A 57,007-nucleotide genomic window follows, 5' to 3' on the forward strand; every position below is an offset into this window, starting at 1 on the left:
CAGACATCACTTCACGCAATGTCGTGGCCCGTTCCACCTCTGGCTTCGGGGCCGTCCGAGTGTCGCTTACGCGGCTCTCTTGAATTCTCACAAGGGCTTCTCAGAAGCAAACTGCTTCGCCGCCAGCGGCGCACCGCCCTCGTTCGTGAGGCGTATATAGTCGCCACCAACCAGAACTGTCAACAGTCATCGACGATGTTTTTGAACTTTTTGCGACAGAAGTTTTGGCGCCGGCGGGCTGCCCCAAGGGAACATTGGCGTTGCCAAAAAGGAGCCCTATTGCCGCCGCATTGCCGTTCGACACCAAGGCCAACAAAGAAGGGCTCGGCGCGGCCCGCAAGGTGCCTTCCTATAAGAGCCAAAGCGGGGTCTGCGCATCACCGGTTCGGACCCTCCTACAAGAGGATTTAGGAGGCTCCTATAAGAGGATAAAGTCGCCTCTCTGTAAGGGGCTGTAAAACAGAGCGTGTGCGTGGGGATTTCGCCGCTTCGTTGACTTCACTCGCCGTGACAGGCAAATGTCATGGCCCAACAGAAGCGAAAAGCCGTTCCGCCTGGGGAAGAAGCAGCCTTTCTGGATGCCAGACACGGAAGATGTCATAGCCGAACTCGGCAATGAGCCGCCGCTGATCGCGGATGGCCGCAGCGGCCCGCCCGACCGGCGCGAGGTTTCAGCGCGCTGGCTGTCGGGCACCTTTCTTACCGGCGTGACCTCGAGTGTGCTGATGGGCGTGGCGTTGTTTGCCGCCCTTGACGGCCGCCAGCAGCTGGCAACCCCGCCCGAAATCGCCGAACTGGCCCAGCTCGAAAGCGGCGGCGATTCCGGCGAGGTCGCCAAGACCACCAGGCTGGTGGCGCCGCGCCAGATCGCCAAGGCCAAGGACCGCAGGCGCATGGAAGTGTCGATGGTGACCAAGGTCGGTGACCGCGACGTTATCCACACCATGCCGTTCGTGCAGATCAAGATGGCGCTGGCCGCCGGCCACACCACCAACCGCGCCTATCCGCCTTTCGACCCGATGCAGGTGTTCGGCGACGATGGCGACTCGACCCCGGCGCAGCCGGCGACGGCCTCCGCGGTTGGCGGCCAGATCTACGGCGCCAAGGTCGAAAGCGAGATGAGCCTCAAGACGGTCGATTTCCCGGTCGAGACGGCCTCCTTCGACGAAAAAAGCGACCTGTCCGCCGACGAGGTGGAAAAAGTGGTGCGCGAGGCCGGCACCGACCTCAGCGACGGCGCCGTGCAGGTCGCCTCCCTGCATTATGTCGACCCGCAGCGATTCGGCGATGCCTTCGCCGAATCGATGGCCGGCTCCTACGACGTCAAGATCGTGCCGGAAAACGTCTCGGTGGCGCCGCGCGTCGCGCTCGACGACCAGACCCCGGCTTTCGCCGAGGAAATCATTCCCTTCACCAGGGACCGCGACATTGCCGAGGCCTTCGCCGATTCGGGCTATACGGGCGATGACGCCACCGGCATGGCGGAGGCGATCGGTAAGCTGCTCAACGCACCGGCGCTGAAGGCCGGAACCGTGCTGCGGGTCGGGCTCGAGGTACATGGCGACGCCGCCAAGGTCGTTCGCACCAGCGTCTATGACAAGACAACGCACATCGTCACCATCGCGCTCGACGACCGCGGCCAGTATGTGCCGGCGCAGGAACCTGAGCCGAACCCCGAATTGCTGACCGCGTTCGACGATTCGTCGGCACCGGTGGTGGTGCGCGGCAATCTGCCGAACGTTTATGACGGCATCTACCGCGCCGCCTATTCCTACGGCATGTCGAAGAAGCTGACCCAGCAATTGGTCAAGCTCCTGGCCTCCGGCGTCGACTTCCAGTCCAGGCTCAATCCATCGGACCGCATCGACGTGCTGTTCTCGCAGCCGGACGGCGACGACCAGGCCTCCGACGAATCGGAACTGCTCTATGTCTCGTCGACCTTCGGCGGCCAGACACGCAATTTCTACCGCTTCCAGATGCAGGACGGCTCGACCGACTATTTCGACGAGGACGGATCGAGCGCCGAGCAGTTCCTGCTGCGCAATCCCCTGCCGGCCGGGAAATTCCGCTCCGGCTTCGGCGCCCGCCGGCATCCGATCCTCGGTTATGTCCGCATGCATACCGGCGTCGACTGGGCGGCGCCGATCGGAACGCCGATCATCGCCGCCGGCAACGGCACCATCGAAAAGGCCGGTTGGGCCGGCGGCTACGGCAAGCAGATCATCATCCGCCATGCCAATGGCTACGAGACCTCCTATAATCACCAGAGCGCCTTTGCCAAAGGCATCGAACCGGGCGTTCATGTCCGCCAGGGCCAGACCATCGGCTTCCTCGGTCAGACCGGCCTCTCCACCGGTCCGCATCTTCACTACGAGCTGATCGTCAACGGCACCAAGGTCGACCCGATGCGCGTGCGCCTGCCGGTCGGCAAGGTGCTGAAGGGCGACGACCTGGTCGCTTTCAAGCGCGAGCGCGAGCGCATCGATGAACTGCTCAAGCAGGAAGACAGCAATCCGCTGAAGGTCGCGAGCGCCAAGATCGAAGGCTAATGCATGTCGCCCAGAAGTGTGCCGCGGCTCTGGACAAGGACATGCCTCAAAACAAACACTTAAAGCGCGTCGTATGAATCCGTTTCAGCGCGACGCGCTTTAAGCCGTCACACTCGACGCTGGCGAATCATAATCGCCCCATCAGAGCATTCCGAATCGGGTCGGCTCCGAATCAAGTCGACTGCTCCTCTTCGGCTCGTGACCAAGGCAGCTTTTGCCCCGAAACGGTGGCCCAGGCGATAATAGCGGCAAGCAGGCAAAGCACGGCCGTCACTGTCGACACGGCCGCGAACGCCGCATCGCTGGCGGCGAGCCGTGTTGCATCAAGGTCTGGCGCCAGGCCGGCCAATGCCGGTTCGCCGAATCCCGGAATGCCCGGCCTGACGCTGGTATCGAGCATCGTCGAATAGACCCAGGCCGCGAGCGAGCCCATCGCCGCCACAGCAATCAGCCCGCCAATGCGCGAAACCGCATTGTTGATGCCGGAAGCGGCGCCGGTATCCTTGTCCTCGACCGCGGTCATGACCGCCGTCGACAGCGGCGACACCACCAGCGCCATGCCGAGCCCCATCACGGCCATCAGCGGAAAGATACCGGTCCAGAAATTGTGCATGCCGGCATGAGTGAGCAAAGCCAGCCCGGCAAAGGCGATGGCAACTACCAGGCAGCCGCTGGCGATCGGAAAACGCGGACCGATGCGATCCGACCACTGGCCGACGAGACCCGACAGCAGCGCGATCGACGCCGACAGCGGCAGGAAGATGAAACCGACCTCTTTGGTGCTCAGCCCCCATCCGGCGATCAACAGCATCGGCAGGTAGAACAGATTGGCCGACAGGGCGAAATACAGGAAGAAGGTGGCGAGGTTGGCGCCGGCAAAGGCGCCGATCCGAAACAGCTTGAGATCGATCATCGGCTCGCGCTGCCGAAGCTCGAAGACGATGAAGATGATAAGCAGCACGGCGCCTGCGGCGATGCTCGGCCCCGACATCAGCCCGCTGCCTTCGGCGCTCATCGAGGTCAGTCCGTAGGCAAGCGCCCCGAAGGCAAGCGTGGCGAGAGCGGCGCCGCCGAGATCGAGGCTTCGCTTCTCCGTCGGCGCGTCGGCGGGAATCTTGGCCAGCAGGAGATAGATCGAGATCAGCCCGAGCGGCAGGTTGACGGCGAAGATCGCCCGCCAGATACCGCCGCCAAAGGCCGACAGAACGAAGCCGCCGAGCACCGGACCGAGCGCAGTCGTCAGCGCCGAGGCGGCGGCCCAGATGCCGATCGCCCGGCCGCGCTCCTTCTTCGGATAGGCCTTGGCGATGATGGCGAGGCTGCCCGGCACCATGATCGCCGCACCAATGCCCTGAATGGCGCGAAAGGCGATGAGCACCAGCGCATTCGGCGCCACCGCGCAGGCCAGCGAAGCGACGATGAACAGCCCAATGCCGGCAACGAAGGCGCGCCTGAGGCCAAACCGGTCGCCGGCGGCGCCGCCGGCCAGAATCAGCGCCGACAGCGTCAGCGCATAGGCGTTGGAAATCCACTGGACCTCGGCCAGGCTGGCGCCGAGGTCGACGCGCATTGCCGGCATGGCAATGGCCAGGATCGACCCGTCGATGAAGCCGAGCGCTGACGCCAGGATCGCCGCTACCAGCACGAACTTGCGCTGCGACTGCGGGCAAAATGTACCGTTGGAAAGCGACCTGGTCAGGGGAACGGCTGCGGCTTCGCTCGGAGACTTCATGAGCGTCTGCTTAGACTTGTTGCGGGCCGGCAACAACCAGCCAGCACCCTGCGCTCATGAATCCAGCTTTGGATATCGGCCTGCCTTATGGGCAGGCCGATATCACTGCGCTGGAGCGCTCACTTGCTCCGCAACATCATCGGCCGAGGGACCGCCGACGAACTCGACGGTGACGCCCGGCGACACCAGCTTGGCCAGTTCACGCGCATCCCAATTTGTCAGGCGCACGCAGCCATGGCTTTCGGTCTTGCCGATCTTGGAGGGATCGGGCGTGCCGTGAATGCCATAGGTCGGCTTGTCCAGCGCGATCCACACCGAGCCGACCGGGCCGTTCGGACCCGGCGGGATGGTCAGGATCTTGTCGTTCTGGCCCTGCTTGAAATTGATGCTGGGGTTGTAGGTGTAGTTCGGATCGAGCGCGACGCGCGACACCGTATGGGTGCCGGTCGGCGAGGGCGTGTCGGCTGAACCGATGGTGGCCGGATAGGCCGCGACCAGCTTGCCACCGGCGTCATAGGCGAACACCTGCTTCTTGTCCTTGTCGGCGACGATGCGGGCAACCGGCGTCGCCACCAACCTGCCGAAATTGGCGACCTTGATGATGGTGCCGGGACGGCTGAAGTCGGCCTCGGGATTGAGCCCCTTCAGGTAGTTCTCGTCCATGTGGAACCGTTCGGCCAAGGCTTCGGTGACGGAGGTGTAAGCCATGCGGTCGAGCTGCGCCTTCTGGCTGTAATCCTCCGGTATCGAGGCGACATAAGGCCCGGCCGCGTCCTCGGGCGTGATCGTATAATTGGCGAAAGCATCGCCACCGGTTTGCGCCAGCGCAGCCTGGATGCCGACCGCGTCGGTCGAGCGCAGATTGCTGCCGGTGATCTGGTTATAGGCGGCAAGCGCCTTGTCGACATTGGAGCCGAAGCGCCCGTCGACGACGCCGGGTGAAGCGCCGGCGCGGTCGAGCAGCACCTGCAAGGCGGCTACATCCTGGCGTGCGCCGAGTGAAAGCGAGGGATCGACCACGGTCTTGCCACCGGCTTTCGGCGGCAGCGCGGCCTGGTCGGCGGGCGCCGCCGGTTCGGCGGGATCGATAGAGGCTTCGTTCAGCGGCTGCCGCTTGACGGGCCGCGGTTCAGCGGATTTCGGCGCTTCCGGATAGGTGTCGCTGTCATTGGCATCATCCTGCGGAGCGGCCCCCAGGAATCTGTCGCTTTCAGGATCGTATTCATCAACCGGCGGGCCGGGGATTCGTCCCTGATCGTCCAGTTGCCTGCGGCGGAAACGCGCCATGTCTTCGGGATCGTCGAGATAGTAGCGGTCGTCGTCTTCGACCGGTGCGCGTCCAAGCTCACGTGCCCGCATTTCCCGGCGCAGCGCGCGGCGGTCGAGCCTGGTCTGCGGCGGCTGGATGGCGATGACCTTGCCGGTCTCGGCATCGACGATGACGCGGTTGCCCCTGGCGTCGTAATAGATGTCGAGATTGCCGTCCTGGGCAAGCACAATGCCGCCGCTATCGGCGGCGCGGACGGCCGGCAGTGCGTTGTCCACAGTCGGCGATGCCATGGCGCTGGACGTGAGCAGCCCGGCGGCGAGCACCGAAAAGGCAAGGATCGTGCGGAACATGGTGGTCAAACTCTCCGGTACTTACAGCGCCGCGCGTCCGTTTGGACGCGCAAAGGACGCTGTAACACTTCATGTCTGCGCATGATCCTTTCCGAAAATCGAATTTCGATTTTCGGGGTCATGCGTAATTGCCGCCGCCCGGCAGTGTTCCCACCAGAACGTTCTCGCCACCGTTTGGATGCGCAAGGAACGCCCTGATCGTCAAAAGCCTGCAGGCAAACCCCTTCGCCAGCAAACCACAACATAAGCTTTCCAACATGAACCGGGCATGAAGATGGCGGATTACTGGTTGCTACAGGCCCAATTCCTTGCGCGTCTGCTTCGTCAGCTTGAGGACGACGAGGCGGTGGCTTTCGCCGAGATAGTCCTTCAGCGCATCATCATCCATGCTCTGGCTTGTCTGACGCTGGATCCATTTCATGCCGCGCGAGGCGAGATAGGGCGCCGGCCGGCAGCCGGGCTGATCCTTCAGCACGTCATAAGCCATTTCAGAGCATTTGAAGGTGACGAAGACGCCACCCTCCCGGTCATGGCCGGCGATGGTGAAGACCTTGCCACCGACTTTCCAGACATCGGCCCCGCCCCACTGCACGACGTGCGTCGTCTGCGGCAGCGAGGCGCAGAAGCTGTTGTAGTCGTCCAGCGTCACCTGCACCCCCGTCAAAGGATTGTTGTTTCATAACAAAACGCCGCGCGTCCGGTCGGACGCGCGGCGTTGGATCAGGCTGCCGCGTCGGTCGGCACCACAGTGGGCCTGGACCGGAAATTCAACCGGTCGGAGCCGGCGGTGACCTTGACGGTCGAGCCGTCGAGTATCTCGCCAAGCAGGATTTTTTCCGCCAGCGGATCTTGCAGGTCCTTCTGCATCACCCGCTTCAGCGGCCGCGCACCATAGGCCGGGTCGTAGCCCTTCGCCGCCAGCCAGTCGATCGAATCCTGGTCGAGCGACAGTGTGATCTTGCGGTCGGCGAGCAGGCTTTCCAGCCGCTTGAGCTGGATCTCGACGATGCGGCCCATATCCTGCCGGCGCAGCCGGTGGAACAGGATCACCTCGTCGACGCGGTTGAGGAACTCCGGCCTGAACGAGGCTCTCACCACGCTCATAACCTCGTCGCGCACGGCATCGACGTCCTGCTCTTCGCCGAGATTGACCAGATATTCGGCGCCGAGGTTCGACGTCATGACGATCAGCGTGTTGCGGAAGTCGACCGTGCGGCCCTGCCCGTCGGTCAGCCGCCCGTCGTCGAGCACCTGCAACAGCACGTTGAAGACATCCGGATGCGCCTTCTCGATTTCGTCGAACAGCACGACCTGATAGGGCCGGCGCCGCACCGCTTCGGTCAGCGCACCGCCTTCCTCATAGCCGACATAGCCGGGAGGCGCGCCAATCAGCCGGGCGACCGAGTGCTTCTCCATGTATTCCGACATGTCGATTCGCACCATGGCGCTCTCGTCGTCGAACAGGAAATTGGCCAGCGCCTTGGTCAGTTCGGTCTTGCCGACGCCGGTCGGTCCGAGGAACATGAACGAGCCGATCGGCCGGTTCGGATCCTGCAGCCCGGCCCGGGCACGACGCACGGCCTTGGACACCGCCTGTACCGCTTCGCCCTGGCCGACGACTCGCTTGCCGATCTCGTCTTCCATGCGCAGCAGCTTGTCGCGCTCGCCCTGCAGCATCTTGTCGACCGGAATGCCGGTCCAACGCGACACGATATGGGCGACGTGGTCGGGCGTGACCACCTCTTCGACCATGCCGGCCTTGCCGTCCTGGGCTTCGGCTTCCTTCAGCTTCTTTTCCAGTTCCGGGATCTTGCCATAGGCAAGCTCGCCGGCGCGCTGGAATTCACCCTTGCGCTGGGCAATGGCGAGGTCGTTGCGGGCCGCGTCGAGCTGCTTCTTGAGGTCAGCGGCGAGGCCAAGCTTCTGCTTCTCCGACTGCCATTTGGCGGTGATCTCGGTCGATTCCTCCTCGAGGCCGACGAGTTCCTTTTCGAGACGCGCGAGCCGGTCCTTTGACGCCTCGTCCTTCTCGACCTTCAGTGCCTCGCGCTCGATCTTGAGCTGCATGATGCGGCGATCGATTTCGTCCAGCGCCTCGGGCTTGGAATCGACCTGCATCCTCAGCCGCGACGCGGCTTCGTCGACAAGGTCGATCGCCTTGTCCGGCAGGAAACGGTCGGCGATGTAGCGGTTCGACAAAGTCGCCGCCGCGACCAGCGCCGAATCCGAGATGCGCACCTTGTGGTGCTGCTCGTACTTCTCCTTCAGGCCACGCAGGATCGACACGGTATCTTCCACCGACGGCTCGTTGACGAAGACCGGCTGGAACCGGCGGGCAAGGGCCGCGTCCTTCTCGACATGCTTCCTGTATTCATCGAGCGTGGTCGCGCCGACGCAGTGCAGTTCGCCGCGCGCCAGCGCCGGCTTCAACAGGTTCGAAGCGTCCATGGCGCCATCGGCCTTGCCGGCGCCGACCAGCGTGTGCATCTCGTCGATGAACAGGATGATGCCGCCGGCCGCCGAGGTGACTTCGTTGAGCACGGCCTTCAGCCGCTCCTCGAACTCGCCGCGATATTTGGCGCCGGCAATCAGCGCGCCCATGTCGAGCGCCATCAACTGCTTGTCCTTCAGCGATTCGGGCACGTCGCCATTGACGATGCGCAGCGCCAGACCTTCGGCGATCGCCGTTTTGCCGACGCCCGGCTCGCCGATCAGCACCGGGTTGTTCTTGGTACGGCGCGACAGCACCTGGATGGTGCGGCGGATCTCGTCGTCACGGCCAATCACAGGGTCGAGCTTGCCGGCGCGGGCATCGGCGGTGAGGTCGCGCGCGTATTTCTTCAGCGCGTCATAGCCCTGCTCGGCGCTCGCCGAATCGGCGGTACGGCCCTTGCGGACGTCGTTGATCACCTGGTTCAGCGCCTGCGCTGTGACGCCGGCCTTGGACAGGATATCGGCCGTCTTGGCCGACTTCTCCATCGCCAGCGCCTGCAGCAGCCGCTCGACCGCGACAAAACTGTCGCCGGCTTTCTTGGCCAATTCCTCGGCGGTCGAAAACACCTTGGCCAGCGGCTGCGCCAGATAAAGCTGGCCGTTGCCGCCTTCCACCTTGGGCATGGCCTCAAGGGCGGTCTCGACGCCAAGCTTGACGTCGCGCACGTTGCCGCCGGCGCGCTCGATCAGCGAGGCGGCCAGCCCCTCGTCGTCATCGACGAGGACCTTCAGCATATGTTCGGGAGTGAATTGCTGGTGATTGCGCGAGAGCGCCATGGTCTGGGCGGACTGAATGAATCCGCGGACGCGCTCGGAGTATTTCTCGAGGTTCATATCTGTCTCCTTCCATCACCGGCCCGCTTTGCGGCACCGGATCAGATTGCGGTGACGGACCCGCTCATCCGAGCCGGGTCCAGTTCACGCCAGATATGGGGCGCAAGCCATTGCCGCTCAAGACGTCCGGCTGATGATATTGCATGGCCGAGCAAACGAAAACGGCGGAGATTTCTCTCCGCCGTTTCATCGACTTATGTCTTGTGGGTCAGTTGTTGGCGTCGACGGCGAACGGGTCGCCGGCAGGGCTTTCGGCCGGCGCCGCATCCACCACGTCAACAGCGGCAGCGGTCTCGCCGGCGCCATCCACCACCTGGCCACCACCAGACTGTTCGTCACCGACCTGATCGGCATTGTTGCGCGGGCGGCGCGGACGCCGCGGGCGACGGGCAGCGCCGCTCTCGGCGGCTGCCTCATTGAGTTCGGCCCGGGCGGCAAGAGCCGCCGGCGACAGGTTTTCGTACAGCGGCGCCGGCTCGGAGAAACCGCTCTCGGCTTCGGGCTCAACGGCGGAAACGGTTTCCGCCTGTGCCGGGGTTTCGGTGAAGCGCTGCTGGTCGCCGCGCTGGCCGTTCTGCTCGCCACGCTGGGCAAAGTCGCCACGCTGGTCGTTCTGGCCATAGCCGCCATTGGGGCGGCGGTCACGGTTGCGGCCATTGTTGTCGCGGCCGTTGTTGTTGCGGCCATTATTGTCACGGCCATTATTATCACGGCCACTGTTGTTCTCGCGGCCGTTTTCCTGGCCGTATGCGAGTTCGGCCGGCGTGCCCTCAATCGTCGGCTGCGGACCGTTGCCGTGGTTTGCCATCGGCGCTTGAGTCTCGCCGCCATTGCCGCTGCCGGCATTGTCAAAATCGTCGCGATCTTCATCGTCGTCGAATTCGTCGCGGTTCTGCGGCGCATTCTGGATCGGCATCTGCGCCTGTGCGGCGGCAATGATGCGGTTGTAGTGCTCGGCGTGCTGGAGGTAATTTTCCGCCATAACCCGGTCGCCGGAGCTTTGCGCATCACGGGCCAGAGTGGCGTATTTTTCGGCGATCTGCTGAGCCGATCCACGGATTTTCACGTCCGGGCCGTTGCTCTCGTAGTTGCGCGTCAGGGGATTTGGGCCCTTGCGGTTGTTGTTGTTGTTATTGTTGTTGCCACCGCCGCCGCCATTGTTGTTGCGACCGCGCATGCGCCTGTTCTGCTGTTGTGGCCTCATAAGACTCTCTTCATTTTGAAATTTTCGAAAAACGTTTCGCGAACGGAGGCGCTCATGCAGCCAGCCGTTTCGTTTCTTCACCGGCGTTCGCCCGCATCAATTGCGTTGGCGCCACGTGTCATCCTGTTCCGGTTACATCACTTGCCGGACGATTCCCGCACGAAGCTTGGGCGTCGTTTGCGCAAGAAGGCAGCTATTTCCAAGGAAAACCGAATCGCTAAGAGCACTGCCTGCTTCGTCTCATCCGGTTAGGGCGGACCCTAGCCGCATTCCCCGGCATTGCCAAGCGCTTTTTTGCACTGCGTCAAGGCTTTCCCTGTTCAAACATAAGAACCCTGTCGTTTCCGCCAAGATCGACAAATGCCCCGGCCAGCCTGTAGCCGGCTGCCGCGAATATGTCTTTGACCTCATTGCGCTGCGTGTGGCCGATCTCGACCGCTATCTTGCCTTCTGCTTCCAGAAACTTTGCCGCCTCGGCGGCGATGATCCTGTAGGGGCCAAGACCGTCCACACCGCCATCAAGGGCTCTGTGCGGATCGAAATCGCGGACCTCGTCCTGCAGATTTCCAACGTCTTTAGACGATATATAGGGAGGGTTTGCGGCAATTACATGGTATCGGCCCGAAACTTTTTCGAACCAGTCAGACTGCAGCCCCACGAACCGGCCGGCGAGTCCGAGTTGCTCGGCATTGCGTATCGCGGTTGCCAGCGCGTCTTGTGAAATATCGACCCCGGTGGCGGTCGCGGCCGGAACCGCGCTGAGCAGCGCCAGCGCAATCGCGCCGGTACCGGTGCCGAGATCGAGGATACGGCATTCCCCCAGCCTTTCGGCCGTCGCGCCGGCAAAAGGCAGGATCGCCTCGACCAGCGTTTCGGTGTCCGGCCGCGGCTCCAGCGTTTCCGGCGACAGCGACAGCCGCAGGCCGTAAAACTCGCGAAACCCGAGGATGCGGTGAACCGGTTCGCCGGTCATGCGGCGCTGCAGAGCAGCGCCGATTGCGGCAACCGCACCCGCATCGACCGTCCGTTGCGGGTCGGCGATCGCCTGCGTACGGTCCGTGCGGGAAAAATGCTCGACGATAAGCCTGGCATCCAGCGCCGGGTCGGAAAGGCCGGCCGCGGCAAGCCGCTCCCGCGCCACCCGCAACAACGGCCCGAGCGCGCCGGGCAACATGTCAGCCATCGAGGCCAATATCGGCGAGCAGCTTCGACTGATGGTCGGCGATCAGCGCATTGATGACCTCATCGAGCTCGCCCATCATCACCCGGTCGAGCTTGTAGAGCGTCAGGTTGATACGATGGTCGGTAAGGCGGCCCTGCGGGAAGTTGTAGGTGCGGATGCGCTCCGAACGGTCGCCCGAACCAACCTGCGATTTGCGTGACTCCGAGCGCTCCTCGTCCGCCTTGCTGCGCTCGAGGTCGTAAAGCCGCGCACGCAGAATCTGCATGGCTTTCGCCCGGTTCTGATGCTGCGACTTCTCCGCCTGCACCACCATGATGCCGGTCGGCAAATGGGTGATGCGCACCGCAGAATCGGTGGTGTTGACGTGCTGGCCGCCCGAACCCGAGGCGCGCATCGTGTCGATACGGATGTCTTCGGCGCGAATGTCGATGTCGACCTCTTCGGCCTCCGGCAGTACGGCAACCGTCGCCGCCGAAGTGTGGATGCGCCCGCTGGCCTCGGTCGCCGGCACGCGCTGCACGCGGTGCACGCCGGATTCAAATTTCAGATGGGCAAAGACTCCCCTACCGGAAATGGTGGCGATGATTTCCTTGAAGCCGCCGGCATCGCCGTCGCTGGCCGACACCGTCTCGAAGCGCCAGCCGCGTTCGGCGGCATAGCGCTCATACATGCGAAAAAGGTCGCCGGCAAACAATGCCGCCTCGTCGCCGCCGGTGCCGGCGCGGATTTCAAGGATGGCGTTCTTGTCGTCGGCCGCATCCTTGGGCAACAGCAGGATCTGGATGTCCTTCTGCAGCTCTTCGATACGCGCTTCGACGCCGGGCAGATCTGCCTCCGCCAGGGCCCGCATCTCGGCATCGGTGCCCTTGTCGGCAAGCATCGCCTCGAGGTCGGCTTGCTCGCGCTCGACTGAGCGCAGTTCCCTGACCTTGGCCACCATGTCCTGCAGCTCGGCATATTCCGAGGCCATCTTCACATAGGCGTCGGCCGCCGGGCCGGCCGACATCTGCGCTTCGAGCATCTCGAAACGCTTGACGACCTGATCCATACGCTCGCGGGGAAGATTGACCATGGCTAATGCTATAGCGGGATGGAGCGGTCGTCGGCGAAGGCCTGCAGCAGCGCCCGCATCGGCAGCCCTTGAGCTGGCGCCATCAGATTGTCGGCAAAGAAAGCCTCCAATTCCTCCAGTGGCAGTTCGGTCAACATCGCCTTGACCGGGCCGATCGAGGCTGGAGACATCGAGATCGAGCGGTAGCCAAGGCCGATCAGCGCCATGGCGGAAATGGGTTTTCCGGCAAGCTCGCCGCACAGCGTCACCGGCGTGTGGTTGCGAACCCCGGCGTCGGCGATCTGCTTCAGAACCCGCAGGAACGGCGTCGACAGCGTGTCGAAGCGGTCGGAGAGCTGCGTGTTCCCCCGATCGACCGCCATGACGAACTGGAACAGGTCGTTGGAGCCGACCGAGACGAAATCGACCGCCTTCATCAACTCGTCGAGCTGGAACAGCAGCGACGGCACTTCCAGCATGGCGCCCACCTTGAGGCTGGTCGGCAGATGGTGGGCAAAGCGGGAGAGATGCCGCACTTCGCGGTCGATGATCTCGCGCGCCTGGGCGATTTCGCCGAGCTCGGTCACCATCGGCAGCATCAGCTTCAGTTCGCGCCCGCCGCAGGCCTTCAGCAGAGCGCGGATCTGGGTCCTGAGCAGACCCGGCCGGTCGAGCGTCAGCCGGATCGCGCGCCAGCCGAGCGCAGGGTTTTCTTCCTGGATAGCGCCCTTGAAGTAGGGCAGCACCTTGTCGCCGCCGATGTCGATGGTGCGGAAGGTGACCGGCTTGCCGCGCGCCGCGTCCAGCACGTCGCGGTAGAGCCGCTCCTGCGCCTCGGCGCGCGGGAAGGTCGAGGCCACCATGAACTGCAATTCGGTGCGGAACAGGCCGATGCCGGCCGCACCCGCCTCGGCCAGCTGCGGCAGGTCGACGGCCAGGCCCGCATTCATCAGCAGGTCGACCTGGACGCCGTCCTTGGTCACCGACGGCTTCTTGCGCAGTTCCCGGTAGACTTCCTGCCGGCGCGCCCGGAAACGCACTTTTTCGGCATAGGCGGCTTCGAGGTCCGGCTGCGGCCGCAGATGGATGGTGCCTTCCTCGCCGTCGACGATGATGGCATCGCCGTTTTCCGCCATGGAAACGGCGCCCTTCATCTGGCCGGCGACCGGAATGCCCATGGCGCGCGCTACGATGACGACATGGCTGGTGGCAGCGCCGTCTTCCAGCACCACGCCGCGCAGCTTGTCCCTCGGATAATCAAGCAGTTCGGCCGCGCCCATCGAGCGCGCGACCAGGATGGCATCCTTCGGCAGTGACGCCGCGACGTCGTCAGGCCCGCGCCCCATCAGCTGGCGCAGCAGCCGGTTGGCGAGATCGTCGAAGTCGCTCATCCTCTCGCGCAAATAAGGATCGGTCATGTGCAGCATGCGGGCGCGCATGTCGCTCTGCACCTTTTCCACCGCCGCTTCCGCCGTCAGGCCGTTGCGGATCGCCTCTTCCAGCCGGCGCACCCAGCCGCGGTCGTTGGCAAACATGCGATACGCCTCGAGCACCTCGCGATGTTCTCCCTCGAAGGCGACATCGCGCCGCTCCAGCATGTCGTCGATGGAAAGCCTGAGCGAACCGAGCGACGTCTCCAGCCGGCGCACCTCTTCCTCACTGTCCTCGTTGAACAGATTGGTGACGACGATGCGTGGCTCATGCAGCACGACATGGCCGAGGCCGACACCCTCGTTGAAGGACAGGCCGGTAAAGCTGACGGGACGGCGCAGGTCGAGTTCGAGGCCGGGCCGGGTCAGGCGCGCGAGATCGCCGGTGGCGATCATCTCGGCGATCACCATGGCGGTCGTTTCCAGCGCCTCGACCTCGTCGTCGCGGTAGTGGCGCATGGTCTTGTTCTGCACCACCAGCACGCCCAGCGTGCGCCCTGCCCTGAGTACGGGCACGCCGAGGAAGGAATTGTAGATCTCTTCGCCCGTCTCCGGCAGGTAGGCGAAGGCCGGATGTTCCTGCGCATTTGAGAGGTTGAGCGGCCGCGCGCTCGCGGCAATGGTGCCGACGAGCCCCTGCCCCAGCCGCAGCTGCGCCAGATGGACGGCGTTCGGGTTCAGACCTTCGGTGGCATAGAGTTCGAGCACCGAATCGGCGCGCAGCACATAGAGCGAGCAGACCTCGGCGACCATGTTGGAGGCGATGTCGCGCACGATCCGGTCGAGCCGCTCCTGCGGCTCCAGCGGCTCCTGCATGAGCTCGCGGAGCCGTTTCAGCAGAACGCGCGGGCCGCTGGCCGTATCACGCATCGCGGCTTCTTCTCCAATGGGCATTTTGCCCGCCGCAGTTTCCACTGCGACCGGCGCACACGCAACAACTCAAATCGCTCTCGCTACTGCTTATCCAGACCGTACACGGAATGCAAAGTACGAACCGCGAGTTCCGTGTAGGGACCGTCAATCAGTATCGAAATCTTGATCTCGGAGGTAGTGATGGCGCGGATGTTGATCGCCTTGTCGGCCAGCGCCTTGAAAGCGGTGGCGGCCACACCGGCATGGCTGCGCATGCCGATGCCGATGACCGAAACCTTCGACATGCCGGCTTCCGACTGCACCACGTCATAGCCGATCGAAGCCTTCAGACGCTCCAGCACGGCCAACGCCTTGTCCACGTCGCCGGACGGCACGGTGAAGGTCATGTCGGTGAACTTGCCGTCCTCGGAGATGTTCTGGACGATCATGTCGACATTGATGTTGGCCTCGGCCAGCGGGCCGAAAATGCCGGCGGCAACGCCCGGGCGGTCGCCGACGCGGCGCAGAGAAATCTGCGCTTCGTCCTTGGCGTAGGCAATTCCGGTGACGACCTGCTGTTCCACGATCTCTTCCTCGTCGCAAATGAGCGTTCCCGGAGGATTGAGCAAATCCCCCATTCCGGGCGCATCGGGATCGTCGAAGGACGACCGCACGAACGTACGCACCCTGTGCACCATGGCAAGCTCGACCGAGCGCACCTGCAAGACCTTGGCGCCGAGCGAGGCCATTTCGAGCATTTCCTCGAACGAAATCTTGTTGAGCCGCCGCGCCTTCGGCTCGATGCGCGGATCGGTGGTGTAGACGCCGTCGACATCGGTGTAGATGTCGCAGCGGTCGGCCTTGACCGCCGCGGCAATGGCCACCGCGCTTGTGTCGGAGCCGCCGCGGCCGAGCGTGGCGATGCGGTTGTCCGGGCCGATGCCCTGGAAGCCGGCGACGACAGCCACCTGGCCCTCGCCGAAGCGCTTGATCAGGAACGCGCCGTCAATTTCGAGGATGCGCGCCGCGCCATGCGCGTTGTCGGTCTTGATCGGGATCTGCCAGCCCTGCCAGGAGCGGGCATGGACGCCCATATTCTGCAGTGTGATCGCCAGCAGGCCGGCAGTCACCTGCTCGCCCGAGGCGACCACGGCGTCATACTCGCGCGCGTCGTGCATGGGCGAGGCTTCGCGCGTCCAGCCAACCAGTTCATTGGTCTTGCCCGCCATCGCCGAAACCACGACAGCGACCTCATGGCCGGCATCGACCTCGCGTTTGACGTGACGCGCCACATTGCGGATGCGGGCGATGTCGGCGACGGAGGTTCCGCCGAATTTCATCACGATGCGCGCCATGGAAGCGAAATGCCTTTGACTGAAGCCGGCCCAGGACCGAAAGGGGAAGTAAGCGCTCGACAGAAGCCGGCCGCTGAATGCGCGCCTCCTTAGCCAAATGATCACGGTTTCGCAAGGCTGGCGGCGGATGCCGGCTTCAGGATCGCGGCATATTGCGTTCGGCCCCGCCGCCGCTTACCAAATGCTGCCCGCGGGAAACTCCTTTTGGTCCGGCATATCGAATGATTGTTCGCCTTCGACGCGCCATGCGGTGGCAATCGCTGCCGCTGTTCATCGGCTTCGCCGTGCTGGCGTTGATCGTCGGCACACGCGCCGTGCTGGTCGAGACCCAGAGAGCCAATCGTGAGGCCGCGCGCCAGGCGGTCGAGTATCAGGAATTGCTTTCCGGTTTGCTTACGATGGCTCAGGAGGCCGAGACCAGCCAGCGCGGCTATCTCCTGACCGGCGAGAAATCCTACCTCCAGCCTTATCGGCAGGCGGTCGACGCCATTCCGGGCCAGCTTGCCCGCATCGACGGCATGACCGCGCCCGACGACGAACTCGTGCAGCAGATCAACCACGTCAAGGACGCGCTTTCACAAAACCAGGCCGAATTGGCTGAGACGATTGCACTCTACGATCGCGGCGATGCGGCAAAAGCTCTGGAACTGGTCCGCAGCGGCCAGGGCAAGGCCGCCATGGACCAGATCCGGGCCAGCATGGACACGATCCGGCGCATTGGCGGCGCAGCCATCGCCGCGCGCGACGCTCATACCGACCTGGTCGAAAACTGGCTGCGAATCGGCTCGATAGCGGCGCTGCTGGCGATCTTCCTGCTTGGCGCCTACACGGTTCGCCTTTCGCGCCGCCGGTTCCGCGCAGTGGCGATCGCCCAGGAAGAGCTGATGCGCAAGAACATCGAGCTCGGCAACGAAATCCAGACGCGTGAAAAGGCCGAATCGCAGATCCGCCAGATGCAGAAGATGGAGGCTGTGGGCCAGCTGACCGGCGGTATCGCCCACGATTTCAACAACATGCTGGCGGTGATCATCAGCGCCATGAACCTTGCCCAGCGCAAGCTGGCGCGGGGCGAGCACGACATCATGAAATTCATCGAAGCGGCGACCGATGCGGCGACCCGGGCCGCAAACTTGACGTCACGGCTGCTTGCCTTCTCGCGCCAGCAGCCGCTCGCGCCTCAGGTTGTAGACGCCAATCGTCTGGTCACCGGCATGTCGGACCTGCTTCGGCGGGCGCTCGGCGAAACCATCCGCATAGAAACCGTGCTGGCTGGCGGCCTGTGGAAGACCCATGCCGATCCGAGCCAGCTCGAAAATGCCATTCTCAACCTGGCGGTCAATGCGCGCGACGCCATGGGCGAGGACGGCAAGATGACCATCGAGACCGCCAACAGCCACCTCGACGAGGGCTACGCCGCCACCCATGCCGAGGTCAAAGCCGGCCAGTATGTGATGATCGCGGTCAGCGACACCGGCCCCGGCATGCCGGCGGACGTCATGGAGCGGGCTTTCGAGCCATTTTTCACCACCAAGCCGGTCGACAAGGGCACCGGCCTCGGGCTGAGCCAAGTGTTCGGCTTCGTCAAACAGTCCGGCGGACACGTCAAGATCTACTCGGAACCCGGCCAAGGCACCACGATCAGGATCTACCTGCCGCGCTTCTTCGGCCCGGAAGAGGCCGCCATATCTTCGGAACGAGCCGGAAATCCTGCCGTGCCGGTCACCGAAACCATCCTTGTCGTGGAGGACGATCCACGCGTGCGGGCTTCCACCACGGATGCCATGCGCGAACTCGGCTACACCGTCATTCATGCCGCAAGCGGCCAGGAAGCGCTGGAAAAGCTGGGCGACAACCCTGGTGTGGCGCTCATGTTCACCGATATCGTCATGCCGGTGATGAATGGGCGCAAGCTCGCCGAGGAGGCGCTGGCGCGCATGCCGAAGCTGAAGGTGATCTTCACCACCGGCTTCACCAGGAACGCCGTCGTCCACAATGGCGTGCTCGACCATGACGTGCATTTCCTGGCCAAGCCCTTCACCATCGAGCAGCTGGCGGCGAAATTGCGCGACGTGCTGGACGCAAGATGACCGAGACCCTGGAAATCGTCACCTTTCGCCTCAAGCCTGGAGCGGAAGCGGCCTTTGCCGCCGCCAACAACCTGGTCGCCGACTGGCTGGCGCGGCAACCTGGTTTCGTAAACCGCTGCCTGGCGCGGCGGGACGATGGCGGATGGGTCGATGTGGTGCGCTGGCGAAGTCGCGAGCAGGCTCTCGCCGCCGCGGGCCGCATCATGGCCGAGATCGGCGATTGCGAAGCGATGCGGGCCATCGATCCCGCAAGTGTTGCGATGGAACATTCGGCAATTGTGATCTCGAGGCCATAGGTCGACTAGCCAGCAGTCGCAAAAACCGTCCTTGACTTTCTTGCCCCGGCACCCGACTTCCTAGCGTCCGAGGAGACCCGCCCCATGCCAGAGGCCCGACGATCGACAATCGATGCCGGAGAAGTGGAACGCTTTTCCGCGCTTGCCGCCGAATGGTGGAACCCGAACGGCAAATTCCGTCCGCTGCACAAATTCAACCCGGTCCGGCTTGCCTATATCCGGGACCAGGTGGCGGCGCGCTTTGGCCGCGATCCGCGGGCGGCGCGGCCGTTCGAAGGCCTGCGTTTCCTCGATATCGGCTGCGGCGGTGGGTTATTGTGCGAGCCGATGGCAAGGCTTGGCGCCGAAGTGGTCGGCGCCGACGCCTCGGCAACCAACATCGAGGTGGCGAAGCTGCACGCGGCCGAAGGCGGCGTGACGGTGGATTATCGCGCTACGACCGCTGAGGATTTGGCCGATTCCGGCGAGAAATTCGACGTCGTCCTCAACATGGAAGTTGTCGAGCATGTTGCCGATGTCGACCTGTTCATCGGCAAGTGCGGCGAGATGGTCAAGCCCGGCGGCATCATGTTCGTGGCTACCATCAACCGCACGCTGAAGGCACTGGGCCTGGCCATCATCGGCGCCGAATATGTGCTGCGGTGGCTGCCGCGCGGCACCCACCAGTTCGGCAAGCTGGTGCGGCCCGAAGAGCTTGAAAAGGCGCTCGGCAGCGCCGCCATGACCATCATCGACCGTACCGGCGTGACCTACAATCCTCTCGCCGACCGCTGGGCACGCTCCAAGGACATGGACGTCAACTATATGGTGCTGGCGGAAAAACGATCGGTCTGAACGAAGGGGCGGCCGTGGACACTATGAGGGCCCGAGAGCTGGCGCTCGATCTGCCCGAAACGGTCGAGCAATCGCATTTCGGCAAGGCTGACTTCCGCGTCCGCAACCGTATCTTCGTCTCGCTGCCCGAAGCCGACCGTGCTGTCGTCAAGCTCGACCGCGACCAGCAAGAGATGATGGCCGCGGCTGAGCCATCGGTTTTCAGGCCCGTGACAGGCGGCTGGGGCCAAAAGGGATGGACGTCGATCATGCTCGAAGCCTGCGACGAACAGACATTCCGCAGCGCAGTTCGGACGGCCTGGCGAAACGTCGCCCCGCCGGCGCTACGGAAGCGCCTCGACGCGAGCCAAATTTGAGCTTGAGCAGTTCGAGCAAAGTGTGAAGCGGTTTTCCCGGGAAAAGCGCATAGCGCTTTGCCTAGGGAATTGCGTAAACCAAAGACCCTATGCCTTCTGGCTCTGCGCCTTGGTGGTGATGATCACGCCGATGGTGATGATCACCGCGCCGGCCCAAGTCAGCAACTGGTAGTGCTCGCCGAGGAAGATGGTTCCGGCAAACAGGCCGACGGCCGCCGCCACATAGCCGATCTGGCTGAGATAGACCGGACCGCCCACGGCCTGCAGCCGGAAGAAGAAGGCAAACATCGCCGAGGCCGAAGCGACTTGCGCCACGACAACCAGCGGCACGGCCCTGAGCGGGGCGAAAGCGCCGACGCCGAACAGCGCGAGAATGCCGATCAGCAGCAGCGTCGCCGAGGCCAGGTGGCTGCCGACGGCCAGTTCGATCGGACCGGTGCCTTCGGGCCAGTCGACGGTGCGATAGATATTGCCGGCGGCAAGGCTGACCGGGATCAAAAGTCCGACCAGCACCCAGTAGACATCGGCCGGCTGGCCGGCCTCGCCGCGCGTCACCGCCACCATGACGGCGCCGATGAAGCCGACGGCGATACCAATACTGCCGAGCGTATTTGGCCGTCGAACGCCGAGCAGGATCGAAAACACCAGTGTGATGACCGGCGACAGCGTGAACATGATGCCGGTATAGCCGGCGCCGAGATGCGGGATAGCCGAAAACATCAGCAGATTGGGCACGGCGTAGGACACGGCGGCGGTGATGAAGAAATAGCGCAGTCTGTGCGAGGTGAGCCGCATGCGCTCGCCGTTCGCGAGCAACGCGCACAGCAGCACGCCCCCGGCGCCGAACGAGATGACGAAGGCCCAGACCATGGCCGGAACGCCGGCAGCCGTCGCCAGCTTGCCGAACGGCAGGGTCAGGCCGAGCAGGCCGCCGGTGACGACCAGCAGGCCAAGCGCCGATTCCCAGAGAAATTTCATCGGATGGTCCCGTCACTCACTTGCGGCACTGGGTCGAAACTGTATCTTGAGGTAGCATACCACAAAGATTCTTAACGTCAAGATACTTAGCGGTGAGACAAATGGATCGCGCGGCAAAGGCGGTGGAGCAATGGAAGCGGGAACGGCCGGACCTGGAGGTGTCGCCAATGCTGGTGCTTGGGCGGCTGAACGAAGCCTCGTCGCTAATCGCCCGCGAGCGCCTCGCCCCGCTGTTTGCCCGTTTCGGACTGCAGGCCGGCGAATTCGATGTGCTGGCGACGCTGCGCCGCTCCGGCCAGCCCTACGCGCTGACACCGACCGCTCTATACGAGGCGACGATGGTGACCTCTGGGGCCATGACCAACCGGCTCGACCGGCTTGAGAAGGCCGGACTGATCCTGCGCGGCCCGCACCCCAACGACCGGCGTGGCATTGTCGTGCAACTGACCGAAAAAGGTCTGGCCTTGATCGATGAGGCCGTGACCGCCCACGTCGCCAACGAGCATGAAATCCTTGCCGGGCTCACCGGCACGGAGCGGGGAGCACTGGCTCAGTTGCTTGGCAAATTGATCGATAGCGCCAGCTGATCGCTCAGTTGCGCTCCTCTGGAAAACTCGGGATCGGCATGAAATCGATGCCATCCTCGGCCAAGCTCTTGGCTTCGTCCAACGTCGCCTCGCCATAGATGCCGCGCGCATCGCTCTCGCCGAAATGGATCTTGCGCGCTTCTTCGGCAAACTTGTCGCCGACATAGTCGGCATTCTCGCGCACCTTCTCGGCCATCGCCTTCAGCTGCGCCAGCGCCTGCTTCTGGGTTTCGCCCATGGCCAGCGCAATTGTTTCCTGCTTCCGCGCTGTGGAGACGGCTGGCGCCATCAGCGCCTTTTGCACCTTGTGCGAGCCGCAGCTCGGGCAATCGACGAAGCCGCGCTTCTTCTGCGTGTCGAAATCGTCATTGCTGCGAAACCAGCCCTCGAATTCGTGCTCGTGCTCGCAGATCAGGGCAAAGCGGATCACGAAGCCGCGCCCCTGAGCCGCGGCGCTTCCACTGCGCCGGCATTGACGGCAAAATCACGCGCGTTCTTGAGATTGGGGATTTTCTTACGCGCGGCCGACGACTGCGCCGTGTCGATCTCGGCGATGATCACCTCCGGATCGTCATGGTCGGCCTCGGCGAGAATTCGACCCCATGGGTCGACGATCAGCGAATGGCCATAGGTTTCGCGGCCATCCTCATGCAGGCCACCTTGTGCTGCAGCAACCACATAGGCGCCGTTCTCGATGGCACGGGCTCGCAGCAGCACATGCCAGTGCGCCTCGCCGGTCTGGCGGGTGAAGGCGGCAGGCACCGACAAGAGGTCGGCGCCGGCCATCGCCTCGGCGCGGAACAGCTGTGGAAAGCGTAGATCGTAGCAGACGGCAAAGCCGAGACTAGCGCCGTCGATCTCGGTGACGACGGCCTCGGTGCCCGGCTCATAGGCGGCGGATTCGCGCCAGCTCTCGCCATTGTCGAGGTCGACATCGAACATGTGGATCTTGTCGTAGGTGGCAAGGGTGGCGCCGTCCGGCCCAAACAGCAGCGCCCGGTTGGCGAGCTTGCCGTCGGTGCGCAGGATGGCGGTCGAGCCGATGTGCAGGAAGACGCCGAGTTCGCTGGCGAGCTTGCGCGCGGCCGCCACGACGATGTCCTTGTCTTCCAAGGTGAAGGAAGCAGCCCTGGCTTCCTTGTCGCGGATCAGCGCACCGGTCATTTCCGGGGTCTGGATGTAGGTTGCACCGAGGCCTGCCGCTTCGCGCACCAGCCGTTCGAGATCGACCGCGTTGCGCTCGGGGCTCTCGCCCGAACGCATCTGGATCGCCGCCGCCTTGAAAATACCCATCGTCACGTCCTCTTTGAGCAATTCCAGGAAAAGTATGTAACGGTTTTCCGTCCGGAATTGCGTAAAAACAAAGACATAGAGCGGCGCTACGAACCGCTCTTTGTCGTCGAGCCGTTGGCAAGCAGCCTATCCAGCTGCCCCCGTGCCTCCAACTCGTGGAGGTCGTCGGAGCCGCCGACATGCGTGTCGCCGATGAAAATCTGCGGAAAGGTCGAGCGGCCATGCGCCCGCGAAATCATTTCCTGGCGCAATTCCGGCGAAAACGAAGCGTCATGCTCGGTGTAGGCGACGCCCTTGCGGTCGAGCAGCCGCTTGGCCGCCGCGCAATAGCCGCACATCATACGGGTGTAAATCGTCACATCGAGCATCGGTCCGTGCCTTTCCTCGACCTTATATAGTCGCGGACTCGTCGGCCCGAAAGTCCCCCGGCAGGACACGCGCGAAGGTCAGCACATCGACCGCTCCGGCGCCGCCCTTCTTCAGCGCCCTGGCGACCGAGCGCACGGTGGCGCCGGTGGTGTAGACATCGTCGACCAGAAGCACGCGGCGCCCAGTGATCTCGATTTCGGCTTCCGCAGGCACACGGAAGGCGGCGCGGACATTGGCCTCGCGCTCCTGCCGCTCCAGCCCGACCTGCTGGCGCGTGAGCTTGACGCGCCGGACCGCCGAGGGCGAGAAAGGCAGCCCGCTAAGCTGCGCAACCGCCCTTGCCAACTCCGCCGACTGGTTGAACTGCCGGCGAAAGAAGCGCCGCCAGTGCAGCGGCACCGGTACGACGACATCGGCGTCTGCAATTAGCTCAGCGCCGGCGCGCAGCATCCAGCGCGCCATCCACGGCGCCAGATCGGTGCGATCCTGGTATTTCAGACCTTGCACCATCTGGCGGGCGACACCTGAATAGGCCACGGCCGCCCGCGCCCGCTCGAACGGCGGCGGATCGGCGATCGCCTCGGCCGACAGGAATCCCTCGCCCATATCGTGCGTGAATGGCGTGCCCATCACCGCGCACCATGGCCGCTCCAGCAGCCTGAGTTTCGGCCAGCAGGCACCGCACAAAACGCCGGGTTGCGAGACGTGCCTGCGACAGCCGGCACAGACCGGCGGGAACAGCATCCGCGCCGGCCAGTCCAACATGGCCAGTTTCAACATGGTTTGAGCGAGGCTCTTGATCTCCATCACCGGATCGGCCACGTGGTTTTGTCGTCCGCGCCAGGATATCACTAGACGGACAAACAGGGATGTCTACCGTTGCAGCCGATCATCGATACTGAACTTTGGCTGGTGCGCAAGCGCAGGGCGCTGGCCCACCCCGTAGCCGGCGCGGATTTTCTGATGCGGCGGGCGGCGGAAGACCTTGCCGACCGGCTCGGCGCGGTCGAGCGGAAATTCGGCAAGGCCGCGGTGCTGTTTTGCCAGACGCCGGACGCAACGGACGTGGTCGCTGCAAGCGGCAAGGCAGCGGAGATCGTGCGCGTCGAGGCAGATCCAGCGTTTCTGGACGGCCGGCCAGGGCTGATAGCACCGCTGGAAACAGTGCCGTTCCAGCCGGAAAGCCTCGACCTCGTCGTTTCACTTCTGTCGTTGCAGGCGATGAACGACATTCCCGGCATGCTGGTGCAGATCCGCCGCGCTCTGCGGCCCGACGGGCTTTTCCTCGGCGCCTTTGCCGGCGCCGGCACTCTTTCCGAATTGCGCGAAAGCCTGCTCGCCGCCGAGACCGAACTCTATGGCGGCGCCAGCCCGCGTGTCATCCCCTTCACCGATGTTCGCGACGCCGGCGCACTGCTGCAGCGCGCCGGACTGGCGCTGCCGGTGGCCGACGTCGAAACGGTGACCGTCCGCTACGATACCCTCTTCGACCTCATTGCCGATCTCAGGGCGATGGGCGAAACCAGCGCGCTGACTGATCGCAGCCGGCGACCGGGAGCGCGAAAGCTTTTTACCCGTGCCGCCGAAATCTATGCCGAACGCTTTTCGGACGCTGATGGCCGCATCAGGGCAAGCTTTTCCATCGTCTGGATGTCGGGCTGGGCGCCCGATGCCTCGCAGCAAAAGCCCTTGAAACCGGGTTCGGCGAAGGTCTCGCTGAAGACGATACTGGAAAACCCCGGCGGGCGGTGACGGCGCTCCGGATCAGTGCTCGGCGAAGGCGTTTGCGAGCCTGCTGTTGTTGTCGCTGAACAGAAACTGGATCGCATTGCTGGCCTTGCCGACACCCCCGACGATGGCAAGCGACAGCACCGCAACGATCAGGCCATATTCAATGGCCGTGGCGCCTGTTTCGTCCTGCAAAAATCGGCGCAGCAATGGCTTCATGATCGTCGATCCCTCTCATCCCCGACCATATCGCCCACCTGTTAAGAAAGGTTAACGGCACAAGCTTAACAGGCTGTGAAATGGGCCTGCGTTGAGGAAGTTCTCAAGCTGGTGTCGACCTTGTTGGTCAGCAGTCGCCGCTCCGTTGGCCGTCGGCGCGGATGATGCAGACTGAGCTCGGTGAGGGCTGCAGCACGCTTCTGCGCAGCGTATAGGTGGCCCGCGAGCCGATCGAACCCGTGCTCATCGGGTCGAGACCGCCTGCAAGAGCATCGCGGCTGGATGATCGCGTCTGGTTGTCCAGCACGGGGACCGCGATCAGCGCCAGCGCCACTGCGGCCGAGCCGAACAACAGCGTGACGCGCAATAAGCCGACGCCGGCGGCGCGAAAGCTGCGATCTGGCCGGATCGAGTCCCATTCCCTGTCGAGGCTCATGCAATCGCTCCCCGCGAACCCGCTTTGCCGCAATTTTTCACGACGAGATAAATCTTCCATTAACGCTGGCTAGATCAGACCGCGAAATGGCTTTGTATCACAACAGGTCGATGAGGAACTGGATCAGCGGCGCGTCGGCCGGCGGCATGGGATAGTCGCGCATCTGCTTTGGCCGCACCCATTTCAACGCCTGCCCTTCCCTGGGCTGCGCGATGCCGCGGAAGCGGCGGCAGACGAACAGGGGCATCAGGAGATGGAAATCATCATAGGAATGGCTGGCGAAGGTGAGCGGCGCCAGGCAAGGAATGTCAGTCTCGATGCCGATTTCTTCCTGCAGTTCGCGGATCAGGCATTGTTCCGGCGTCTCGCCTGGCTCTACCTTGCCGCCGGGAAATTCCCACAGGCCGGCAAGCTGTTTGCCCTCGGGCCGCTGCGCCAGAAGCACCCGCCCATCGGTATCGACCAGCGCGCACGCGGCGACCAGCAGCAGGCGTTTGCCGGTGATCTCGCTCATGCGCCCGGCGGCCGGCGATAGTGGTAGCGATAGACTTCGTCGAAGCCCAGCGAGCGATAGAGCGCCAGCGCCGGCGCATTGCCGGCCTCGACCTGCAGCCAGGCTTCGCGAGCGCCACGCAGCCTCGCCCACTTCAGCGCCGACAGGATCAGGTTGCGGCCATGGCCCTGATTGCGCGCCGACTTGGCGGTGGCGATCTCGAACAGACCGGCAAGATCGCCGTCATGGACGCAGATCAGCACCGCCAGAGGGTCGGCCCCTTCCTCCAGCGCAAACAGCCCGACTTCGGGTTGGATAGCGCCGATGATTTCCGAAAGACCGGGCCGCAGCGATGCATCCGAGCCGCTGACCTTGAGCGACGCGCCGAGAAAGCGGCTGATATCCTTCAGCGGAATCTGGTCCATGGCCGGCGCCAGTTGCGCGTCCGCCAGCGGCAGCCGCATCACCAGGGATTCGTCGAATGTGCTCCAGCCCTCATTGTCGAGATGCTTGGCCAGGTCCGGCCCCGACAGCGGCGAGATGCGGAAGGTCAGCGGCCTGCCATAGGCGTCGAAGCGCCGGCTGGCGCGGCCGATGCGCTCGGCAATGTGCTGGGTGTCGCCGGGATCGAGCGGGTTGACCGAGTTCAGCCGCTTGGCCGGATGGCCGGCTGTCAGCCGCACCACCCAGGTGCCGTCATAATGCACGGCCGCCGCCGGCCAGGCGCGAAAACCCGCCGCCTCGTAGCGGCGCACGATGGCCAGCATGCTTGCCGGATGCCTGGAAGCCAACTCCATCAGCTCCGGTAATCGCCATTGATGGCGACATATTCCTTGGTGAGGTCGCAGGTCCACACCGTCGCCTTGCCGCGGCCGATACCGATATCGGCGCGGATGCGAATGTCGTCGCGCTTCATATAGGCCGAGGTCGCTTCCTCGGAGTAGCCCGGGTCGCGTTCGCCCTCATGCGCCAGACGGTTGTCGCCGAACCAGATCGACAGCCGGTCGCGATCGGCCGGCTCGCCGGCCTTGCCGACGGCCATGACGACGCGGCCCCAATTGGCGTCCTCGCCGGCAACCGCCGTCTTGACCAGCGGCGAATTGGCGATGGACAGCGCGATGCGCTTGGCCGAGCGCGCCGATTTGGCGCCGGTAACGGTGACTTCGACCTGCTTGCGGGCGCCCTCGCCGTCGCGCACCACCTGCAGCGCCAGCGATTTGAGCACCTTGCCCAGCGCCCGGCGGAACGCGCCGAGACGCGCATCCTTGGGATCGCTGATGGCGGGCGCGCCGCGCTTGGCAGCGGCTCCGGTGGCGAACAACAGCAGCGTGTCGCTGGTCGAGGTGTCGCTGTCGACGGTGACGGCGTTGAAGGTCTTGGCGGTGCCGCGCGACAACAAGTCCTGCAGCACGGGGGCGGCGATCGGCGCATCGGTGGCGATGAAGGACAGCATAGTCGCCATATCGGGCGCGATCATGCCGGCGCCCTTGGAGATTCCATTGATGATGACGTCGGTGTCGCCGAGCTTGACCGTCGCTGTCGCCACTTTCGGATAGGTGTCGGTTGTCATGATGGCCTTTGCCGCCTCGGTCCACAGATCCGGCTTGCCGTCCTTGACCAGTCCGGCCAGCAAATGGCTGAATTTGGTGGTGTCGAGCGGCTCGCCGATTACCCCGGTAGAAGCGAGGAACACTTCGCCTGGCGTGCAGCCTGCGGCCTTGGCCGCGGCCTCGCCGGTCAGTTGGGTGGAGGCGCGGCCCTTCTTGCCGGTGAACGCGTTGGCGTTGCCGGAATTGACCACCAGCACTCGCGCCTTGCCGGCGCCAAGGTTCTCGCGGCAGAAGTCGACCGGCGCCGAGGGGCATTTCGACTTCGTGAACACGCCGGCAACCGCTGTGCCGGCATCGAAGACCATGGCCAAGAGGTCGGCACGGTTCTTGTACTTGATCCCGGCCTCTGCGGTGGCGATGCGCACGCCCTCAATGGCAGGCATTTTGGGATATTTCTTCGGCGCGAGCGGCGAAATCGTTGCGGACATTGGGGACCTCGGGCGACGGAAAAACGCTAGGCGAAGGCCGGTTTGCCCGATAGCACGGCCCGGCGCAAGGGCGTTTTCTTGGCCGCCGCTGTCGGCAAGCCACCAGGGATTAAGCTTGCATTTCAAATCCGTTGGCGTCACCGGGGCCTCTGGCGTTATGATATCGGCCATGGACAGGCTGGTGATCTTGGCGGTGGCGTTTATGGGGCTTTTGCTCCTGAGCGCCGATGCGCAGCCGGAACGGCGCGTGGCGCTGGTCATCGGCAATGGCACCTATGCCGAAGCCGGCACGCTCACCAATCCGGTCAACGATGCCCTCGATATTGCCGGCAAGCTGCGCTCGATCGGCTTCGACGTCATCGAGGGCAACGATCTCGGCAAGCGCGAACTCGAGCGCAGGATCGGCGAATTTTCCGATGCGCTGGAAGGCGCCGGGGTCGGGCTGTTCTATTATGCCGGCCACGGCCTGCAGGTCGAAGGGCGCAACTACATCGTCCCGGTCGACGCCCGGCTCGACATGCCGGTCAAGCTGCAGCTCGAAGCCGTGCCGATCGACGAAGTCCTCGACATCATGGAGCAGCAGACCAAGGTCAGCCTGGTGTTCCTCGATGCCTGCCGCAACAATCCCTTTGCCCGCAGCCTGAGCCGCACCGCCACCACGCGCTCGGCAACGGCGCTTGCCGGTCTGGCCCAGTTCGATTCGACGCGTGGCTCCTTCATCGCCTTCTCGACGGCGCCAGGCGCTGTCGCCATGGACGGCACCGGGCGCAATTCGCCGTTCGCCGCCGCCCTGCTGCGACACATGGCCGAGCCCGGCCAGAGCATCAACGACATGATGATCGCGGTGCGCCGCGACGTGGTCTCCGAAACGCGCGAGGGACAGCGCCCATGGGAACAGGGTTCGCTGCTCGAACGGTTTGAGTTTGTGCCCGGCGGCGAAACGGTTGCACAGCCGAAGCCCGCCGTCCCCCCGGCGCCCGAAACAACGGTTGCGGCACTCGAACGGTCTGTAGGCGACGACAAGACCGCAATCGAGAAATTCCTGCGCGACGACTATCTTGCGCCCGATGCCGCGGCGATCGGCGAGACCGTCAAGCGGCTCTATGCGCCTTCCGCCACCATCTTCGGCACGCGCTATGACAGCGACGCCGTCGTCAAGCTCAAGACGGACTGGTTCGCGCAATTTGCATCCTGGTCGTTCAGTCTCGAGCCCGGCAGCCTCAATGTGACGCCGCAGGGCGAGAACCGCGCCGAAGCCGTGTTCGCGATGAGCTACGACTATATGTCGAAAGACAAATCGGCGGCGCGCATGACCGGCAAGGCACGAGTCGCGCTTGGGCTGGTGAAGAGCGACGGCCAGTGGCGGATCGACTCGGAAACCTCGCAAGTGATGAACTGAAAATCCCCGCGAAGGGCGAATGTGAGACCCGCTTCTACAAGCGCTGGAAACGGGCCGTTTCGTTTGCCTGCCAGCTCACCTATATTGTCGGCGAGATTGTTGGCCAGGATTGCCGGCGAGATTGTTGGCGAGGACAGACATGGGCGAGGATCCGGCGCGCAGATCGATCGGGGCGCGGCGCAACCCAGACAGCGCCGAGGCCATTCTCGAGGCCGCGGAGGCGGTGCTGGTCGAGGCCGGCTATGCCGGCTTCTCCATAGAGGCCGTGGCGCGGCGGGCGCGCGCCGGCAAACCCACGATCTATCGCTGGTGGCCGAGCAAGGCGGCCCTGCTGTTAGAGGTCTACAAGCGGCAAAAGCGTGTCGACGTCCCCGATACCGGCAGTCTCGAAGACGACCTCGTCGGTTTCCTGAGGAACCTCTTCGCGCATTGGCGCGACACATCCTCGGGCAGCGTATTCCGCTCGCTGATCGCCGAGGCCCAGTCGGACGAAGCGGCGGCCGCGGCCCTGACTGGCTATGCCGATGGGCGCGTGTCCCACACCGCTCGGATCATCGAGCGCGCCAAGGCGCGCGGCGAGGTTGCGGCCGATGTCGACGCAGCGCTGGTCGCCGACCTCATCGCTTCCTATGCCTGGAAACACCTTTTGACCAACCGGCTGGACGAAGATGAGGCGACAATCCGTGCCACTGTCCGCTATGTGATGTCAGGCATCTCCCGCAATTGAAAAGGGCGCCGAACGGCGCCCTTTGCATGTTTTTTCGGTGCCGGCCTTACTTGCCGGCTTCCATCGTGTCGACGGCCTTCTTCAGATTGGCGTCGGGGATTTCGACCTTGGCGGCGCCGCGCAGCTGCTTGACCAGTGCGAAATACTTGTCGCGGATCACCGCCTGCTTGGCCTGGTCCTTGACGTCGTCGAAGGCCGGTGGCTGTTTGGTGCGCTTGTCCTCGAGCTTGATGACATGCCAGCCGAATTGCGTTTGCACCGGCTCCTTGGTGTATTTGCCGATTTCGAGCGCAACTGCCGCCTTGTCGAATTCCGGCACCATCTGCCCCGGGCCGAACCAGCCGAGATCACCGCCATTGGTCTTGCCCGAGGGATCGCTGGTATGCTCGTTGGCGAGCTTCTGGAAGTCTGCACCGCCATCGAGCTGCTTGATGATCGCCTCGGCCTCTTCCTTCGTCTTCACGAGGATGTGACGGGCATGAATCTCATTGACCGGCGGCGTGCTGGCGATTTCCTGGTCGTAGCGGGCGCGCACCTCGGCATCGGTAACCTTGTCGACGACGCCCTTCTCGACCATCTCGCCATGCAGCGCGCGCTGCTGCAGGAACGCCATGCGGCGCTGGAATTCGGGATCCTTGTCGAGCCCGGTAGCGACCGCCTGGGCGGCCATGACGCGGATTTCGATGGCCGCCGAAAGGGCGGCGGCGCGGCGCTGCTCGGGTGGCAACTGCGAGAACTGCTGCGACAGCTCGCCCTCGGCAAGCCCAAGGTCCGCCTCGGTCAGCTTCTGGCCATTGACGGTAGCGATGACGGCGTTCGGATCGACGGGGGCTGCCGCCGGTGCTGCTGCGGCATCGGCCGGGGCGGGAGCGGCTTCCTGGGCCATCAGCGGAGACAGCGACAGGGCCGACAGGCCGAAAGCCAAGCCAAGGCTGGCGAGCGACGCACGGCGAAACAGTAAGGACATCAAGATTAACTCCAAGGGGGGATTGGTAGGGCTTGCAGATCAGCCGGATTGTGGCGGAATTTGGCGCTGCCCATAGGGCTAACGCGGCGTTGACATCAGTTGAGCCCCCTCTTATCTGTCCAACGACTTTGCGTCCAGAACCGTTTTCCGGGCGCTTTTTGTGTTTGTCCGCGTTTCACGCGGAATTGATGGGGCCGGCCGGCGCTCATCTCAAAATTGAGAATTCTATCGAAAGGACCATCGGATGGTCAGTCTCGGCGGTCTCGCCCGTAAGGTTTTCGGTTCCTCCAACGATCGTCGCGTAAAATCGACCCGGCCGCGTGTCGAGGCGATCAACGCCATGGAAAACGAGATGCGGGCGCTGTCCGACGCCGAGCTTCAGGCCCGCACGGAAAAATTCCGCCAGGATATCGCCAACGGCGCTACGCTTGATGACCTGCTGGTGCCGGCCTTCGCCACCGTCCGCGAGGCATCCCGCCGCGTGCTCGGCATGCGCCCCTTCGATGTGCAGCTGATCGGCGGCATGGTGCTGCACAATGGCGGCATCGCCGAAATGCGCACGGGCGAGGGCAAGACCCTGGTCGCCACCCTGCCCGTTTATCTCAACGCGCTTGCCGGCAAGGGCGTCCATGTCGTCACCGTCAACGACTATCTCGCCACCCGCGACTCCGAATGGATGGGCCGCGTCTACAAATTCCTCGGCCTTTCGGTCGGCGTCATCGTCCATGGCCTGTCCGACGAGGAACGCCGCGTCGCCTATGCGTCCGACGTTACCTATGCCACCAACAACGAGCTCGGCTTCGACTATCTGCGCGACAACATGAAGTATGAGCGCGCGCAGATGGTGCAGCGCGGCCACAATTACGCGATCGTCGACGAAGTCGATTCCATCCTGGTCGACGAGGCGCGCACGCCGCTGATCATTTCCGGTCCGCTCGAGGACCGTTCGGAAATGTACAACACCATCGACGCCTTCATGCTGCAGCTCGGCCCGGCCGACTACGAGATCGACGAGAAGCAGAAGACCTCGATCTTCACCGAGGAAGGCACCGAGAAGCTGGAAAACCTGCTGCGCGCGGCCGGCCTGCTCAAGGGCGAGTCGCTCTATGACGTCGAGAACGTCGCCATCGTCCACCACGTCAACAACGCGCTGAAGGCGCACCGGCTGTTCCAGAAGGACAAGGACTACATCGTCCGCAACGACGAGATCGTCATCATCGACGAATTCACCGGCCGCATGATGCCGGGACGCCGCTATTCGGAAGGCCTGCACCAGGCGCTCGAAGCCAAGGAGCATGTGGCGATCCAGCCGGAAAACCAGACGCTGGCCTCCGTCACCTTCCAGAACTATTTCCGCCTCTACAAGAAGCTGTCCGGCATGACCGGCACGGCGCTGACCGAGGCCGAGGAGTTCGGCAACATTTACGGCCTCGAAGTCACCGAGATCCCGACCAATCTGCCGGTCATCCGCAAGGACGAGGACGACGAGGTCTACCGGACGGTCGAGGAGAAGTACAAGGCGATCGTCAAGGAGATCAAGGAAGCGCGCGCCAAGGGCCAGCCGACGCTGGTCGGCACCACCTCCATTGAAAAATCCGAGCAACTGGCCGAGCGCCTGCGCAAGGAAGGGTTCAAGGATTTCGAAGTGCTGAACGCCCGCCATCACGAGCGCGAAGCGGCCATCGTCGCCCAGGCCGGCAAGCCCGGCGCCATCACCATCGCCACCAACATGGCGGGACGCGGCACCGACATCAAGCTCGGCGGCAACGCCGAGATGCGCATCGAGGACGAACTGGGCGACATGCCTGCTGGTCCCGAGCGCGAGGCGCGCGAAAAGGAAATCATTGCCGATGTCGAGCGCCTGAAGGAAAAGGCGCTGGCCGCCGGCGGCCTCTACGTGCTGGCCACCGAGCGCCATGAATCGCGCCGCATCGACAACCAGCTCCGCGGCCGCTCCGGCCGCCAGGGCGACCCCGGCCGTTCGAAATTCTTCCTGTCGCTGCAGGACGATCTGATGCGCATCTTCGGCTCCGAGCGCATGGACGGCATGCTGCAGAAGCTTGGCCTCAAGGAAGACGAGGCCATCATCCATCCGTGGATCAACAAGGCGCTGGAAAAGGCGCAGAAGAAGGTCGAAGCGCGCAACTTCGACATCCGCAAGAACCTGTTGAAATACGACGACGTCTCGAACGACCAGCGCAAGGTGGTGTTCGAGCAGCGCATCGAATTGATGGACGGCGAAGGCCTGTCCGAGACGATCGCCGAGATGCGCGAAGGCGTCATCGAGGAGATCGTCACCAAGAACATCCCCGAAAACGCCTATGCCGAGCAGTGGAACGTCGCCGGCCTCAAGGCCGAGGTCGCCGAATTCCTCAATCTCGACCTGCCGGTCGAGGACTGGGTCAAGGAAGAAGGCATTGCCGAGGACGACATCCGCGAGCGCCTGACCAAGGCCGCCGACGCCGCCGCCAAGGAGCGCGCCGAGCGCTTCGGCCCCGACGTGATGAGCTATGTCGAACGCTCGGTGGTGCTGCAGACGCTCGATCATCTGTGGCGCGAGCACATCGTCAACCTCGACCATCTGCGTTCGGTCGTCGGCTTCCGCGGCTACGCCCAGCGCGACCCGCTGCAGGAATACAAGAGCGAGGCGTTCGAGCTGTTCCAGGCGCTGCTCGGCAATCTGCGCCAGGCCGTCACCGCGCAATTGATGCGCGTCGAACTGGTCCGCCAGGCCGCCGAAGCGCCGCCGCCCGAAGCGCCTGAAATGTTCGGCAGCCACATTGACGGCACCACGGGCGAGGACGATTTCGAGGGTGGCGAGACCGCACTTCTGGTCCGCCAGGAGAGCAACGCCATCGTCGCTCCAGAAGACCGCGATCCGAACAACCAGGCGAGCTGGGGCAAGATCGGCCGCAACGAAGCCTGCCCCTGCGGCTCCGGCAAGAAATACAAGCACTGCCACGGCGCGTTTGCTTGATCATTAGGTCGGCGGGACAGCACCCCCCTCTGGCCTGCCGGCCATCTCCCCCTCAAGGGCATAGGCGCTAAGATAGGTATTGCCCTGCGGAATCGGGTGTGATTCTACACTGCGATGACACACGAATCGCTTGTTGATGACGGCTGGGCCGAGACGATTGAGCTTCTGGGCGGCGAAGAGTTGATCGCAGCAAGTGCCCGCGAGACGAAGGCGTTCCTGCGCCCGCGCGGCGTCAGGTCGGCGAGCGACCTGTTGCGCCTGACACTGGCTTACTGCCTTGGCAAGGTTGGCATGCGAGGCGTCGTGGCCTGGGCGGCGGCGAGCGGGATTGCCGACATTTCGGACGTGGCGTTGCTTGGCCGGCTGCGCAATGCAGGACCATGGCTGCAGCAGTTGATTGGGCACCTTTTGAAGCGCGAGGATGCAGGTTTGGCCAAAGGCCGACTGGTTCGCATCCTCGATGCGACAGCGGTTGCCAAGGCCGGTGCGTATGAGAAGAAGAACAATGGTCTTTGGCGCATGCACTGCGCCTTCGAGCTTGAGCGCGAGCAGTTCGACTTCATCGAGATCACCGATCAGAGCGAGGCCGAGTTGATCGACCGCGTGCCGGTGGTGCCGGGCGAGATCCGCATCGGTGACCGCGCCTATCTGCAGGCCGAGCGGATCGCAAAGGTGATGGCGCAAGGCGGCGATGTTGTTGTGCGCGCGTCGTGGAAAAACGCGCGATGGCTCGACGCCAACGGCAGGGCGTTCGATCTCATCGGCTACCTGGAGAGCTGCCGGGAGGAAGTCTGCGAAACGCCTGCCCGGCTGGCACTCAAGAAGGGCGAGCCTGTGAATATGCGCCTGATCGCCTTGCGCAAATCCGAGACCGCGGCACAAGAAGCGCGGCGCAAAATCAACAAGGAAGCCAGGGCCAAGGGCAACAAGGTTCAACCGCAGACGCTGATTGCGGCCGGCTTCGTCCTGCTTGTGACCTCGCTTGACCGGGAGGAGTTTCCCGCCGATACGGTCCTCAAGCTCTACCGCATGCGCTGGCGCATCGAGCTCGCCTTCAAGCGCCTGAAGAGCCTGATCGGGCTGCGCTCTCCTCCCGCCAAAGACCCAAGGATCGCAAGGCCTTGGATCCTTGCACACTTCCTCATCGCGCTTGTGACCGAACCCCTCTCGCAGGAGTTGGGTGTCTCTCCCCCTTGAGCGACGGGCGCCCGCTGCTGTGGCGCGCAACCCGCCAGATCGTCGCCTCTCTGATCGCGACCATCTTTACTCAACCTTCCTTGGCGGCCCTGCGCCAAAATCTCCATGCCTTGCGATATCGCTGGCGCGAACCACCACGAAACGCAAGTTTCAGTCCATGCCAAAGCTATCTTAGCGCCTATGCCCTCAAGGGGGGAGATCAGCAGTTGCGGCGCCTCGCTTCTCTTCAACGCCGACAATTGGCGAAAGCCTAGATGACGGCCAATCTCCCCCCTTGAGGGGGAGATGTCCGGCAGGACAGAGGGGGGTGTGACGGATCGCCAACCCTGGCGTTCGTCAAAACCTCACAACAACCCCGAATCGCGCGCGGTCGCTGTCGCCTCGCCGCGCGACACCGCATCCAGCTTGCCCAGCACCGCCGAGACATGATGATCGACCGTCTTTGGCGAAATCGTCAATTGCTCGGCGATCCGCTTGTTTGACAGGCCGCGTTCGATCAGCTGCAGCACCTGCATCTGGCGCAAGGTGAGGCCGGCGAGGTTGGCGCGCGTCGAGCGGCGCGGGCCGCGGGCGATGCCGCCAACGCCGTTCTTGCGCATGATATCGCGCAGGCGCTGGGCTGCCGGCCTTGCCCCCAGGCCGTCGAAAATATCCAATGCCAGCCGCTGCCCCTCGTCGTCGCCGAGGATGAGCGCCAGTCCGCGCTCGTATGGCGCATTCAATTCGGCCCAGAGTGCCGAAGCCGAACGCCAGTCGCCGGTCAGAAGCAGCCGGTATGGTGTCGCCATATCGGCAGTGTCGACAGCCGGCGTGTCCGGAGCCAGCAATGTCCGCCACAGAGCCAGCTCACCGACATGGGCACGCGAGCGCACCGGCGTTTCGGCGCGGGTGATCAGCGCCAGCGCCTCTTGCCTGTCAGGCAGCCCCAACCACGCCTGCTCCGCCATGAGGGCCGCGTAGGAGCTCAGCATCTGCAGGTCGCCGCCGCTTCCGACCAGGCGCGCCACTTCGGCAAACAGCGGCTCGGCCGAGGGATCGCCGCGCCTCAGGCGCAGTTTCGCCAGGGCCAGCAGCGCCGGAAACCGGCCCACGGTGGTTGTCCGCTCATTGTCGATGACATCGCTTGCCGTCGCGGCGGCCTCATCCCATTGGCCCTGACGCAGCTGCACATCGGCCAGCATGCCCCTGAGATAGTCGCGCCAGGTGCCGAGGTCGTTTTCGGTGCAATAGTGGATGCCGCTCTCGAGCACCGGACGCGCTGCGTCGTAGCTCATCTGCGTGATCTCGAAACAGGCGCGGTTGGTGAACGCGCGCGCGGCATGTTCCTGGAAATTGCCCTGGAGCGCAATCTCAAGGCTTTGGTCGAGGCGCAGGCGTCCGGCATCCGGATTGAGCCACTGCTCGACGCAGCCGACATTGTTGAGGGCATGCGAGGCGATGTCGGGACGGTTCATGCGCGCAGCCAGCGCCGCTGCCTTCTCGCCATAGAACAGCGTGTCCTCCACCCTCTCCGAAAGCATCGCCAGATGCGAAAGGTTCGAATAGGCCATGGCGAGTTCGGGACCGGCGGGAGCCGCTTCCAGCATCGCCACCGCCTCGGCGCCGAAGGCGGCGGCCGCCTCGCGGTCATCGGCCATTTCGCTCAGCCGGGAGAGCCATCTCAGGCTGTCGCCCTCCTTCAGCCTGTTGCCGTCTGCCTGATGCAACCGGCGCGCCTCGCCCTGCGCTGCAAGCGCGTCGTCGATCTTGCCGATGAGATGGCACTCGAACGCATGGCTTTCGTAAAGTGCAGCGCGCTCAATCACCGGCAGGCTGTCGGCCTGCTGCAAGGCGATCTCGTAATAGCCGGCGGCATCGCGATGGGCGCCGACGCGCGACGCCTCGCGCGCGGCGATTGGCGCAAGTTCGCGCACCGCCGCCAGATTGTGCGCCTCGACCGCATGATGCACCAGGCGGCCTGTGGAGACGTCGCCATTTTCGAGCAGTGCCGCCAGCGCACGCTGGTTGAACTGCCGCCTGTGCGACGTCGTCAGCATCATTTCGATGGCGCGTCGCGCGATGTCGTGGCGGAAGGCGTAGCCGTCGCCCAGATCGTCGAGCAGGCCGTTGGCAACACACTCGGCCAGCTGGCCGGCGCTGGCGACGCCGCACAGGCCCTGCAGGGCCCAGGCGTCGGCCCGGCGCGGGAACACCGACACCGCGTCGAGCATGGCCCGGGCGCCAACCGACAGCCGCTCGGCCCGCGCCAGCACGGCGTCGCGCACGCTTGCCGGCAGCGCCATTTCGTTTTCGGCGCACAACAATTCGGTGACGAAGAAGGCATTGCCTGCGGTCGCCCGGTAGATGGCGTCGCCATCGCGTCCGGCCGCATCGGCGAGCGACAGCACGGCCGCCTGGCTGAGCAGCGGCACGTCGATGCGCGCCACGCTGCCGGCCGGGATTTCGCCCAGGGCGCGGCGCACCCGCATCTGTCCCTCGCTGCGGTCGGTGCGCGCCGTCAGCAACAGCAGGATGTGGGTGTTGGCGATACGCCGGCCAAGGAAGCGCACGAAATCGAGCGTCGCATCGTCGGCCCAGTGCAGGTCTTCGATCACCAGCAGGCTCGGTCCCTTGGCCGCAAAGGCGTCGAGCGCATCGGAAAACAGCGGCAGTCTCTGCCCATGCCGGGCGTCGATTGCGCGCGGCAGCGCCCATTGCGCCTCACGGGCCAGATCGTAAAGCGGCCCCAGCGGATCGGGGATCGACAGGTCCTCGCAAGCGCTGCGCAACGTCGCCGCGCTCTCTCCGACACGGGCCGCGAATGCCTCGACAAGCGCCGTCTTGCCGGCGCCGGCCTCCCCGGCCAGCACGGCGATGCGGCCATGGCCGCGTATTGCATCGCCAAGCAGTGTCTCCAGCTGCTGCAGCTGCATCTGCCGTTCCAGAAGCATCATTGTCATCGTCTCACAGGATCGGAGTTTTCCCACCATGGCGGGCCGCTCACGATTAGCCCGTGAAGAAAGCGCCGCAATGTGACTTTGCACACATTGCCGTGCCTCTTTCCACAAAGAACGACGCCAATATAGGGAATCGTCCCGCCAAATATGGGGAATCGTTCCGATGCGCGGCCCGGGCCGGCGTGGTCAACGTCCAGCAGCGCTCCGATCGAGCGTGAACCAATGGAAAAGGAAACCTTCCATGCCTCGCTACCTGATTGAACGCACATTTCCGGACGGCCTCAACATACCGATGACCGATATCGGCGCCAGCGCGGTGGGCGGCGTCGTCATGCGCAATGCCGAAAAGGGCGTCACCTGGATCCAGTCCTTCGTCACGCCCGACAAGAAGCACAGCTTCTGCATCTACGACGCGCCGACGCCCGAAGCTATCCGCAGCACCGCTCAGAAAAACTCGCTGCCGGTCGACAAGATTACGGAGGTGCGGGTTCTTGACCCTTACTTTTACCTCTGATCCTGCGTTCGGTCGCCACGATGATGAGCATCAAACTGTCCTTCGCGGCCATGGCGAACTGCCTGATGGCCTGCCGCTCGGTGGAATCGGGCCTGTCCTGGGAAAGACCGGCCGGCCAACCTCCGTGCTCGGCCGTCTATGGCGGTTCGCGTCGAAGCTGCCTGCGTATCTGTCTGAAAGGCGGCGCTTGCCCCCGGAAGGCGACTATCTGAGGCGCGACATCGGGCTATCGGAGCGGGACGTCCCGCAGGAATATTGGCAATATTACTTTTGGGATCGTTGATTTTTTTTTAGCGCGGCGGTCAAAGCTCGGCAACCGAAGCGGCATATCCATCGCACAGCCGGCAGGGACAAAACTGTCCCCAATCCTTAAACCACGCCACCGGCGTTTCGGCATCGGCCGCCGTCGCCTTAAGCGTCAACAAACGGACGGAAGACCATGACCATAACTCTTTGGACGACACGCTTCGCGGCTTTCGCCGCCATCTCGATCGCGGCGGGTGCGGCCGCCCAGGCGCACGACGCCAATCCGCTGGCCGAAAAGGTGCGCGCCGCCAACAGCCGCTTCGAAAATGTGGCAGCCGCCACCGCCGAAGGCTATGCCCCCATCCCTTGCGCCAGCGGCATCACCGGCGGCGCCATGGGCATCCACTATGTCAACGGCGCCTATCTCAAGGACGATGCCGTCGATGTCGCCAAGCCCGAAGCGGTGATGTACGAGCCGACGGCCGACGGCAGCCTGAAGCTGATAGCGGTCGAATACATCACCTCGAAAGGCCCGGCCTCGCTCGAAGGCCAGCTGTTCAACTTCAACAGCGCCCCCAACCGCTACGGCCTCGGCCCGTTCTACGAATTGCATGTCTGGGCCTGGAAACAGAACCCGACCGGCGCCTTCGCCGACATGAACCCGAACGTGTCCTGCGATGCAATGAAGGGGATGTAACGCTCCGACAACCTCTGGCACCGGACACCCGGTGCCTGGCCATCCCCCTTGGCGGGGGAGGGGCGAGCGAAACGCCGACCGGCTCCCCAGTCTTCCCCGGCGTTCGCTCGCCCTTTTGTTTTGCCTCCGATGTCGCCAAGCCCGAGATGTCCGAGCCGACCGCCAGCGGTACGCGTTTCCATCTTCCTTGTGGCGTTGTGACCGCAACTATGCTATGGTTATGGCTATGGTGCTGATTGGCGCCGACAACCCGCCGCCGAGGCGGGTTTTTCATTTTCCTGGGTGATTCACTGCTGTTTGCTAACGACGCCACCCCGGCCCAGGGCTGGCGTATCCTTTTCTACGCCGCCTTCAGCCGCACCATTTCGGCCTCGTCCGCTCCACCCGATAGGAACACGCCATCAACACGCTGGTGGCGAAACGCGCGGAAATATCCGGCGCAATCCGGTTCAACGGTGCGACCCTGGCTGACCAGCTACAGTACATAGACGCGGTGCTGCTGATCCTTGGCTACGAGGGCGACCCGGCGCAGATCACGCCATTTCGACGCCAGCCCAGCAAGGCCAACAAGGAAACGGCCCAGCGCATTGTAACGATGAAAGGCTGAGAACCGTCGCTTTTCGAGCGGGTCAGGCAGTGCGTCAATACCGCGAAAGTGCGGCGAAGACGGAAGGCAAACGGCCTGTAACGAGGCCGCTAGGTGGTGCGCTTCTACTATGAGGGTGACAGGGCCACCGGCAGCACTTCGAAGACCATTAATTGTAGTGGGTTCATTTCACTTCGGTATATTGTGGAAACGTCACGAAACACTTACACTCCGAATCTGTGGGGTATAAGGGGGCTCTCGGCTGGGAAAACCAGCGAGAGAAGGGTCGGGATGATGGTCTGCCAGAGGGTCACAGCGGAGCTGGTTCAATGAACCCGCACGATCTGGACCACACAATTCTGCATCACATTAACGGTAAGGCCGCCGAGCTTGAGGAGCACCTCAAGTCCGACGTTGTTGCATTTTACGGGCAAATTCAGCCGGCGTACTTCCGTGTCTTCCGGAATTTTATTGAAGAGGTAGCAAAAACCTCAAAACGCAAAGAGAAGACGCTCTCTATTGTTCTGCGAACTCCCGGCGGGTCAGCCCAAACGGTTGAGAGAATGGTTTCTGTGGTCCGGAAACATTATAAGTTGGTGAACTTTATTGTTCCAGACCTTGCGATGTCAGCAGGGACAATCTTCTGTATGTCTGGTGACAAGATATATATGGATTATTCTTCGTCGCTTGGGCCAATTGATCCACAAGTCATGCTTCCGGACGGGAGCGGGTTTGTAGCTGCTTTGGGCTATCTTGATAAGGTCGAAGAGATAGTAAGTAAGAAACAATTGTCGCCGGCGGACGTTGTGTTCCTTCGAGGCCTTGACTTGGCCAAATTGGCACTGTTTGAACAGGCTAGGGATTTGTCGATCGACCTGCTCAAGACATGGCTAGTTAAGTATAAATTCAAAGACTGGAAGACTCATCGGACTACTAATGCCGGCGCCAAAGTGACGAGAGCTGAGAAAATCGAACGGGCTGAAGCGATAGCCAAGCAGCTTGCTAATCACAAGAAATGGCATTCGCATGGCCGAGCGTTGGATGTTGATAAGCTAAAACTTCTACGACTTGAAATCGATGATTATTCCGACGATGCCGACCTTGCGCCTGCGATACGCGGATACAATGATCTTTTGACTGCATATACAGATCAGCAGAAATTCCCTTTCTACTTGCATAGTCATCTAACGGAGGCTCCATGATGTCTGAAAAGCTGACCGAAAAAGTGAAAAAAGTGCAAGGTGACCTTAACAAAGAGAAAGTTCGGCGCGCGGTTACTCTTAGCAAGGAGGTGCTAGACGCACTAGCGCTTGCTGACCAGTTCTCATCCATCCAGCCCGAGGTCTATGTCCTCCCACTCGATGCGATGGGAGGTTTTTGCGTTGCCAACGCCAAGACAGAGTTGGTTTTGGAGGCTGCGGTCTAGGCGGTCGAGCGCTGCCAGTATCCAGCCCACACGCGGTTTACGGAGTGATTGAGCGCGCCACCAAGTAGGGCATGCGCATTGTTGCCATTCGACCGGCGAGGGCCATCTTCAACCCAAGCGGCATGATTGTCGTACTGGTAAAGGTAGCGGCGCGAAACGTGGTGGTGCTGACCGGCGACCATCCGGCTGAAATAGCTCGACCATGTTGGTATGCTGCCGTGGCCCTCGAGCTCTCCGAGTGGTTGATGCGAGTCGCGAGCCCGCGCCGCCCCTCGTCTGCCTGCCGGCACCTTCTCCCCGTATGGTGACGGGGAGAAGGGAGCTCACCCGCCCACCCTTTCTTAATGTGTCTCCGCTACATCGAAACCTTGGAAACAGGCGGAAAACGGAGAGACATCGGGGTGCGCTTTTCCGCGGCGACGACGGCCGGGCGGTTCTTGCCGCAGCGCTTGGCGCTGCGCATGGGGCCGCTGCTTGGCCGCATCGATGCGGTGCTGTTCACCGCCGACGAGCGCGGCGAAGCCGGGCGCATGTCGCTGATCGCCTTTGCCATCCGCATCGTCAGCGCCGTTATCGCCTTCATCAGCCAGGTGCTGATGGCGCGCTGGATGGGCTCGTTCGAATACGGCATCTTCGTCCTCGTCTGGGTGACGATGGTCATCGTCGGCAACCTCGCCTGCCTGGGCTTCCACACCTCGGTCATCCGCTTCATCCCCGAATACCGCGAACGCAACATGCTGGCCGAGCTGCGCGGCATCGTGGTCGCCAGCCGCGTGTTCGTGCTGATTGCCTCGACCGCGATCGCCGGACTTGGCGCGCTGGGCGTCTGGCTGTGCGCGAACTGGATCGAGAGCTACTATGTGATGCCCTTCATCCTCGGCCTGTTCTGCCTGCCGATGATCGCCATGGGCGACCTGCTGCAAGGCCAGTCACGCGCCAATTCCTGGGCGTTGTTTGCATTGTCGCCGACCTATCTGGTGCGGCCGGTGCTGATCCTGGCGCTGATGGCGCTGATGCTGGCGCTGGGCTATGCGCCCGACGCCAGGACCGCGATCTTCGCTTCGATCGCCGCCACCTACGCCACCACGCTCGGCCAGCTCATCGGCGTGACCACACGCATGGGCAGGAATATCCCGGCCGGGCCGATGAAGGTGCATTTCGCCGAGTGGTTCATCGTCTCGCTGCCGATCTTCCTGGTCGAGAGCTTCTTCTTCCTGCTCACCAACGCCGATGTGCTGATGGTCGGCGCCTATCTTCAGCCCAACGACGTCGCCGTCTATTTCGCCACCGTCAAGACGCTGGCGCTGGTGCATTTCGTCTATTTCTCCGTCAAGGCCGGCGTTGCCCAGCGCTATGCGCAGTTCACCCATGGCGAACCGGAAAAGCTCGCCGCCTTCGCCCGCGAGACCGTGTCATGGACGTTCTGGCCGTCGCTGCTGATGGCGCTGCTGGTGCTGGCGCTCGGCGAACCGATGCTGGTTCTGTTCGGCCCGGAATTCACCGCCGGCTATCCGCTGTTGTTCCTGCTGGTGTTCGGCGTCGTGGCGCGCGCCGCCGTCGGCCCGTGCGAAAGCCTTCTGACGATGAGCGGCAACCAGAACATCTGCGCCGCCGTCTATGCCATGACGCTGGCCTTCAACATCGGTCTCAACGTGGTGCTGATCCCGTTCTTCGGCCTGTGGGGGGCGGCGATCGCCACCAGCCTCGCCATGGTCTTCGAGGCCAGCGCCCTGTCCTTCACCGTCTGGCGCAAGCTCGGCATCGTCATGCTGATCTTCGTGCCCGCTGCCGAGGGAGCCGCCTGATGGCCGCCATCCCGCTGATCGAGGAAACCAGCGGCGGTCCGGCCGGCGCCATGGTGTCCGGCCTTGCCGGCCTGGCGCGCGACGCCGATCCGGCGCATCTCGAGATCCTCGCCAACAACCGGCCGCTGCGCAAGCTGGCGATCTATCCGGCTTCGGCCGGCTTCGAACTGGTCGAGGAACTCGACTTTCTCTGCACCCGCACGATCGAGCCCAACGTCTTCTTCAACCCGCGCTTTCTGGCGCCGGCCATGCCCCGGCTGGAAGATCGCGAGGTCAAGCTGGCGGTGATCCGCGACGGCGACGAATACCGCAACCGGCTGCGCCTGCTGGTGCCGTTCTCGGTCGAAAGGCCGGCCGTGCCGCTCGGCGTTCCGGTGATGCGCACCTGGTCGAGCCCGTTCGGCCCGATCGGCACACCGCTGGTCGACCACGACGACCCGATCGGCGTCGTCGAGGATTTCTTCGGCATGCTGTCTCGGCCGCATCTCAAGCTGCCGAAGGTCTTCGTGCTGCCCGACATGCGCCTCGACGGCCCATTGGCCAGCGTGCTGGCCACCGTTGCCGAGACGCGCGGCCTGACAATGGTCACCACCGGCAAGGCGGACCGGCCGGTGCTCGAAAGCACCCTCGACGGCGAAGCCTATTTGAAAGCATCGCTGCGCGCGCACCACTACCGCGAATTCCGCCGCCTGAAACGGCGCCTGGGGGATCTCGGCAGGCTGGAGCATGTCGTGGCGCGGGGACCGGACGAAATCCGCCACGCCATCGAAAGTTTCCTGACGCTGGAGGCGGCCGGCTGGAAGGGCCGCGAGCGCACCGCCATGGCCATCGACCGCTACCGCGCCGCCTTTGCCCGCGAAGCCGTGCACCGGCTGGCCGAGCACGACATGTGCCGCATCCATTCGCTGACGCTGGACGGCCGCACGATCGCCTGCCTGGTCGTCTTCGTCGAGGCCGGCGTCGCCTACACCTGGAAGACCGCCTATGACGAGACGCTGGCGACCTATTCGCCGGGCACGCTGCTGATGATCGAGGTGACCAGGCAGCATCTCGACGACCCCAACATCATGATGACGGATTCCTGCGCCGTGCCCGACCACCCGGTGATGAGCCGGCTGTGGAGCGAGCGCAAGCCGATGGGCTCGCTGGTGATCGGACTGACGCCGGATGCCGACCGCCTCGCCCGCCAGGCCGCCTCGCAGCTGCATCTCTACCGCGAGACCCGCAACATGGCCCGTCTGCTGCGCAACCGCGTGAAGAGTTTGCTGGGACGGCGATAGCCACTGGATCAACGGCAAGACACCAGCTATGGCTCCGGCGGCAATTTCGGCCGGCCTTCACGACAAGCCATCCTGATGATCAGAACCTTTTTGCGTCACGCCGGTCCCCGTGCGGCCTTTTTGCTGCTTGCGCTGCTGCCTGTCCGCGCCTGGGCCGATAGCTGTCCCGAGGATTGCAGCGAGCCCGCGCCGTCCATCAACATCTACAGCCACACCGCCGCCAGCCATCTCAGCCCGGCCACGCTGGGTGCACTGCCGCGCGTCTATGTGCCGAACCGCTCCTCCAACAGCGTCACGGTGATCGACACCATGACACTCAAGGAAGTCGACAGGTTCCCGGTCGGCAGCAAACCGCAGCACGTCGTGCCGTCCTGGGACCTGAAGACGCTCTGGGTCGCCAACAATGGCACCGGCAAGAACGGCAGCCTGACGCCGATCGACCCGATGACCGGCAAGCCCGGCCCGCAGATCGCCGTGGACGATCCCTACAATTTGTATTTCATGCCGGGCGCGGCCATCGTCGTCGACGAAGCCCTGGAGCGGCTCGATTTCCGCGATCCTCACACCATGGCGCTAATGTCGAGCCTGCCGACGCCCACTTGCCCCGGCATCAACCACGCCGAATTCTCGGTCGACGGGGCCTACGCGATCTTCACCTGCGAATACGGCAATGGCGGATTGGCGAAGATCGACCTGAAGAACCAGAAGGTGCTTGGCCATCTCGACTTCTCGAAAATGGGCATGCCGCAGGACATCCGCCTCTCGCCCGACGGCAAGGTTTTTTACGTCGCCGACATGATGAATGACGGCGTGTTCCTCGTCGATGGCGACAGTTTCAAGGAAATCGGCTTCATCCCGACCGGCATCGGCGCCCATGGCTTCGTCGTCAGCCGCGACGGCAAGCGGCTCTATGTCTCGAACCGGGGCTCGCACAAGATGGAGCAGGGCAAGGCAAAGGGACCGGGCAGCGTGACGGTGATCGACTTCGCTACCCGCGCGGTCGTCACGCAATGGCCGATCCCCGGCGGCGGCAGCCCCGACATGGGCAACGTCAGCGCCGACGGCAAACAACTATGGCTGTCCGGCCGCTTCGACAGTGCCGCCTACATGATCGACACGACAACAGGCGCCGTGACCAAGTTTCGGGTTGGCTCTGAGCCGCACGGCCTGACGGTGTGGCCGCAACCGGGACGGTATTCCCAAGGCCATACGGGAAATATGCGCTAAGTCCGCGTTCGAGGCGCGCTCGAACGCAAGGGGTCGCAAAGGGCGACCGCTCGTCGGCCCGGAACGAGCAGGGGCTTTCCTTGGACACCGCGAAGCTGTAGCTCCACACACTGGTTTCGGATACCGCCAGAAGATGAACCTCCGCCGCATCGTCCTCATCGTCGCGCTTCTCAATCTTGCCTATTTCGGGATCGAGTTCGCTGTGGCGCTCGCCATTGGATCAGTGTCCCTGTTCGCCGACAGCATCGACTTTCTTGAAGATGCTTCCGTGAACCTCCTCATCCTGCTCGCACTTGGCTGGTCTGTGCGCTCCCGTGCGCGGGTGGGGATGGCATTGGCGCTCATCCTTCTCATGCCGGGTCTGGCAACGCTCTGGACGGCTTGGGAAAAGTTCAACGTGCCGGTGCCGCCGCAGCCTATCGCCTTGACCTTGGCGGGACTTGGCGCTCTCGCCGTCAACCTGTCCTGTGCCTACATGCTGGCCGCGCACCGGCATCGTGGCGGCAGCCTCACAAAGGCGGCCTTCCTGTCGGCCCGCAACGACGCCTTGGCCAACATCGCCATTATTGCCGCAGGGTTGGTCACGGCCTTGCTCTGGCATTCCGCGTGGCCCGATTTGGCGGTGGGATTGGGGATCGCGGTCATGAACGCCGACGCGGCCCGCGAAGTGTGGGAAGCTGCCCGTGAAGAACACCGTGCGGCGGCCTGAGAGCACGTAGAGCTGGGCTACCGGCCGCCGCTGATTGGCGCTATCGCTGTCATTCGCAGCAGCCGCGGTTGGCTCTGTGTTCAAGGCACTGTTCGAACCCGGAGGGTTCGCAAGGGCGACCGCCCGTCGGCCGGTCAGGCCGCCCCATCGGAGCCCATGAGCGAAGCGAACTAGCATGAGATCAAAAATGGTGCCCCTAGCCGGGACGGCGGGGGATTTCTAACTAGCACTTTCAACCGCGCTTTAGCCTTGAAATACAAATAGTTGCGAGAGGCTTTCCGCCGAAGCACCGATGGCTCGGTGTACCTCTTGGTAGCCTCTTGGTGTACCTCCCGTCAAGACTTGGCCCGACGCGACGAGCCGCATTCGCGCCGCATACGGGGCGTTTAGTTCCCCCCTCAAAGCGGAGCTTCGCTGGCGCCTAGCGGCCTGCCCGGCGGATGGCCAACCTAAAGTCATACGGCTGTCAGCCGGGTGTTCCTGACTGCCGCACACCTGCCCCAATCAACATTGCTATGAGCGTCACCGTGGCGGAAATGCTCACCATGGCCGTCAAGGCACACATACTCCAGCTCCATTCGAGCCATGAGGTTATGACAGGGTTCCACGGCTCTCGCAGATAGTGAAGAAGGCCCCCGCAGCCCATCAGGGATAGCACCACGACGAAAGTCGCAATGCCGGAGATGATACCAATAAAGCGGATGCCACGGTGGACCCATATCGCCACGATCCCGAAACTCAAAAGGACGCCGAGAAATAGTGCCGTGCTATAAAGTCCGGGCTCCGCGCCGGGAGGCGCGAACCAGCTTCTACGGAATATCTGTTGCCAGCTCTCTAAGCCGGTTACGAGCACTGACGGAAACACATACGCGTACGGCAATAGCCTTGTCATTGGCGTCGGTCTGCCGGTGCGAATAGCGGTATGGAGAAGCTGCTCAACACATTGTCGTCCTTGTCTACGAATTCATAGAACGCGGGTTGGACTGACCACTGTGTTGAGCCCAAGATTGAAAACTGAAACCCTCCGGATTTGGCGAGGGAAACGTGGTCCTTTGACACTTGATCTCGAAATGCGGCGGACAGTGCGTCTGCTCCTGCCGAAAACTTGGGGCGCACGCGAATTTGTTCGGCGTCCGCCTTTGAACCAGCAACGACAGGATTGGCGGTATATCCGAAGTAGCTTGTGTACCCATTTCCGTCCGGGTTCGGTTTGACACCATATGATATGTCAACGGCTAGCATCGAATTGGTCGGGTCGGCGAAATCGGACGGAACGTACAAACGGGTAGCGTCGGTCACACCGTCTGGGGGCAGTTCGATCGTGTCGGTCGGCGGCGCCTCGATCCCTGCTTCTTGGCGACAGCTAGCTTCGTTGGACATTCCGCTCTTTTGCTCGTCACTTGCATCGCCCAAGAATTGTGAAACGACCTTGTCCTTGAGGTTGCCGTATTTGATACATCCCAACACGGGGCGGTCAGCAGGGTCGGCAGAATATCGAATTTGGTTCACTACATCGCCGGGAGGCACCCAACGATCTGCCAGTAGAGGGATGAACCAGCTAATGCGAAGCCAGCCGTCTTGGCTATTGTTTACGACGCAGACTGAATACCTGACTATCTTGCCGTGCTTGTCGACCGAGGAATTTGTCGAGAAGTCGTAAGCCTCCTTCTTGAAATCTTGCGGGGTCTTCCCACGGCAGCGTTCATCCGCAAGAGCGGAGGTTGCCACTGCCGTGGCGCCGAGCACAAAGCAACAAAGGACAGTCAAACTTCTCATTGATCCCCCTTTGAACGAAATACCAGCCGACGGAACGTTAGTACAGTCCGGCGAAGTTGGGGCAAAACAAGAAAGTTTCCGCGCAGAACCCATCGTCGAGAGTGGTTGCCGACTTGCTTCGGCATGCTTGAGCCTGCCTGCCATGTAGGACTTGCACCAAGAGCGAACCGCCGACGATGCCGTGTCGTTCGATGGTTCGGGTCGCGATGGTTATTCCAGACCCTTGGCTCGTGCGTAAGGTGAATGGCCGTAGGGCGTGTTGGCTAGGTAGCATGTAAACTCGTGCTCTAGCCGGACCACAGCTAAGTCCTTGCCATGCTCATGGCCGCGCGGACCCTCGTCGTTGCGCCACCGATTGTCGTTGGTCGAGATCGACCAGCGCCAAGCGCCCTCTCGCTGCCCCCTCGACTTGTCGCGCTGGATGCGGCCAACGCTATCGGAGCCGAGGAAGCTGGCGGAGACACTGCTTGTTGCCGGGTTAAGGGTCCAGTCGAGCCAGAAACGCGCTGCTAGACCGCGCACATACTGCGCCGCATGGACTATGGTAGCGCAAATGGCGATGGGCTGTCCGTCGTAATCGAGGACTTCATAGCCTTCACCGCCGGCATCGCGAACTCTCAATCGTTCGGCTGTCATGACCTTCTCCAATTCCTTCTTGAGGCCGCAAACGCCCGTGATGCGGGCGGCGAGCCGGATTGTTGAGTAAGGAGTTATGTCGGGCAGCCTTGCTGCTTCTTACTTCTCTTCGACGTAAGGGCTCACCCGTCGTCGGTTATGACGCGGCTTATCCAAAAAAGTGCCAAGGCCGCTTCTCTCAAGGCACAATGCAAAGGGTGACGTAACGCCTTCAAGCAGTCAAGAGACTGTCACGCTCTCAATCTTCCTCGCGAAAGTCCTTCAGCGACGCATGGCGAAGCTTCTCCTCGCCCTTGAGGAACTTGACCCGCCCTACCAATCCCGGCTTGAGCCATTCGGCCTTCTCTTTGGCGAGCCCATTCGGCGGCGGTGCGCCGGCCTTCCCTTGCACGGTCCCATAGGGCCTGCCGCTTGTCGGCTTTGAATGTCACGAAGGCACCGCCCATGTAGTTGACGTTTGCCACCCATGAGCCCATCGCCGGTTTTCCGGTCTCCTGCTTTACGCCGATAATGTCCATTTCCTTCTCGGCGTAGCACTTGGCGGTATCGAATACGTAGGGGCGGAAGGTAGGTGGGATGGTCTGGATCAAAGCCGATCAAGGCTTCAGACCTATCAGAACCCGCACAATGGGTGTAAAAGTGAGATTAGCTAGCGTCCAACCGTGGGGATAGTTTGATGCGATTTGTATTAAGCTTGTGTTCTTTGGCCCTAATGATAGTCCCATCAATCGCTGCCGATCTTCAAAGATCTGGGGGGATTGGTAGCCCACCCAAGCCGCGGAAATTTAATCTCTCGGCTGTTGAAGTCACCTTCCCGCTGACAGAACGGTCGAACCCTCCAGGGTTTACCGGATCCGGCAGGCCCCCTCCAGGAACCACACTTATTAAAGAATACAATTCTAATTCGCCATTGCTCGACCAAATCGTAAATAACAGAGATATATTGCGTTATGAATTATATAAGAAATTATATATGAAGAGCGCCAGGCGTTATCGAAATTGGCAATTTTCAGCTACTCGTACATACGACAGCTCCGGGAATGATACGAGCAAAGTGTTTTTTTCATACACTCAGACTGCTTTTTGGTGGACGCAGGATGGTGGCAAGGGACTGCTCGTTACGTTTAAGAACAATGGCCAAGCTATTTATTCAGTCGAGCTTGGATACATAGGTAGTGGCGTGGGACCCTGTTGGAAGACGATCCCAAAAGTAATTCCACCATTTTACATTGACAACGCGGTGTTCGGGTTGACTACCGAAATCACAGTGCAGGCGCGTGCCGATGGCATGGACCCTTGCGGAGAAAAGGTGCCACCGGCGCCGTGAGTTCGAGGCTATCGCCTTCACGGCCTTTTCTGACGACGTACAACCTTACGGGTCCCACAATGGAAGATAAGTGGGGGGGGTGGAGGTATAGAGAGTGGGGGGAAGGACACTTCTCCCCCCTACATCGGGACACCTAAGAGTGAGACTTCATAGCTACGTCTATCCGAGCCCCAGCTACACGAAATGCCTCCTCCATCATTATCTCCTTGGCATGGGAGATGCGAGTGGCTGGTATCAGGACCGCATCGTGCAGGGGCAGGGCGGCATCGCCCCGATCCAGCGTCCTCTCCAGAACTCCGCAGAGGATTTCACTCTCCGCGTACATCAGCTCATAGCCTATCCCTCGGTTGAGAACCGGGGCCAGCCGAGGATGCTTCTTCAATAACGCCTGCTTGAAACGACCCACCGTCCAACCTTGCGGCAATCCATGCTCTATGTCTGGGTGCCACTTGCGCATCGTGGTGGCCTTGAAGAGGAAAGCATTGAAGGCGCTCTTCACAGCCTTCTTTTCCTCGTACGTGAACTCTTCCATCCCGGGCAATTCGTACGGGCTTCCCTCGGGTGGAGAAGCGCCGATCCTCGCATAAGCAAGCCGAGGGAACATTTGGCGATAGTCGAGTTCCCCGATCCGCTCTCCGCCAATCCTAATGTGCCTCCGCTCTGTCCTCCTCATTTGTTGCCAGAAGCCCCCGAAGAGACGGCCGCTGTATCTAAGCTCTGGCGTCTTCGCACCTCGGGGCAACGTGAACCGCCTAACCAGCTTCCGGTCGTGGATGTCGGTTGGCTGGTTCCCGACATAGGCCACGTCGGCGACCGCAAGCCGCTCGTTGAACCTCCGCACCTGTGCCTGCTTCGATGCGGCCTCGTCCGTGTTGGGGACAACCACGGGCTCGCGTCGGCCCCACTGGTCCTTCTGTGTCAGGACGAGCGCCGGAAGGTCCGTCTTTCTCACGAAGTCCAGGCCGCCGATACCCCTCGAATTTACCTCGCCGGTAAACGCGGCCGTAGGAGCGATTGTAGTGGCGTACCCGGCCTCCTGCGGCTTTATCACTGCCGCCACCCCGACAGCTTCGAGTGTCCCAAGGAGGGCCGAGAGGGCCTTGCCGAAGCCGTCAACCCCTCTGCCCGCCGACGCCCGCCTACGGTGGCCCAGCGGCAGAGTAATGCGGCCCTGCTCGGGCGGGAACAGGGCGTAATGAGCTAGATTGGCGACGATTGTCATTACAGCACTATTGAACGCTTTTGCGTCTCCCGGCCTCCTCTGCCGCTTGCGAGAGCCGCTGCGTTTTTCATGGGCTAGAACGAGTGCCGCAACGTCATCCGCAAGTTCCTGAAGTAGGCCTCGCGTGCCCAGCTCAAAGCGGAACATTTGGTCTCTTGGAGCTGCGAGGTTGGTTGTCACACCAGATCCCGCAGGGCTTGGTTGATCTCATCAGTCATTACTTGTTTCCTTTCTCGATCACGTTTTTCGAGGTCGGCGAGTTGCAGTCCCGCACCTCCGAAGGCGGCGGTAAGGTCACGAGCGACAATCATTCCCGCCTTGGGACTAAGTTCCCGGTAGACGCGCTCTTGCTTGCCCGTTCGATGGTCGTAGCGAAGGCCCGAGTGCCTGCTGGAAAGCGCCCGCACCCGCTTCACGAGTTGGAGGCGAAAGGCGGCGTCGGATAGAAACCGCTCTGGTCTCTCGCTCCAGAACATGAACATCGCCATCGCAGTGACGGCTATGTCCCTTGCGGAACACTCGGCATCGAGGTTCAGCACCTCATGCGCCGCTTGTCGCTGGTATTGGCTCTGGACCCGGTTGCTGGCCGTGTCCTTTGCCGAGCTTGTCAGTGCGGCCCAGCGTTCGTCCAAGTGGCCCCAAAGGGGACTGTGGGCGTTCTTCGCGATCCGCTCCTGGACGCGGGCAACGTAGGGCGCAAGCTCGCTTCGCCTGATGGCAGTCTGCTCGACATCGCCCTGGCGCCGTAGGCGGCTCTTGTGGCGCCGACAGTGTGGGCTGAAGCGGGAGGATGTAGGTGCGCCGCAATGTGCAGCGCGACATGTTCTCATTCATTTCTCCTAATGTTTGTATCCGCCCCTAAGCACAGAGGGACGGATGAATTGAAAAAGGCCGAGTTTCCCCGACCACGATTTGATGGTGTCTGGTCGCCGCCGGGTGTCGCCCTGACCTGCCCGGTTCACGGTTCCACCTTGTGGGTTTCCCCCCTTGGTTCCGCTCCCGCTCCGGAGGCTAATCCGGATTGGCGGCAAATGCGGTGCTCGCATGTCCGGCAGAGTGCCGGTCCCGAATGCGAAGTCCGCTTCCATGACTATGGTTCGGCCGGGGATCATCGTCTTGCCCCGTACGGTCCCGCTGTCGACCCGTGAGGGCACGTCAGGCATGGCTGCAATCGACCGGGCTGTTCGCAGTACAGCCAAACTGGTTTTGGATTTGGGCTCTTGGGGCCGAGGGGGCCGCTGTGAGCGGGTTGGACTTCGGGGCGGTTCAGTGGTCGGGTCTAGCCCACCACTCGGGTATGCGTTGCGCCTATATGGGGCATTCCGAACATCGGGTCAACGGCAAAAACTCAACGATTTCAACGCGCCGGAGCCCGTATCCGGTGTGGAGCCTTGGCACACAAGTCCTTCACTGGCCCTTGTGCCCGAACTGTGCCCGAAAAAAGTTGCTGACGGTGACGCTGTTGCCCATAGTCGCCTTCGCGGGAGGACGATTTGCGAGCAGTCTTGGGAATAGATGCGGCTTGGACGGCGACCCAGCCGAGCGGCGTTGCACTGGCGGTTGAGAACCCCGGCGGCTGGCACCTGCGGGCAGCAGCGTCCTCTTACGGTGCCTTCTGTGCGCTTCCAGAGACGGATGACCGGCGGCGGCCCGAGTTGTTCGCCGATGCTTCAGGAGCGCTCCAGGCGGCCAATGTGTTGGCGGGAAGTCCAGTCGATCTGATCGCGGTCGACATGCCGCTGTCCCGGACGCCGATCATTTCTCGCCGCGCCAGCGACAATGCCGTCTCTCGCGCCTACGGGGCGCGGTGGGCAGGAACCCACACGCCGAGCGCGGTCCGCCCCGGCGCTGTAAGCGATGCTCTACGGGCGGCCTTTGAGCAGAAGGGCTACAAGCTGTGCACCTCCGGGCTCGTCTTGCGCGGCCTAGTTGAGGTCTACCCCCATCCAGCTCTGATCGAATTCGCTTCGGCCGAGCGGCGACTTCCGTACAAGTTTGGCAACCGGCGCAGCTACTGGCCCGACGAGCCCTCGAAGGTCCGCAACCTCAACATCTTTCGCGAGATGAAGGGCATCGCGTCGCTGATGGAAAACGAAATCTCGGGCGTGCAGACCGCGTTACCAGAGCTCGATTGTGAGAAGGCGAGCGGTCGAGAGTGGAAAGCCTATGAAGACATGCTTGATGCCATCGTCTGTGCGGCGGTGGGTATTTGCGTGTTGGAAGGGCGGGCGGTGCCCTTCGGCGACGACCAGTCGGCGATTTGGATACCGATGCCGGGCTGTGCGAAGCACCGCGTCGAGGGGGCGACAGTTTGACGAGGCGCGGCGGGATGGGGACGATGCTCCGGTGCTTCCCTAACGTCCGATAACCTTCCGCAGGATCGCCACCGCTCCGCAGATGCCGTAAAGGGCGAGGAAGGTCATTGCCAGCGTGTAGACCATCTCGGCCCCCCTCACATACGCCAAGCCGCAAGGGCCTTCTCGGCGGCCGCAGGGTCTTCCTTGATCCGCAGCACCGTCTGACGCGTGAGCCCTGATGCCTTGGCGGCGGCGGACGTTCCCTGCCCCTGCGCCAGCATGTCAGCAACGGCACGGAGCGCGGCCCGGTCATAGCTGGGCTTCCGGCCCCTATAGCGGTCCTCCTGCCCCCGAGCGGCCTCTATTCCTGCCCGCTGGGCCTCTTTCGTAGCCTCGGCCTGTGCTTGGGCGGTCGCGGCCATGAAGGCTATGAGCGCGTCCCTCACGGCTTGCTGCATGGGGTCTTTCGTTGCCCCGTCGAAGGTCATGTTGTTGATGACGGTCCGGATGACCACGCCCTTGCGCATCAGCTCGCGGATTGTGTCGCAAACGTCCTGATAGTTGCGGCCCAGCCGGTCCACCCAGCGCACCACAAGCGTGTCCCCTCGGCGCAGCATATCCCGAAGTCTGCGGCCCTCGGGGCGCTCGGCAAGCGTGGTGCTCACTCCGGAGACCCCGTGATCGGCCACTACGTCGTCTATCGTGAAGCCGGCGGCCTCCGCGTGGGTCCGCTGGTGGTCGAGCGTCTGGTCAACGGTTGAGACGCGGGCATAGAGAATGGTCTTGGACATGGGTTCCTCTGGGTGTCCGTTAGCGTGGTGTACGATGACTAGACTGTCCGTTGGTGGAAGTCAACCCTATCGGACATCCTTTCGGGCAGCGCCATCGCTGTACGCTGGGCTATACCCTTCCGGACACCTGTCGTTGCGGTCTCTGCTCTGATACGAGCCATGGTGCAGATTGAGGGGCCGCCAAATGGATGAGAAGAACTGTCGTCAACTCGCGGTTCGGATTGCTGAAGAGGCTACCCCCGCGCAAAGCGCCGCGCTTCAGGCTTGGGCGCTGAAGCTGCTCGACATTCGGAACTCCGACCTGCCTGTGCACCAGAAGGCGAAACGTGCCGTTGCTGTGACGATCTCGAGCAAAGTCATATGGCCCGTCGTCAAGATCGTCGCCTCACAGACAAAAAGTCTCGGCTGGGACAACCGCACTGCCGCCCAGCGGTTGGGCCTTGGTGCTGCTGCTGTTGGCGTCGCGCTGTTTGGTGGTCAAAGCGCCGGGATTGCCGCACTTGGTGGGGCTGTCGGTGTGCCGCTATGGGTGGTGCTTGGCGCGGGTTCGATGTTCGCTCGCTACCTTTATGAAGAACTCGCCCTTCGCTCGAAAGACAACGGCCGAGCATCTTACTCCGCCATGGAATGACGAGAAGATCGATAGTCGGAAGCCTTAGCCTAAGCGCCCTCCCCCCGGGGGGTATCGTGCCGCTACAACTGTCCAGTTCGACCCCTCGGATTTTTCCGTCAGTTTGAAACGCCCTTCAGGGCCACGTTAGGTCCAGTCCGGGCAATTTTGCCACAAAGCACCGACTACATGATGTCCTTCATCAGCTGGTCCAGGTCTGTATTAATTGAACGGAACCGGGTCTGGGAAATGCTTGCTAAATAGAAAAGAGACGCCGGAAGCGGGATGAAGGTCAACCCAACAGAAAAGAAAATCATTAATGGGGACAGGCATGCACGGTCATAGATACCGATGAACATCCAAAAAAGTGAAGCCAAAGAAAAAAGAAATGTCACGACAGATAGATACTTGATCTTTTCGCCTAACTCCTTATCACAAGCGGCAAGAGTGATCCTTGAGCGTGACAAGCTCGACATATGCTGCGTGCGTCTCGACTTGTTTTCATAGGTCTGCGTCTCAACAAGCTGCTGAAGCGCCACGAGGCGCTTGACGATGGTCTGCCTGTTGAAAACTACTAATTCACGAAAAACTGGTAGTGCCAAGTTGATGCCGAACGCGATTGAGAGCAGATTGCCGAAATCGTTGAGGACAACGCACGAAACGTCCCCCAGAGTATTGTAAGATGTCACCGAAGCTTTCTCCGAACCCGCAGACAGTCAAGCTTATCCGACATGCTAGGCAGTTGACTAGCGGTGCTGTCTCTGACGCGTCCAAATTGCCGCCCGACCTGCTGAACAGCGTCGAAGCCACGCCTACCGCCCTGTCCAGAGGCAAGGTTGTCGCCCTCGCCAAAGCGCTGGCGGTCCCCACCCAGTTTCTATTTTTCAAGAATTTGGAGATTGAGCAGAACCTTCCGGACTTTCGAACGGTAGAGAACAGGCCGGCTATCTTGACGTCTGCGGGGCTTTCCCGCGTTGAGCGGGCCAGGTCGATCGTGGCCTATCTAAACGACGACATCTTCGAGACCAGCCGGGATGCCTCGTTTAAGAAAGGTGCGACCGTGGCCGGCGGTGTCGCCGCCGCCGCCGACACGCTCCGGACACTATACAAAAAAAGCACCCGGCCGGATGGCAGTGTTGATCCGGTTGAAACATTCCGAGAGACGCGGGTTTCTGTGGAGCGCGAGGGTGCAATTGTTCTATGCGACAGGGTGCCGAACGACAGCTTCAGGGGGTTTTGCCTTTCCCAAAAGGGTCACTTCCCCCTCATATTGATTAACACAGCCAACCAGCGTCCCGCCACGAAGCTGTTCACGCTTATGCATGAAGTGGTTCACGTCATGCTCGGGCGGTCGGGCGTTTCCGATCCGACTATGATCGGCAATAAGATAGAACAGTTCTGCAATCGAGTGACGGCGGCAGTTACCATGCCGAAGGCTCAGTTTTCGAGCTTGTATGCTGACGCCGTAGGCAAAGATGTCCGTACTACAACGAACGCGCTTGCCTACCATTTCGGCGTCAGCAAACAGGCCGCAGCACTAAGGGTCACTGAACTAAAACTAGACGAGCGGTTCTACTCGAAGTGGGTTCGGGCGCTTCCGCCCCGTATTCCCGCGATTGAGGAAGAGGATGAAAAGGA

General features: G+C 62.7%; 52 protein-coding genes and 1 pseudogene (1 of these 53 only partly in view). 24 read left to right on the forward strand and 29 right to left on the reverse strand.

Annotation, left to right across the window (positions count from 1 at the left end):
- Positions 1-578: 578 nt before the first annotated feature.
- Positions 579-2,549, forward strand: a complete 1,971-nt coding sequence (locus ACYG97_RS19360) for a M23 family metallopeptidase (protein WP_023686664.1) — start codon at positions 579-581, stop codon at positions 2,547-2,549.
- 172 nt (positions 2,550-2,721) lie between these two features.
- Here ACYG97_RS19360 and ACYG97_RS19365 read toward each other — a convergent pair whose 3' ends face one another.
- The 9 genes from ACYG97_RS19365 to ACYG97_RS19405 all read right to left on the reverse strand — a co-directional run bounded on the left by ACYG97_RS19365 (position 2,722) and on the right by ACYG97_RS19405 (position 16,303).
- Positions 2,722-4,281, reverse strand: coding sequence for an MFS transporter (locus tag ACYG97_RS19365; protein WP_023733652.1), 1,560 nt, complete (start codon positions 4,279-4,281; stop codon positions 2,722-2,724).
- 102 nt (positions 4,282-4,383) lie between these two features.
- Positions 4,384-5,901, reverse strand: a complete 1,518-nt coding sequence (locus ACYG97_RS19370; RefSeq protein WP_023701438.1) for a L,D-transpeptidase family protein — start codon at positions 5,899-5,901, stop codon at positions 4,384-4,386.
- A gap of 292 nt (positions 5,902-6,193) precedes the next feature.
- Positions 6,194-6,550: an MmcQ/YjbR family DNA-binding protein gene (locus ACYG97_RS19375; protein WP_023685771.1), complete on the reverse strand. Its 357-nt coding sequence runs from the start codon at positions 6,548-6,550 to the stop codon at positions 6,194-6,196.
- A gap of 71 nt (positions 6,551-6,621) precedes the next feature.
- Positions 6,622-9,228 carry an ATP-dependent chaperone ClpB gene (gene clpB / locus ACYG97_RS19380; protein WP_023733653.1) on the reverse strand — a complete coding sequence of 869 codons (2,607 nt, stop codon included), beginning with the start codon at positions 9,226-9,228 and terminating at the stop codon, positions 6,622-6,624.
- Between the two features lie 208 nt (positions 9,229-9,436).
- On the reverse strand, positions 9,437-10,432 hold the full coding sequence (locus ACYG97_RS19385; protein ID WP_023707557.1) for a DUF4167 domain-containing protein: 996 nt from the start codon (positions 10,430-10,432) through the stop codon (positions 9,437-9,439).
- 304 nt (positions 10,433-10,736) lie between these two features.
- The gene (prmC, locus tag ACYG97_RS19390) at positions 10,737-11,615 is read right to left on the reverse strand and encodes a peptide chain release factor N(5)-glutamine methyltransferase (protein ID WP_023733654.1); all 879 of its coding nucleotides are present in this window, start codon (positions 11,613-11,615) and stop codon (positions 10,737-10,739) included.
- Positions 11,608-12,687 carry a peptide chain release factor 1 gene (prfA, locus tag ACYG97_RS19395; protein WP_023672971.1) on the reverse strand — a complete coding sequence of 360 codons (1,080 nt, stop codon included), beginning with the start codon at positions 12,685-12,687 and terminating at the stop codon, positions 11,608-11,610. The genes prmC and prfA overlap by 8 nt, the downstream gene beginning before the upstream one ends.
- 8 nt (positions 12,688-12,695) lie before the next feature.
- A complete protein-coding gene (gene ptsP, locus ACYG97_RS19400; protein WP_023693992.1) occupies positions 12,696-14,966 on the reverse strand; it encodes a phosphoenolpyruvate--protein phosphotransferase in 2,271 nt (756 codons plus the stop codon).
- Between the two features lie 83 nt (positions 14,967-15,049).
- A complete protein-coding gene (locus ACYG97_RS19405; protein ID WP_023672973.1) occupies positions 15,050-16,303 on the reverse strand; it encodes an aspartate kinase in 1,254 nt (417 codons plus the stop codon).
- A gap of 245 nt (positions 16,304-16,548) precedes the next feature.
- Between ACYG97_RS19405 and ACYG97_RS19410 the strand changes: the two genes are divergently transcribed.
- The 4 genes from ACYG97_RS19410 (at position 16,549) to ACYG97_RS19425 (ending at position 19,876) form a co-directional block, all read left to right on the forward strand.
- Positions 16,549-18,390, forward strand: a complete 1,842-nt coding sequence (locus tag ACYG97_RS19410) for a CHASE3 domain-containing protein (protein ID WP_023733655.1) — start codon at positions 16,549-16,551, stop codon at positions 18,388-18,390.
- Positions 18,387-18,686: an antibiotic biosynthesis monooxygenase gene (locus tag ACYG97_RS19415; protein ID WP_023685779.1), complete on the forward strand. Its 300-nt coding sequence runs from the start codon at positions 18,387-18,389 to the stop codon at positions 18,684-18,686. Before ACYG97_RS19410 ends, ACYG97_RS19415 begins: the two co-directional genes overlap by 4 nt.
- A gap of 84 nt (positions 18,687-18,770) precedes the next feature.
- Entirely contained in the window at positions 18,771-19,520 is a 750-nt protein-coding gene (gene ubiG / locus ACYG97_RS19420; protein ID WP_023672976.1) for a bifunctional 2-polyprenyl-6-hydroxyphenol methylase/3-demethylubiquinol 3-O-methyltransferase UbiG, read from the forward strand.
- Between the two features lie 23 nt (positions 19,521-19,543).
- The gene (locus ACYG97_RS19425; RefSeq protein WP_023685781.1) at positions 19,544-19,876 is read left to right on the forward strand and encodes an MmcQ/YjbR family DNA-binding protein; all 333 of its coding nucleotides are present in this window, start codon (positions 19,544-19,546) and stop codon (positions 19,874-19,876) included.
- A gap of 87 nt (positions 19,877-19,963) precedes the next feature.
- Here the strand turns inward: ACYG97_RS19425 and ACYG97_RS19430 are convergent, their stop codons facing one another.
- On the reverse strand, positions 19,964-20,854 hold the full coding sequence (locus ACYG97_RS19430; protein ID WP_023693996.1) for a DMT family transporter: 891 nt from the start codon (positions 20,852-20,854) through the stop codon (positions 19,964-19,966).
- 101 nt (positions 20,855-20,955) lie between these two features.
- Between ACYG97_RS19430 and ACYG97_RS19435 the strand changes: the two genes are divergently transcribed.
- The gene (locus ACYG97_RS19435) at positions 20,956-21,441 is read left to right on the forward strand and encodes a MarR family winged helix-turn-helix transcriptional regulator (protein ID WP_023701431.1); all 486 of its coding nucleotides are present in this window, start codon (positions 20,956-20,958) and stop codon (positions 21,439-21,441) included.
- A gap of 4 nt (positions 21,442-21,445) precedes the next feature.
- Here ACYG97_RS19435 and ACYG97_RS19440 read toward each other — a convergent pair whose 3' ends face one another.
- The 4 genes from ACYG97_RS19440 to ACYG97_RS19455 form a co-directional block, all read right to left on the reverse strand.
- On the reverse strand, positions 21,446-21,871 hold the full coding sequence (locus ACYG97_RS19440) for a DUF1178 family protein (RefSeq protein ID WP_023672980.1): 426 nt from the start codon (positions 21,869-21,871) through the stop codon (positions 21,446-21,448).
- On the reverse strand, positions 21,868-22,734 hold the full coding sequence (locus ACYG97_RS19445; protein ID WP_023672981.1) for a carbon-nitrogen hydrolase family protein: 867 nt from the start codon (positions 22,732-22,734) through the stop codon (positions 21,868-21,870). The genes ACYG97_RS19440 and ACYG97_RS19445 overlap by 4 nt, the downstream gene beginning before the upstream one ends.
- Positions 22,735-22,820: 86 nt before the next feature.
- Positions 22,821-23,102, reverse strand: a complete 282-nt coding sequence (grxC, locus tag ACYG97_RS19450; RefSeq protein ID WP_023672982.1) for a glutaredoxin 3 — start codon at positions 23,100-23,102, stop codon at positions 22,821-22,823.
- A gap of 22 nt (positions 23,103-23,124) precedes the next feature.
- Positions 23,125-23,910 (reverse strand): ComF family protein, encoded by a 786-nt coding sequence (locus tag ACYG97_RS19455; RefSeq protein WP_196814971.1) that lies wholly within the window; start codon positions 23,908-23,910, stop codon positions 23,125-23,127.
- 72 nt (positions 23,911-23,982) lie between these two features.
- On the opposite strand from ACYG97_RS19455, the gene ACYG97_RS19460 reads away from it, so the two are divergent.
- Positions 23,983-24,855 (forward strand): methyltransferase domain-containing protein, encoded by an 873-nt coding sequence (locus ACYG97_RS19460; protein ID WP_023733657.1) that lies wholly within the window; start codon positions 23,983-23,985, stop codon positions 24,853-24,855.
- Between the two features lie 12 nt (positions 24,856-24,867).
- On the opposite strand, the gene ACYG97_RS19465 is transcribed toward ACYG97_RS19460, so the two are convergent.
- From ACYG97_RS19465 to argJ, 5 genes are all read right to left on the reverse strand, one after another.
- Positions 24,868-25,050, reverse strand: a complete 183-nt coding sequence (locus ACYG97_RS19465; RefSeq protein ID WP_023672984.1) for a Flp family type IVb pilin — start codon at positions 25,048-25,050, stop codon at positions 24,868-24,870.
- A 127-nt stretch (positions 25,051-25,177) separates the two neighbouring features.
- Positions 25,178-25,486 carry a hypothetical protein gene (locus ACYG97_RS19470; RefSeq protein ID WP_023694000.1) on the reverse strand — a complete coding sequence of 103 codons (309 nt, stop codon included), beginning with the start codon at positions 25,484-25,486 and terminating at the stop codon, positions 25,178-25,180.
- Positions 25,487-25,583: 97 nt separating this feature from the next.
- On the reverse strand, positions 25,584-26,000 hold the full coding sequence (mutT, locus tag ACYG97_RS19475) for an 8-oxo-dGTP diphosphatase MutT (RefSeq protein ID WP_023685791.1): 417 nt from the start codon (positions 25,998-26,000) through the stop codon (positions 25,584-25,586).
- The gene (locus ACYG97_RS19480) at positions 25,997-26,746 is read right to left on the reverse strand and encodes a GNAT family N-acetyltransferase (protein ID WP_023713717.1); all 750 of its coding nucleotides are present in this window, start codon (positions 26,744-26,746) and stop codon (positions 25,997-25,999) included. Before ACYG97_RS19480 ends, mutT begins: the two co-directional genes overlap by 4 nt.
- A 29-nt stretch (positions 26,747-26,775) precedes the next feature.
- Entirely contained in the window at positions 26,776-28,017 is a 1,242-nt protein-coding gene (gene argJ / locus ACYG97_RS19485; protein WP_023733658.1) for a bifunctional glutamate N-acetyltransferase/amino-acid acetyltransferase ArgJ, read from the reverse strand.
- Between the two features lie 169 nt (positions 28,018-28,186).
- Between argJ and ACYG97_RS19490 the strand changes: the two genes are divergently transcribed.
- Positions 28,187-29,416 carry a caspase family protein gene (locus tag ACYG97_RS19490; RefSeq protein WP_023733659.1) on the forward strand — a complete coding sequence of 410 codons (1,230 nt, stop codon included), beginning with the start codon at positions 28,187-28,189 and terminating at the stop codon, positions 29,414-29,416.
- A 139-nt stretch (positions 29,417-29,555) separates the two neighbouring features.
- Positions 29,556-30,143 (forward strand): TetR/AcrR family transcriptional regulator, encoded by a 588-nt coding sequence (locus tag ACYG97_RS19495; protein WP_023704295.1) that lies wholly within the window; start codon positions 29,556-29,558, stop codon positions 30,141-30,143.
- Positions 30,144-30,189: 46 nt separating this feature from the next.
- Here ACYG97_RS19495 and ACYG97_RS19500 read toward each other — a convergent pair whose 3' ends face one another.
- Positions 30,190-31,110, reverse strand: coding sequence for a peptidylprolyl isomerase (locus tag ACYG97_RS19500; RefSeq protein ID WP_023686683.1), 921 nt, complete (start codon positions 31,108-31,110; stop codon positions 30,190-30,192).
- 244 nt (positions 31,111-31,354) lie between these two features.
- On the opposite strand from ACYG97_RS19500, the gene secA reads away from it, so the two are divergent.
- Both secA and ACYG97_RS19510 read left to right on the forward strand, forming a co-directional pair.
- Positions 31,355-34,087, forward strand: a complete 2,733-nt coding sequence (gene secA, locus ACYG97_RS19505) for a preprotein translocase subunit SecA (protein ID WP_023733660.1) — start codon at positions 31,355-31,357, stop codon at positions 34,085-34,087.
- 114 nt (positions 34,088-34,201) lie between these two features.
- On the forward strand, positions 34,202-35,284 hold the full coding sequence (locus ACYG97_RS19510; RefSeq protein WP_460221604.1) for a transposase: 1,083 nt from the start codon (positions 34,202-34,204) through the stop codon (positions 35,282-35,284).
- Between the two features lie 344 nt (positions 35,285-35,628).
- On the opposite strand, the gene ACYG97_RS19515 is transcribed toward ACYG97_RS19510, so the two are convergent.
- Positions 35,629-38,217 (reverse strand): helix-turn-helix transcriptional regulator, encoded by a 2,589-nt coding sequence (locus ACYG97_RS19515; protein WP_031262462.1) that lies wholly within the window; start codon positions 38,215-38,217, stop codon positions 35,629-35,631.
- A gap of 244 nt (positions 38,218-38,461) precedes the next feature.
- Here ACYG97_RS19515 and ACYG97_RS19520 point away from each other — a divergent pair, with 244 nt between their 5' ends.
- The 6 genes from ACYG97_RS19520 (at position 38,462) to ACYG97_RS19545 (ending at position 41,689) form a co-directional block, all read left to right on the forward strand.
- Positions 38,462-38,734, forward strand: a complete 273-nt coding sequence (locus tag ACYG97_RS19520; protein WP_023673765.1) for a DUF4242 domain-containing protein — start codon at positions 38,462-38,464, stop codon at positions 38,732-38,734.
- Positions 38,712-39,017 carry a hypothetical protein gene (locus ACYG97_RS19525; protein WP_084023795.1) on the forward strand — a complete coding sequence of 102 codons (306 nt, stop codon included), beginning with the start codon at positions 38,712-38,714 and terminating at the stop codon, positions 39,015-39,017. Before ACYG97_RS19520 ends, ACYG97_RS19525 begins: the two co-directional genes overlap by 23 nt.
- A 156-nt stretch (positions 39,018-39,173) precedes the next feature.
- Positions 39,174-39,677: a hypothetical protein gene (locus tag ACYG97_RS19530; protein ID WP_023694007.1), complete on the forward strand. Its 504-nt coding sequence runs from the start codon at positions 39,174-39,176 to the stop codon at positions 39,675-39,677.
- A gap of 412 nt (positions 39,678-40,089) precedes the next feature.
- The gene (locus tag ACYG97_RS19535) at positions 40,090-40,284 is read left to right on the forward strand and encodes a hypothetical protein (protein WP_023734574.1); all 195 of its coding nucleotides are present in this window, start codon (positions 40,090-40,092) and stop codon (positions 40,282-40,284) included.
- Between the two features lie 308 nt (positions 40,285-40,592).
- Positions 40,593-41,465, forward strand: a complete 873-nt coding sequence (locus ACYG97_RS19540) for an SDH family Clp fold serine proteinase (protein WP_023734575.1) — start codon at positions 40,593-40,595, stop codon at positions 41,463-41,465.
- Complete coding sequence (locus tag ACYG97_RS19545; protein ID WP_023734576.1) at positions 41,462-41,689, forward strand: hypothetical protein; 228 nt, start codon at positions 41,462-41,464, stop codon at positions 41,687-41,689. Before ACYG97_RS19540 ends, ACYG97_RS19545 begins: the two co-directional genes overlap by 4 nt.
- Here ACYG97_RS19545 and ACYG97_RS19550 read toward each other — a convergent pair.
- Positions 41,686-41,905 (reverse strand): annotated as a pseudogene (locus ACYG97_RS19550) (IS1595 family transposase); the annotation flags it as partial. The gene ACYG97_RS19545 and the pseudogene ACYG97_RS19550 overlap by 4 nt on opposite strands.
- A 185-nt stretch (positions 41,906-42,090) precedes the next feature.
- Here ACYG97_RS19550 and ACYG97_RS19555 point away from each other — a divergent pair.
- The 4 genes from ACYG97_RS19555 to ACYG97_RS19570 all read left to right on the forward strand — a co-directional run bounded on the left by ACYG97_RS19555 (position 42,091) and on the right by ACYG97_RS19570 (position 46,710).
- Complete coding sequence (locus ACYG97_RS19555) at positions 42,091-43,494, forward strand: lipopolysaccharide biosynthesis protein (RefSeq protein WP_023734577.1); 1,404 nt, start codon at positions 42,091-42,093, stop codon at positions 43,492-43,494.
- Positions 43,494-44,774, forward strand: coding sequence for a GNAT family N-acetyltransferase (locus tag ACYG97_RS19560; protein ID WP_023734578.1), 1,281 nt, complete (start codon positions 43,494-43,496; stop codon positions 44,772-44,774). The genes ACYG97_RS19555 and ACYG97_RS19560 overlap by 1 nt, the downstream gene beginning before the upstream one ends.
- Positions 44,775-44,849: 75 nt before the next feature.
- On the forward strand, positions 44,850-46,001 hold the full coding sequence (locus tag ACYG97_RS19565) for a YncE family protein (protein ID WP_023734579.1): 1,152 nt from the start codon (positions 44,850-44,852) through the stop codon (positions 45,999-46,001).
- Positions 46,002-46,134: 133 nt separating this feature from the next.
- A complete protein-coding gene (locus ACYG97_RS19570) occupies positions 46,135-46,710 on the forward strand; it encodes a cation transporter (protein ID WP_023673757.1) in 576 nt (191 codons plus the stop codon).
- Between the two features lie 888 nt (positions 46,711-47,598).
- On the opposite strand, the gene ACYG97_RS19575 is transcribed toward ACYG97_RS19570, so the two are convergent.
- From ACYG97_RS19575 to ACYG97_RS19595, 5 genes are all read right to left on the reverse strand, one after another.
- Positions 47,599-48,486, reverse strand: coding sequence for a hypothetical protein (locus ACYG97_RS19575; protein WP_023734581.1), 888 nt, complete (start codon positions 48,484-48,486; stop codon positions 47,599-47,601).
- A 210-nt stretch (positions 48,487-48,696) separates the two neighbouring features.
- Positions 48,697-49,122 carry a hypothetical protein gene (locus tag ACYG97_RS19580; RefSeq protein ID WP_156937235.1) on the reverse strand — a complete coding sequence of 142 codons (426 nt, stop codon included), beginning with the start codon at positions 49,120-49,122 and terminating at the stop codon, positions 48,697-48,699.
- Positions 49,123-49,360: 238 nt separating this feature from the next.
- Positions 49,361-49,513, reverse strand: coding sequence for a hypothetical protein (locus ACYG97_RS19585; protein ID WP_023734583.1), 153 nt, complete (start codon positions 49,511-49,513; stop codon positions 49,361-49,363).
- Between the two features lie 1,069 nt (positions 49,514-50,582).
- Positions 50,583-51,818 (reverse strand): hypothetical protein, encoded by a 1,236-nt coding sequence (locus ACYG97_RS19590; protein WP_023734584.1) that lies wholly within the window; start codon positions 51,816-51,818, stop codon positions 50,583-50,585.
- Between the two features lie 29 nt (positions 51,819-51,847).
- The gene (locus ACYG97_RS19595) at positions 51,848-52,303 is read right to left on the reverse strand and encodes a hypothetical protein (protein WP_050590421.1); all 456 of its coding nucleotides are present in this window, start codon (positions 52,301-52,303) and stop codon (positions 51,848-51,850) included.
- A gap of 873 nt (positions 52,304-53,176) precedes the next feature.
- Between ACYG97_RS19595 and ACYG97_RS19600 the strand changes: the two genes are divergently transcribed.
- On the forward strand, positions 53,177-53,986 hold the full coding sequence (locus ACYG97_RS19600; protein ID WP_156937236.1) for a DUF429 domain-containing protein: 810 nt from the start codon (positions 53,177-53,179) through the stop codon (positions 53,984-53,986).
- Between the two features lie 137 nt (positions 53,987-54,123).
- Here the strand turns inward: ACYG97_RS19600 and ACYG97_RS19605 are convergent, their stop codons facing one another.
- The gene (locus ACYG97_RS19605) at positions 54,124-54,759 is read right to left on the reverse strand and encodes a recombinase family protein (RefSeq protein WP_023734588.1); all 636 of its coding nucleotides are present in this window, start codon (positions 54,757-54,759) and stop codon (positions 54,124-54,126) included.
- A 184-nt stretch (positions 54,760-54,943) separates the two neighbouring features.
- Between ACYG97_RS19605 and ACYG97_RS19610 the strand changes: the two genes are divergently transcribed.
- Complete coding sequence (locus ACYG97_RS19610; protein ID WP_023734589.1) at positions 54,944-55,390, forward strand: hypothetical protein; 447 nt, start codon at positions 54,944-54,946, stop codon at positions 55,388-55,390.
- A 164-nt stretch (positions 55,391-55,554) separates the two neighbouring features.
- On the opposite strand, the gene ACYG97_RS19615 is transcribed toward ACYG97_RS19610, so the two are convergent.
- The gene (locus ACYG97_RS19615; protein WP_023734590.1) at positions 55,555-56,058 is read right to left on the reverse strand and encodes a hypothetical protein; all 504 of its coding nucleotides are present in this window, start codon (positions 56,056-56,058) and stop codon (positions 55,555-55,557) included.
- An 86-nt stretch (positions 56,059-56,144) separates the two neighbouring features.
- Between ACYG97_RS19615 and ACYG97_RS19620 the strand changes: the two genes are divergently transcribed.
- Positions 56,145-57,007, forward strand: the 5' portion of a protein-coding gene (locus ACYG97_RS19620; protein WP_198029743.1) for an ImmA/IrrE family metallo-endopeptidase. It continues 190 nt past the right edge of the window; 863 of the gene's 1,053 nt are visible here — the first part of the coding sequence; it begins with the start codon at positions 56,145-56,147; its stop codon lies beyond the right edge, outside the window.

The organism is Mesorhizobium sp. W067, from assembly GCF_054719525.1.

Coding starts and splice junctions, on each gene's coding strand:
- ACYG97_RS19360 (WP_023686664.1), top strand. CDS start 579: ATGCCAGACACGGAAGATGTCATAGCCGAACTCGGCAATGAGCCGCCG.
- ACYG97_RS19365 (WP_023733652.1), bottom strand. CDS start 4,281: ATGAAGTCTCCGAGCGAAGCCGCAGCCGTTCCCCTGACCAGGTCGCTT.
- ACYG97_RS19370 (WP_023701438.1), bottom strand. CDS start 5,901: ATGTTCCGCACGATCCTTGCCTTTTCGGTGCTCGCCGCCGGGCTGCTC.
- clpB (WP_023733653.1), bottom strand. CDS start 9,228: ATGAACCTCGAGAAATACTCCGAGCGCGTCCGCGGATTCATTCAGTCC.
- ACYG97_RS19385 (WP_023707557.1), bottom strand. CDS start 10,432: ATGAGGCCACAACAGCAGAACAGGCGCATGCGCGGTCGCAACAACAAT.
- prmC (WP_023733654.1), bottom strand. CDS start 11,615: ATGGCTGACATGTTGCCCGGCGCGCTCGGGCCGTTGTTGCGGGTGGCG.
- prfA (WP_023672971.1), bottom strand. CDS start 12,687: ATGGTCAATCTTCCCCGCGAGCGTATGGATCAGGTCGTCAAGCGTTTC.
- ptsP (WP_023693992.1), bottom strand. CDS start 14,966: ATGCGTGATACGGCCAGCGGCCCGCGCGTTCTGCTGAAACGGCTCCGC.
- ACYG97_RS19405 (WP_023672973.1), bottom strand. CDS start 16,303: ATGGCGCGCATCGTGATGAAATTCGGCGGAACCTCCGTCGCCGACATC.
- ACYG97_RS19410 (WP_023733655.1), top strand. CDS start 16,549: ATGCGGTGGCAATCGCTGCCGCTGTTCATCGGCTTCGCCGTGCTGGCG.
- ACYG97_RS19415 (WP_023685779.1), top strand. CDS start 18,387: ATGACCGAGACCCTGGAAATCGTCACCTTTCGCCTCAAGCCTGGAGCG.
- ubiG (WP_023672976.1), top strand. CDS start 18,771: ATGCCAGAGGCCCGACGATCGACAATCGATGCCGGAGAAGTGGAACGC.
- ACYG97_RS19425 (WP_023685781.1), top strand. CDS start 19,544: ATGAGGGCCCGAGAGCTGGCGCTCGATCTGCCCGAAACGGTCGAGCAA.
- ACYG97_RS19430 (WP_023693996.1), bottom strand. CDS start 20,854: ATGAAATTTCTCTGGGAATCGGCGCTTGGCCTGCTGGTCGTCACCGGC.
- ACYG97_RS19435 (WP_023701431.1), top strand. CDS start 20,956: ATGGATCGCGCGGCAAAGGCGGTGGAGCAATGGAAGCGGGAACGGCCG.
- ACYG97_RS19445 (WP_023672981.1), bottom strand. CDS start 22,734: ATGGGTATTTTCAAGGCGGCGGCGATCCAGATGCGTTCGGGCGAGAGC.
- grxC (WP_023672982.1), bottom strand. CDS start 23,102: ATGCTCGATGTGACGATTTACACCCGTATGATGTGCGGCTATTGCGCG.
- ACYG97_RS19455 (WP_196814971.1), bottom strand. CDS start 23,910: ATGGAGATCAAGAGCCTCGCTCAAACCATGTTGAAACTGGCCATGTTG.
- ACYG97_RS19465 (WP_023672984.1), bottom strand. CDS start 25,050: ATGAAGCCATTGCTGCGCCGATTTTTGCAGGACGAAACAGGCGCCACG.
- ACYG97_RS19470 (WP_023694000.1), bottom strand. CDS start 25,486: ATGAGCCTCGACAGGGAATGGGACTCGATCCGGCCAGATCGCAGCTTT.
- mutT (WP_023685791.1), bottom strand. CDS start 26,000: ATGAGCGAGATCACCGGCAAACGCCTGCTGCTGGTCGCCGCGTGCGCG.
- ACYG97_RS19480 (WP_023713717.1), bottom strand. CDS start 26,746: ATGCTGGCCATCGTGCGCCGCTACGAGGCGGCGGGTTTTCGCGCCTGG.
- argJ (WP_023733658.1), bottom strand. CDS start 28,017: ATGTCCGCAACGATTTCGCCGCTCGCGCCGAAGAAATATCCCAAAATG.
- ACYG97_RS19490 (WP_023733659.1), top strand. CDS start 28,187: ATGGACAGGCTGGTGATCTTGGCGGTGGCGTTTATGGGGCTTTTGCTC.
- ACYG97_RS19495 (WP_023704295.1), top strand. CDS start 29,556: ATGGGCGAGGATCCGGCGCGCAGATCGATCGGGGCGCGGCGCAACCCA.
- ACYG97_RS19500 (WP_023686683.1), bottom strand. CDS start 31,110: ATGTCCTTACTGTTTCGCCGTGCGTCGCTCGCCAGCCTTGGCTTGGCT.
- secA (WP_023733660.1), top strand. CDS start 31,355: ATGGTCAGTCTCGGCGGTCTCGCCCGTAAGGTTTTCGGTTCCTCCAAC.
- ACYG97_RS19510 (WP_460221604.1), top strand. CDS start 34,202: ATGACACACGAATCGCTTGTTGATGACGGCTGGGCCGAGACGATTGAG.
- ACYG97_RS19515 (WP_031262462.1), bottom strand. CDS start 38,217: ATGATGCTTCTGGAACGGCAGATGCAGCTGCAGCAGCTGGAGACACTG.
- ACYG97_RS19520 (WP_023673765.1), top strand. CDS start 38,462: ATGCCTCGCTACCTGATTGAACGCACATTTCCGGACGGCCTCAACATA.
- ACYG97_RS19530 (WP_023694007.1), top strand. CDS start 39,174: ATGACCATAACTCTTTGGACGACACGCTTCGCGGCTTTCGCCGCCATC.
- ACYG97_RS19540 (WP_023734575.1), top strand. CDS start 40,593: ATGAACCCGCACGATCTGGACCACACAATTCTGCATCACATTAACGGT.
- ACYG97_RS19545 (WP_023734576.1), top strand. CDS start 41,462: ATGATGTCTGAAAAGCTGACCGAAAAAGTGAAAAAAGTGCAAGGTGAC.
- ACYG97_RS19560 (WP_023734578.1), top strand. CDS start 43,494: ATGGCCGCCATCCCGCTGATCGAGGAAACCAGCGGCGGTCCGGCCGGC.
- ACYG97_RS19565 (WP_023734579.1), top strand. CDS start 44,850: ATGATCAGAACCTTTTTGCGTCACGCCGGTCCCCGTGCGGCCTTTTTG.
- ACYG97_RS19570 (WP_023673757.1), top strand. CDS start 46,135: ATGAACCTCCGCCGCATCGTCCTCATCGTCGCGCTTCTCAATCTTGCC.
- ACYG97_RS19575 (WP_023734581.1), bottom strand. CDS start 48,486: ATGAGAAGTTTGACTGTCCTTTGTTGCTTTGTGCTCGGCGCCACGGCA.
- ACYG97_RS19580 (WP_156937235.1), bottom strand. CDS start 49,122: ATGACAGCCGAACGATTGAGAGTTCGCGATGCCGGCGGTGAAGGCTAT.
- ACYG97_RS19590 (WP_023734584.1), bottom strand. CDS start 51,818: ATGTTCCGCTTTGAGCTGGGCACGCGAGGCCTACTTCAGGAACTTGCG.
- ACYG97_RS19605 (WP_023734588.1), bottom strand. CDS start 54,759: ATGTCCAAGACCATTCTCTATGCCCGCGTCTCAACCGTTGACCAGACG.
- ACYG97_RS19610 (WP_023734589.1), top strand. CDS start 54,944: ATGGATGAGAAGAACTGTCGTCAACTCGCGGTTCGGATTGCTGAAGAG.